Consider the following 57,029-nt stretch of genomic DNA (forward strand, 5'->3'; position numbering starts at 1 on the left):
GACCATAGCAAGTTGGTCCCACCCCTTCCCATCCCGAACAGGACCGTGAAACAACTTTGCGCCGATGATAGTGCTGCAACCAGTGTGAAAGTAGGTTATCGTCAGGCTTGTTATTCGTAGTAGAGAAAAACCCCGCCAGCAATGGTGGGGTTTTTTTTCGTCTGATGCTTTGGCAGGTTTTACAGCATACAGGCGTAAAAAAAGCAGCGCTACGCGCTGCCTTTGTCATTTGTCAAACGCATTAAAAGTGATAAGCGACTTTGATATTCATGTAATTGACGCCACTGTTTGGCTTTTTGTAGCCGCCATTCGAGAAATGCTGGATTTTCGCAGCGACTTCCCATTTGTTATTGAAGATATAGCCGACGCCGATATGGTCGCCGAACTGGAAGTGGGTCGACAGGCGGTCATCGTCGTTGTTGTACAGTTTTGACAGCATGTGCACGCCGATGCCGGCTTCCGCATAAAAACCCAGCTTGTTCATATTTTCAAAACGGAACACGGGGGTAAAGCCCAGGTCCCACAGTTTTTGATGCTGGCCTGGGACATTCTGATAGCTCTTGGCATCCCAGCCGCCGATGCTGGCATCCCAGTAACCGCTCAACTGTGTGCCATTCGATACAAACCAGGCCTTATCCCAATTCGAGGTTACGCCAGCGCGTACCATTTGTACCTTCACGCCCTTGGCATATTCGCCGTAGACGGAGTCGATCAGTTTGTCATCGGCGGCAAAGCCGGCGTTGGCCGCCATCAGCGCGGCAGCTGCGGCGATGGATTGGAGGAGATTCTTCTTGAAGAACATAGAGGCTTTCATCGTAAAATTGGCCGATAGGCTATTGTTGTACAGGCACCTTGCTTTGCATGCCGCTCTCGCCACTTGTTGATCTCAGGGGTTCAATTGACATTCTCTACAAAAATTGCATTTCTCGGTATCGGTCTGATGGGGGATCCGATGGTCCGGTGCCTGCTGCGCGCTGGATATTCTGTCACAATTTGGAATCGCACGCACAGCAAGGCCCAAGTGCTGCGTGCGGCAGGGGCACAGCCGGCCGTTTCCGTGGTTGAGGCGGTCAATGGCGCGGACGTGGTCATCTCGATGCTGGAAGCCGGTCCCATTGTGGCGCAGGTGCTGCAAGAGGCGCTGCCGGCCTTGCCAGCGGCTGCGATATGGATCGATATGAGTTCCACCAAGCAATCAGAGGCCCAACAATTTCATGCCAGCTTGCACGCGGCAGGTCATGCTTTCATCGATGCGCCCGTGTCGGGTGGCGTCGGCGGGGCGCAGGCTGGCACCTTGGCCATCATGGCCGGCGCCAGCACCGACGATTACGCACGGGTTGAGGCGATTCTGGCGACCATGGGCCGTCCGACCCTGGTGGGCCCATCAGGCAGCGGACAGGTGGCCAAGCTGTGCAATCAGCTGATCGTCGGCGCCACCTTGACCATCGTGGCTGAGGCATTGCTGCTGGCACAGGCAGCCGGCGCCGATGCGGCTGCCGTGCGGGCAGCCATTCGTGGCGGCTTTGCCGAGAGCAAGATTTTGGAGCTGCATGGCCAGCGCATGCTGGAACGTAACTTTGTGGCCGGTGGGCAGGTGAAGAGCCAGATCAAGGACATGCACAACATCCTCGCGGCGGCCCAGGCCGCGCACGTCACCTTGCCAGTGACGCAACTGGTGACGCAGCGCTATGAAACCATTGCCGAAACGTACCCGACGGCAGACCATGCGGCGGCCTTGCTGGCCCTGGAAGCGTTGAATCCGGGGCAGCGCCTGGGTACTGGCCCGGATAAACTGAGCTGATTCAAGCGATGGGCAGGCTCGCTTCGGCTAGCTTGACCCAGAAAGTGGCGCCGATGGGCAGCAGATGGTCGTTGAAATCGTAGCTGCCATTGTGCAAGACGCACGGACCCAGGCCATGGCCGCCATCGCGGTGTTCGCCATCGCCATTGCCGATGAAAATGTAGCAGCCGGCCTTTTCCTGCAGGAAGAAGGCGAAATCTTCCGCGCCCATGGTCGGTTCGACATTCGCGTTGACTTTGTCCGCGCCCACCACACTTTTCATCACGTCGACGGCAAACGCCGTTTCTTTCGCGTGGTTGACCAGCGGCGGATAGTTGCGCTTGAAATGGAAATCGACTTCCGCGCCAAAGGCGGCGGCCGTGTGCACGGCGATCTCGCGCATGCGCTCTTCGATCAAGTCCAGCACGGGTGTGGTGAAGGTGCGCACGGTACCGACCAGGCTGGCATCATCGGGGATCACATTGGTGGCGCTGCCCGCGTGGATTTGTGTGATCGACAGCACGGCCGAGTCGAGCGGACTCTTGTTGCGTGTGATGACGGTTTGCCAGCTTTGCGCGATTTGCACGGCCACCATCACGGGATCGATGCCCTTGTGGGGCTGGGCCGCGTGGGCGCCCTTGCCCTTGACGGTGACGTGGAATTCATTGCTGGAGGCCATCATCGGCCCCTCCACCACGCTCAGGGTGCCCGTTTCTGCGCCCGGCCAGTTGTGCATGCCGTAGATGGCATCCATGGGAAAGCGTGTAAACAAGCCGTCTTCGATCATTTCACGCGCGCCGGCGCCGCCTTCTTCGGCCGGCTGGAAGACCAGGTACACGGTGCCGTTGAAATGGCGGTGCTGCGCCAGGTAATGGGCGGCACCCAGCAGCATGGCCGTGTGGCCGTCGTGACCGCAGGCGTGCATCTTGCCCGGGTGGCGTGAAGCATGCTCGAAGGTATTCATTTCCTGCATTGGCAAGGCATCCATGTCGGCGCGCAGACCGATGGCACGCGTTGAGGTGCCATTCTGGATGATGCCGACCACGCCGGTGCGACCCAGGCCGCGTACCACGGGAATGCCCCATTCCGTCAGTTTGGCGGCGATCACGTCCGAGGTGCGCTGTTCTTCGTAACACAGCTCGGGATGCGCATGCAGGTCGCGGCGGATACCTTGCAGCTCGGATTGAAACGCCAAGATCGGATCAACTAATTTCATCGGACTCTCCTGTGGATGCTGGCGCGCAGCCATGTAGGGCGCGCCGGACCGCGGCTGTTTGATCAAAAGCAGGCGCGGCTAATAATGCATTGTAGCCCTTGTTTGCCGGGTAAATCCAGCGCACGGCCCAGCTTGCTCAACCGCCAACAGCAAGCGCGCGGAATGGTTTACAGTAGCGCCTTCCCCCAACGTTTTTGGATTGCCCATGACCACCACCCAAGTGCGCGCCGCCTGCCCGCTCGATTGCCCCGATACCTGCGCCCTCCTGGTCACGGTGACCGATGGCGTGGCAACAGCCGTCAAGGGCGATCCCGACCACCCGACCACGGCTGGCGTGCTGTGCACGAAGGTGTCGCGCTTCACGGAACGCACCTACCATGCGGACCGGCTGCTGCATCCGCTGCGCCGCGTGGGCAAGAAGGGGGAGGGAAAGTTCGAGCGCATCAGCTGGGAAGACGCATTGCAGACCATCGCCGCCCGCTTGAAACCGATCGCCGCGCGCGATCCGCAGGCGATCTTGCCGTACAGCTACTGCGGCACCATGGGCCTGGTGCAGGGCGAATCGATGTCGTCGCGTTTTTTCAACCAGCTCGGTGCTTCCTTGCTGGACCGCACCATTTGCGCCTCGGCCGGCGCCACTGGCTACCGCTATACGGTGGGCGCCAGCATCGGCACGGACCTGGAGCAATTCCAGAATGCGAAATTGATCATTATCTGGGGCGGCAATCCGATCGCCTCGAACCTGCACTTCTGGATGCGGGCGCAAGAGGCCAAGCGCAACGGCGCGACCCTGATCGCCATTGACCCGTATCGTTCGCTGACGGCCGAAAAATGCCACCAGCATGTCGCCTTGCTGCCGGGTACCGATGCGGCCCTGGCGCTGGGCTTGATGCATGTGCTGATCACCGAAGACCTGGTCGACCACGACTATATTGCGCAGTACACCATCGGCTATGCTGAACTGAAACAGCGGGCCCTGGAATGGCCGCCCGAGCGCGTGGCCGAGGTGTGTGGCATCACCATCACGGAAGTGGTGGAACTGGCGCGCCTGTACGGCCAGGCATGCCGTTCTGGCGAGGGCGCCGCCATCCGTGCCAACTATGGCGTGCAGCGCGTGCATGGCGGTGGCATGGCGGTGCGCAACATCGCCTGCCTGCCGGCCCTGACGGGCGCGTGGCGCCACCCAGCGGGTGGCATGCAGCTGTCGAGCTCGGGTTCCTTTCCCGTCGACCGCAAGGCCTTGCAGCGCCCCGATTTGCTCAAAGGTACGCCGCGCACCATCAACATGAGCACCATCGGCGACGATCTGCTGAAAACAACTTCACCCGAGTTCGGCCCGCAAGTCGAGGCCGTGATTGTCTACAACTCGAATCCCCTGGCGGTGGCGCCCGATTCCTCGAAAGTGGCGCAGGGCTTTGCCCGCGAAGATTTGTTTACGGTCGTGCTCGAGCACTTCCAGACCGATACCGTCGATTACGCCGACATCGTGTTGCCCGCCACCACGCAGCTCGAGCATGTCGATGCGCATTCCACCTATGGCCACCTGTACATGATGGCAAACAATGCGGCCGTGGCGCCGCTAGGTGAGGCGAAGGCGAATACGGAAATCTTCCGCCTGCTGGCGCAGCACATGGGCTTTGATGACCCGTGCTTCCAGGAAAGTGACGATGCGCTGGCGGCCAAGGCCTTCGATGCGACGGATGCGCGCGCCGTGCATTTCGACTGGGAATCGCTGAAACGCACGGGCTGGCAAAAGCTGGCCATGCCCGAGGCACCGTTCGCCGCAGGCGGTTTCCCCACGCCATCGGGCAAATGCGAGTTTTATTCCAGCGCCATGGCGCAGGCGGGACTCGATCCCTTGCCGACGTACATTGCACCGCACGAATCGCTGGCCAGCAATCCGGCGCTGGCAGCACGCTATCCGCTGGCCATGATTTCTCCGCCGGCGCGCAATTTCCTCAATTCCACATTCGTCAACGTGAAAAGCCTGCGCGCGGCCGAAGGCGAGCCACACCTCGATATTCATCCCGATGATGGCGCCGCGCGCGGCATCGTGGCCGGCGACATGGTGCGCATCTTCAACGACCGTGGCAGTTTTGTTGCCAAGGCCAGGTTGACGGACAAGGCGCGGCGCGGCCTGGTGGTAGGCTTGTCCGTGTGGTGGAAGAAGCTGGCCAGCGATGGCAAGAACGCCAATGAAGTGACCAGCCAGCGCTTGACTGACATGGGCCGCGCACCCACCTTCTACGATACGCTGGTCGAAGTGGAAAAGGCTGGCTGACCATGGCCCTGCTGCGCTGGCCGGCCCGCCTGCTTGCTGGCACCTTGTGCATGCTGCTGGGTGGCTGCACGCAGCTGCGCTACTACACGCAAGCGGCGCAGGGGCAATATGCGCTGTGGTCCGGCGCGCGCCCCATTGATGCCTGGCTCGGTGACCCGGCCACTGAGCCGCGTCTGAAAGTGCGCCTGGCCAAGGCGCAGCAGATCCGCCGCTTTGCCGTCAGCGAGCTGGACTTGCCAGACAATGGCAGCTACAAGAACTACGCGGCCCTGCGGCGCCCGTTCGTGCTGTGGAACGTGGTGGCAACGCCGGAATTGTCGCTGCAGCCGTTGCAATGGTGTTTTCCCATCGCCGGTTGCATCAGTTATCGAGGCTATTACAGCAAGGAAGAGGCGCTCGCGTATGCCGAGCAGTTGCGTGCCCAGCATTACGACGTGCAGGTGGGCGGCGTGCCCGCGTATTCCACCCTGGGCTGGTTCGACGATCCCCTGCTATCGACTTTTATCAACTACAACGATGCGGAACTGGCGCGCCTGATTTTTCATGAACTGGCGCACCAGGTGGTGTATGTGCCCGGCGATTCGGCCTTCAACGAGTCGTTTGCCAGTGCCGTGGAAGAGGCGGGCGTGCAGCGCTGGCTGGCACGCGAGGGCAATGACGCCATGCGCGCGTCGTATGCCCAGTATGCGGCGCGGCGCCAGGATTTTCTGGCCTTGCTGCTGAAATATCGTGAGGAGCTGGAGGCCGTGTATGCCAGCGACGCCAGCGAGGCGGACAAGCGCGCGCGCAAGGCGCAGGTGTTTGCTGCACTGCAAGACGCATATCAGGTGCTGAAGCAAGAGTGGGGTGGCTTTGCCGGTTACGACCGCTGGTTCGAGCAGCCATTGAGCAATGCGCACCTGGCTTCCGTGTCTACCTACAATGAATTTTTGCCTGCCTTCAAAAAATTGCTGGAAGAAAAAAAGAACTTTCGTGCTTTTTATGCTGCAGTGCACACAATGACCCAGATCAAGAAGCCTGAGCGCAGGCGTGTGCTGGAACAATTGTCCAGCCCGTGACCCCTAAAGATTGTCTCGCACGTCAGGGCAAACGATCCTGCAACAGTGTATTTATCATGCTGCACTGCAACACAAAAAGCCCCTAGAGCTGCCGCTCGAATACTGTTGAAAGCGCTTGCATGGAAGCGCGGCGCCCGATAGCATCGCGTTAGTAGCATAGAGCAATTGCTCGTCAGAATGCTCAAACTGACTGCCGGACGACAGAATCCGCAGCAATGATCCGCGCCGGCAGGGTGCGCCGGCTCCCCCACGATTATTCGAGACAAGAGGCACAGGATGGAAAAAATTTGGCTGAAGTCGTATCCTCCCGGCGTTCCCGCCGACATCGATCCTGATCAATATCGTTCGCTGGTGCATTTGCTGGAAGAAGCGTTTCAAAAATATGCAGACCGCAATGCCTATGTCTGCATGGACAAATTTCTCACCTATGCCGAACTCGACACCTATTCGCGCCAGCTGGGTGCCTGGCTGCAAAGCCGTGGCTTGAAAAAAGGTGCCAGAGTCGCCCTGATGATGCCGAACGTGCTGCAGTATCCGGTGGCGATTGCCGCCGTCTTGCGCGCCGGCTACACGGTGGTCAATGTCAACCCGCTGTACACGCCACGCGAACTCGAGCACCAGCTCAATGATTCGGGCAGCGAAGCCATCATCGTGCTGGAAAACTTTGCCCATACACTCGAACAAGTGTTGAGCAAGACGGCCGTCAAGCACATCATCGTCGCCAGCATGGGTGAAATGCTGGGCGGCTTGAAAGGCATGATCGTCAATTTTGTCGTGCGCAACGTCAAGAAGATGGTGCCTGCGTATTCCTTGCCGAACGCCATGCGTTTCAAGCAGGCGCTGGCGCTCGGCAGCCGCATGAAACTCACGCCCGTCGAGCTGAGCATCAACGACGCCGCCTTCCTGCAATACACGGGTGGCACCACGGGCGTGTCGAAGGGCGCGACCTTGAGCCACCGCAACGTGATCGCCAATGTGCTGCAAAGCGAAGCGTGGTCGGGCGCGGCGCTCGACCAGAACAGCAAGGAACAGATGATCGTGGTCTGTGCCTTGCCTCTGTACCATATCTTTGCCCTGACGGCGTGCGCGATGTGGGGCACGCGCGTGGGCGCCCTGAATATCCTGATCCCGAATCCGCGCGATATCCCGGGCCTGATCAAGGAGTTGGGCAAGTATAAATTCAACCTGCTGCCCGCGGTTAATACGCTGTATAACGCGCTGGTCAACCACCCCGACTTTGCCAAGCTCGACTTCTCGGGCTTGAAGATTGCCAATGGCGGCGGTATGGCGGTGCAGCAAGCCGTCAATGACAAATGGCTGCAAGCGACGGGCGTGTCCATCATCGAGGGTTATGGCCTGTCGGAAACGGCGCCTGTCGCCACGTGCAACCGCGCCGACAGCACTGCGTTTTCCGGCACCATCGGCTTGCCGATTCCGTCGACCGAGATCGCGATTCTCGACGATGACGGCAAGGAAGTACCGCTGGGCCAGACGGGCGAGATCGCCATCCGTGGCCCGCAAGTGATGACGGGCTACTGGAACCGTCCCGATGAAACGGCCAAGGTCATGACACAAGATGGCTATTTCAAATCGGGCGACGTGGGCATCATGGATGAACGCGGCTACGTGAAGATTGTGGACCGCAAGAAAGACATGATTCTCGTCTCCGGCTTCAATGTGTATCCGAACGAAGTCGAAGCCGTCATCGCTGCCCATCCCGGCGTGCTCGAGTGCGCCTGCGTGGGCGTACCCGATGAGCATTCGGGCGAAGCCGTGAAAGTGTTTGTGGTACGCAAGGATCCGAACCTGACCCAGGCAGTGCTGGCCGCGTATTGCAAGGAACAATTCACCGGTTACAAGCGGCCGAAATACATCGAGTTCCGCGATGAACTGCCGAAGACTAACGTCGGCAAGATTTTGCGTCGCGCCCTGCGTGACGAAACGAAGACCGCAGCATAAACAGTGTGGGATGCACCAGGAGGCGCATCCCTTTTACAGATAAAGATGAGGCAAGATGGACAAGATTTGGTTGAAGTCGTACCCGGACAGCGTTCCCGCAGAGATTGATTGCACGCAATACCGTTCCGTGACGCATTTGTTGGAAGAGTCGTTCCAGAAATATGCGGACCGTAACGCTTTCGTGTGCATGGATAAATTCCTTACCTACCGGGAGCTCGACCAGCTGTCGCTGCAGATGGGGGCCTGGCTGCAAAGCAAGGGGCTGCAACCGGGCGCGCGCGTAGCGATCATGCTGCCGAACGTGCTGCAATATCCGGTGGCGATGGCGGCAATTTTGCGCGCCGGCTATACCGTGGTGAATGTCAATCCGTTGTACACGCCGCGTGAATTGCAGCATCAGTTGATTGACTCGGGCAGTGTAGCGATCATCGTGCTGGAAAACTTCGCCACCACGGTGGAGCAAGTGTTGCCGCATACCCAGGTCAAGCATGTGATCGTCGCCACCATGGGTGACATGCTGGGCGGCTTGAAGGGCACCATCGTCAACTTCGTCGTGCGCAAGATCAAGAAAATGGTGCCTGCGTTTTCCTTGCCTGGCGCCATCAGTTTCAACAAGATGCTGGCCGAAGGCGCGCACCTGACGCTCAAGCCCGTGCAGCAGGGGCATGACGATATCGTCTTCCTGCAATACACGGGTGGCACGACGGGCGTGTCGAAGGGCGCGATGTTGCTGCACCGCAACGTGATCGCCAACGTGCTGCAAAACGAGGCGTGGATGTCGCCCGTGATGACGCCTGAGATGCGCGCCACCTCGATGGGATTCATGTGCGCCTTGCCCCTGTATCACATCTATTCGTTGACGGTCAGCGCCCTGATGGGCATGCGCCTGGGCGGCATGAGCGTGCTGATTCCCAATCCGCGCGACATCCCCGGTTTCGTCAAAGAATTGTCCAAGCACAAAATCGTCGTCTTTCCGGCCGTCAATACCCTGTACAACGCGCTGCTGAACAATGCCGACTTTGCCAAGCTCGATTTTTCCAGTTACAAAGTGTGCAATGGCGGCGGCATGGCCTTGCAGCGCAACGTGGCCGAACGCTGGCTGAAACTGACTGGCTGCCCGCTGATCGAAGGCTATGGCATGTCGGAAACATCGCCCGTGGTGACGGGCAACCGCGTCGATATCACGGAATTCACGGGTACCATCGGCTTGCCATTCCCCTCGACGGAAGTGGCGATCTTGAACGATGACGGCGTGGAAGTGCCGCTGGGCGAGCCGGGCGAGATCGCCGTGCGCGGCCCGCAAGTGATGGCGGGCTATTGGCAGCGTCCGGACGAGACGGCCAAGTCGATGACGGCCGACGGCTACTTCAAGACGGGCGACGTGGGTGTCATGGATGAGCGCGGCTATGTGAAGATCGTGGACCGCAAGAAAGACATGATCATCGTTTCCGGCTTCAATGTGTATCCGAACGAGGTGGAGGACGTGGTCTCTTCGTGCCCGGGCGTGCTGGAATGCGCCTGCATCGGCGTGCCGGATGCCAACGCGGGCGAAGCCGTAAAAGTATTTGTCGTGCGCAAGGATCCGAACTTGACGGTGGAGCAGATCCGCGAGCATTGCAAGCATGAATTGACGGCCTACAAGAAACCGAAATACATCGAGTTCCGCGATGAATTGCCGAAGACCAATGTCGGCAAGATATTGCGCCGTCAATTGCGCGACGAAAAGAAAGTGGCTTAGTTCACTGCCAAGGCCGTGTCCGCCACTAGGTTCCGGCCTGGGCGGCTGGGCAGGCCAAAGCACGGGCGCAGCCAGTTCACCTTGCTGATCAGCAGCGAAGTCCCCAGCCAGCAGCTTGCCAGCGTGCCAGCCAATATCAGCAGCGGCTCCAGCACGAGGCCCAGCTTCAGGGGCACCAGCCAGTAGGCCAGCAGCACGATCGCGCTCTGGAGTAATAGGTACCAGGGAAAGACGGCTTGGCAGGCCCATGGCAGCCAGGCAAAGGGGGCGGTTCAATAGCGTATGCGACCAGCCCAGGATGGCGCAGATGGCCAGCCACTTGTACAGGTTGCGCATGGGCCAGGAGCCAGCCGAGGCCCAGGTCAGCAGTTTTTCTGAATAAATCTGGTCGAAAAACATGTACACGGCAAACGCGCCCAAGCCCAGCCACAGCGTGCGCCAGCGCAGGCGCGCCAGTTCCGCCCCCAATTCCTTGTCATTGCCCAGCCACCAGCCATCGAACGCCGCCTGGACGGCAAGCGCTTTGTGCGCGTGCACCGCCGCTATATCGTCAGCCTTGATTTCGTGCAAAGCATCGTGCCGCTGGAATCGGGCGATGCGCTGTCCACGGGTGGCGAAGTGCCCGTCAGCCGGCGCTACCGCGATGCCATGAAAAGTACTTGCTAGCTTTCCTGCAAGCCAGCCTTGCCGTCGCGCACGATAAAGCTGGCCAGTGTTGCGATGCCGGATGCGCTGTCGCGCACATTCTCCAAACCCTGGAACAGGGTCGTGGTTTTCTCCGGTGTGATTTCCATCAACATATAGCCGCGCTTGTCGCTGCGTCCGTAACGGATGTGCGGGTTCATCGCCACGTACTGCTCGGTGCGCGCCTGCGGGCGGGAACTCGAGGTGATGGACGTGCCGCAAAACTCGGTGGCCAGCACGGGATTATCCTTGCTGGTGGGCCGCGTGGCGTTGCGGCTCAGTTCCGTGGCATAAAAGGTGTGTACGTCGCCTGACAGCACCAGCGGGTTGCGCGCGCCGCTGCTGCGCAAGGCATCGAGCAGGTGCTGGCGCGCCATCGGATAGCCATCCCAGCCATCGGTCCATATGCGCTCGTCGCCGGGACGCCGGATGGGCACCTGGCTCGATTGCGCCATCAGCGTTTGCTGGGCCAGGATATTCCAGTGCGCCGGAGAGGTGGCTAGTCCCGCTTGCAGCCAGCGCTGCTGCTCCTCGCCCAGCATGGTGCGTTCCGGTTTCAGCAAGTCGGGGCAGTTGCGCGTGGTGACGGAATTGGAGCCGCCGCGGCCCGGCCTGGCGCATGCGTGATAGGCACGGTATTGCCGGTCGTCCAGTACGTGGAAGCGCGCCAGCCGGCCCCAGTCGTAGCGCTGGTAGATGCGCATGTCGACAAAGCCCCGCCGCCCCAGCGGCAGCAGGCGCAGCGGCATGTGTTCATAAAACGCCTGGTAGGCGGCCGCGCGGCGCTGCAAAAAGGTGGGCGTGAGCAATTCGTCGCGGTCATTGCCATAATCGTTGGCCACTTCATGGTCATCCCAGGTGACGATCCATGGCGCGGCCAGGTGCGCGCCCTGCAAATCCTGGTCGCTTTTGTATTGCGCGTAGCGGGCGCGGTACTCGTCCAGGCTGAAACTTTCGTGCGTGCGCACGGCGCGGCGCGGGTGCTGCAGCTGGTACGGCCCCCATTCATAGATGTAGTCGCCGAGGAAGGCCACCAGGTCGGGCGCGGCTGCGGCAATGTGCCGGTGCGCCGCATACGCGCCGAATTCCCAGTGCTGGCACGAGGCAACGGCCAGCTTCAGCGACGCAGGCAGGGCATCGGCGGCGGGTGCCGTGCGTGTGCGGCCCACGGGGCTGACGGCGTCGCCAAACATAAAACGGAACCAGTACCAGCGGCCGGGCGCCAGGCCGCCCACGTCCACGTGCACGCTGTGCGCGAGGGCGGGCGTGGCCGTGGCTTGCCCTTTGGCGATAATGCGACGAAACCCTTCGTCGTCGGCCACTTCCCAGCGCACGTTCAGGGCGATGGCGGGTGTGGCGGCCACCTGCAGCGGGTCGTAGCAGATGCGCGTCCACAGCACGACAGCGTCCGGCAAGGGCGAACCGGACGCGACACCGAGCGCAAAAGGATAGCCTGTGCCATTCAGGCGCGTGGCGGCGCGCGCGCCGGAACCGGACAGCACGCCGCCGGCCGCGGCCAGCGCACTGATGCGCGCGGCACTGAGCAGGAAGATGCGGCGCTGGCTATCCATGCCGGCTGGCCATGCAATGTGGGATTATTGCGACAATCAAGACGACAATAAGGTCTCGATGGGCGGCACCTTGCGCGGTTTGCGGTCGGAGTCGGTCGCCACGTAGATCAGCGTGGCTTCCGTGACTTTCACGATGCACGCCTGCAGGCGGTTGCGCTCGGCATACACCTCCACATTGACGGTGATCGAGGTATTGCCAACCTTGACTATTTCGGCGTAGAAGGAGAGCAGATCGCCGACGAACACGGGATTTTTAAAGACAAAGGAATTGACGGCGATGGTGGCCACGCGGCCGTTGGCGCGCCGCGTGGCCGGCAGCGAGCCGGCAATATCGACTTGCGACATGATCCAGCCGCCGAAGACGTCGCCGTACACGTTGGCGTCGGACGGCGCGGGCATCATGCGCAATTCCGGCATTTTTCCGGCGGGCAGGCCGGAGGCGAGGCAGTTGTCGGGGCGGTCGGGGGAGGTGCTCATCTTTTATTCTCATGAAAGGCTACAATTGCCCCGATTGAACCATAAAAAGCCGACCTTCGCCATGCGCCGTTCCCAGACTTCTCCCCCGCCCCGCTCGCCAGCCTCCGCCAGCCACAGCGATTTCGCCACCATCAAGACCTTGTTGCCATATTTGTGGGTCTACAAATGGCGGGTCCTGCTGGCGCTGCTATGCCTGGTGGGCGCCAAGCTGGCCAACGTGGGCGTGCCCCTGATCCTGAAAAAACTCGTCGACGCCATGACGATCACGGCGGCGAGCCCGCAAGCGTTGCTGGTGTTGCCCTTGGGCTTGCTGGTGGCCTACGGCTTGCTGCGCCTGTCGACCACCTTGTTTACGGAATTGCGCGAATTCCTGTTCGCCAGGGTCACGCAGCGGGCCGTGCGCACCATCGCCCTGCAAGTGTTCCGCCACCTGCATGCCTTGTCGCTGCGCTTCCACCTGAACCGGCAGACGGGCGGCATGACGCGCGATATCGAACGGGGCACGCGTAGCGTCGGTTCGCTCATTTCCTATACCTTGTTCAATATCTTGCCGACCCTGGTGGAAATCACCCTCGTGCTCGGCTATCTGTTCTTGCATTACGACATCTGGTTCACCGTGATCACGGCGGTGGCGCTGGTGTCGTACATCGCGTTTACCGTGCTGGTGACGAACTGGCGTACGCATTTCCGCCGCACCATGAACGACCTGGACTCGAAGGCGAATACCAAGGCCATCGATTCGTTGATCAACTATGAAACCGTCAAATATTTCGGCAACGAGGATTACGAGGCGAAGCGCTACGACGAAGGCTTGCAGCGCTATGAATCGGCCGCCGTCAAATCGCAAACATCCTTGTCCCTGCTCAATACGGGCCAGTCGCTGATCATCGCCACGGCCGTCACCTTGATCCTGTGGCGCGCCACGGTGGGCGTGATCAACGGTAGCATGACGCTGGGCGACCTGGTGCTGGTGAACGCCTTCATGATCCAACTGTACATCCCTCTCAATTTCCTCGGCGTCATTTACCGCGAAATCAAGCAAAGCCTGGCCGATATGGAGCGTCTGTTTTCCTTGCTGAACGAAAACCGCGAAATCGCCGATACGCCGGACGCAAAACCGCTCGTCACGCGCGGCGCAGCCGTGCGTTTCGACCACGTGGATTTCAGCTATGAAGCCAAGCGGAAAATCCTGTTCGACGTGGATTTCCAGATACCGGCCGGCACCACGACGGCCGTGGTGGGCCACAGCGGCTCGGGTAAGTCGACCCTGTCGCGTTTGCTGTTCCGCTTCTATGAAGTCGATGGCGGCAGCATCACCATCGATGGCCAGGACTTGCGCAGTATCACGCAGGACTCTCTGCGTGCGGCCATCGGCATCGTGCCGCAGGATACGGTCTTGTTCAACGACACCATCGAATACAACATCGCTTACGGCAAGCCGGGCGCCAGCAAGGAGGCCATCGTGGCGGCGGCAAAAGCGGCGTCGATCCATGATTTTATTGAAAGCTTGCCAGATGGTTACAACTCCATGGTGGGCGAGCGGGGCTTGAAGCTGTCGGGCGGCGAAAAGCAGCGCGTGGCCATCGCCCGCACCTTGCTGAAAGACCCGGCCATCCTGATCTTCGACGAAGCCACGTCGGCGCTCGACTCCAAGGCCGAGCAGGCGATCCAGGCGCAATTGAAGGAGATCGCCAAAAACCGTACCACCTTGGTCATTGCGCACCGCCTGTCGACGGTGGCCGATGCCCAGCAAATTCTGGTGCTCGACCATGGCCGCATCGTCGAGCGGGGCACGCATCCGCAATTGCTGGCGGCCGATGGCTTGTACGCGCAAATGTGGCAACGCCAGCAGGCAAATAGGGACGATGAGGCGGAAGAGGACGACGCGCTGGCGGGCTTGGCGCCGGCAAAATAAATCGGGAAGGGAAAATCAGTAGGAAAAATGCTACAGCCGCGCTGATTCAGGCGCGCGTATAGTCGCTATTTGAGGGCAATCGCAGAAAACGGCTAGCTCAGCGCTGAAAATGAAATAAAATTAATTCCATTGGTGGCGTCTGCGCCACAGTTGTTTCGTTCGGAGTACATCCGGTTTGTCCGCCCAGGAGAATTTATGAAATTGACCAAAATCATCGCCACGTTGCTCAGCGTCGGTGTCATCAGCAGCATGTCGCCAGTCCAGGCTCAGGAATTGACCGGCACCTTGGCCAAGATCAAGAAAGCCGGTTCCGTCACCCTTGGTGTGCGCGACGGCTCCGTTCCCTTCTCCTATCTCGATGACAAGCAGCAATACCAAGGCTATTCGATCGACCTGTGCATGAAAGTTGTCACGGCTCTGCAAAAGCACCTGGGCATGAGCGAACTGAAAGTGGTGATGAGCCCCGTCACCTCGGCTAACCGCATCCCGCTGATGGCCAACGGCACCATCGACCTCGAATGCGGCTCGACAACGAATAACTTGGAGCGCCAGCAGCAGGTGGCGTTCGCACCTACCATGTTTGTCATCGGCAACCGCGTGCTGTCGAAAAAAACCTCGAACATCAAGACCCTGGAAGACTTGCGCGGCAAGACGCTGGTCGCTACGGCCGGCACGTCGACCATTAAACAGATGACGATTTTGAACAAGGAAAAGAACCTGGGCATGACCATTGCCGTCGGCAAGGATCATCCTGAATCGTTCCTGATGCTGGAAACGGGGCGCGCGGTGGCCGAAGCCAACGACGACATCCTGCTGGCATCGCAAGTAGCCAACTCGAAAAACCCGAACGACTACGAAATCACCAAGGAAGCGCTGTCGGTCGAGCCGTACGGCATCATGCTGCGCAAGGGAGATCCAGCTTTCAAGAAAGTGGTCGACGACGCGCTGATCCGCTTGTACAAGAGCGAAGACATCAACCGCATTTATGCGAAATGGTTTACCTCGCCGATCCCGCCGAAAAACATCAACCTGAAGTTCCCGATGCCGCCGCAATTGAAGGCCGTGTTCATGAATCCGACCGATTCGGGCGATCCGGCCGCGTATGCGGCCGTGCCCGAAGCGCAGAAGACATCGGACAAACGGAAAAAGTAACAAGAGTGCGTAACAAATCGGGGGGCGCAAGCCTCCCGTTTTAATTGCGGGACGGGCGGCAGACAAGCCGCCTTCCTTGGGCTGCATGGGAAGGATGATCATGAATTACAACTGGAATTGGCGCATCTTCTGGGAGATGTCTCCCGATGGCGTGGGCACGTATATGGACACGCTGTGGTCAGGCTTGATCTGGACCCTGGCCACGGCTGGTGCGGCCTGGATCATGGCACTGATATTGGGTCTGGTGATCGGCACCGTCCGCACCCTGCCGAACAAATGGCTGGTGGGCGTGGCCAATGCCTACGTCGAATTGTTCCGCAATGTGCCGCTGCTGGTGCAAATGTTCCTGTGGTATTTCGTCATGCCGGAACTGCTGCCGCCGGACCTGGGTGCCTGGGTCAAGTCGTTGCCGAACGCGCCATTCGTCACGGCTGTTCTGTGCCTGGGATTCTTCACTTCCTCGCGCGTGGCCGTGCAGGTGACGACGGGCATCGAGGCGCTGCCGCGCGGGCAGAAACTGGCCGGCACCGCGTTGGGCCTGACCCTGCCGCAAACCTACCGTTTCATATTGCTGCCGATGGCCGCGCGCGTCATCATGCCGCCGCTGACCAGTGAATTTCTGAACATCATCAAGAACAGCTCCGTGGCATTGACCATCGGCCTGATCGAACTGACGGCCAGCGCGCGCGCCATCCAGGAGTTTTCTTTCCAGGTGTTCGAGGCATTTTCGGCCGCCACCATCATCTATGTCGTCGTTAATCTGCTGGTGGTGGTGCTGATGCACCTGATCGAGAAAAAGGTCGCCATCCCGGGCTTCATCGTCGCCGGCGCCAAGACGGGAGGACATTAATATGTTCGGTAACTTCGACTTCGATGTCATCTCCCGCTCGTGGGTTTACCTGTTCCAGACTGGCATGGTCTTCACCCTGAAACTGACGGCGCTGGCCATGGTGGGCGGCATCGTGCTGGGCACACTGCTGGCGCTGATGCGCCTGTCCAGCAGCCGCCTCATCTCGGGCGTGGCATCGAGTTACGTCAACCTGATACGCTCGATCCCGCTGGTGCTGGTGATCTTCTGGTTCTACTTCCTGGTGCCGTACATCGCCGCCTGGGTCATCGGCGCGAACGAACCCGTGAAAGTGGGCGCATTTTCTTCCGCGCTGATCACCTTCATCATGTTCGAGGCGGCATACTATTGCGAGATCATGCGCAGTGGCATACAGTCGATCCCGCGCGGCCAGGTGTGGGCCGGCCAGGCACTGGGCATGAACTACGCGCAGACCATGGCCTTCATCGTGCTGCCGCAAGCCTTCCGCAACATGATTCCCGTGCTGCTGACGCAGACCATCGTGCTGTTCCAGGACGTGTCGCTCGTGTACGTGTTGTCGATCCCCGATTTCGTCGGCGCCGCCTCGAAGATCGCGCAGCGCGACGGCCGCCTGGTGGAAATGTATGTGTTTGTCGCCGTCGTGTATTTCGTGCTGTGCTATGCCTTGTCGTTCCTGGTAAAACGCCTGCAGAAACGCGTCGCCATCATTCGCTAACCGTAAAAGAAAGAACAAGATGATCGAACTCAATAACGTCAGCAAATGGTATGGCCAGTTCCAGGTGCTGACCGACTGCAGCACCAATGTCGCCAAGGGTGATGTGATGGTCATTTGCGGCCCGTCCGGCTCCGGCAAGTCGACCCTGATCAAGACCGTCAACGGCCTGGAGCCGATACAGCAGGGGCAGATTATCGTCGACGGCATCAGCGTCAACGACCCGAAGACGAATTTGTCGAAACTGCGTGCGCGCATCGGCATGGTGTTCCAGAATTTCGAGCTGTTTCCGCACTTGTCCATCCGCGAAAACCTGACCATCGGCCAGATCAAGGTACTCGGTCGCAGCGCCGACGAAGCAAATGCCAAGGGCTTGAAATACCTGGACCGCGTGGGCCTGCTGTCGCAGCAGGATAAATTCCCGGGCCAGCTGTCGGGCGGCCAGCAGCAGCGCGTGGCGATCGCCCGCGCGCTGTCGATGGACCCGATCGCCATGCTGTTCGACGAGCCGACGTCGGCGCTCGATCCGGAAATGATCAATGAGGTGCTCGACGTGATGGTGGGCCTGGCGCAGGAAGGCATGACGATGATGGTCGTCACGCACGAGATGGGCTTTGCCAGGCGTGTGGCCAACCGCATCGTCTTCATGGACCAGGGCAAGATCATCGAGGATTGCAGCAAGGATGACTTCTTCAATACGACGCGCTCGGACCGCGCGCGCGATTTCCTGGCGAAAATCATTCACTGATCACTGGTTTTCCCGATAAAAGCGGCCGGTCTCCACCGGCCGTTTTTGCGTTGACAGCACGCTTGCGCCGGATTTGCCTCAGGAAGCCTGGCCGCAAAGGCAGCCCCGCGGCTGGTAAAATGGCGTTATTCGCAATGACCGCCTGAGAGCAGCCGCCATGTCCACACTCGATCACACCCCAGCCGCCGTTCCATCCTCCATCACCATCACCCGTCCTGACGACTGGCATTTGCACCTGCGCGATGGCGCCGTCATGGCCAGCGTGCTGCCGCACAGCGCGCGCCAGTTCGGCCGCGCCATCGTCATGCCGAACCTGAAACCGCCCGTCACCACCACGGCGGACGCCGCCGCCTACCGCGAGCGCATCCTGGCTGCCGTGCCGGAAGGCGTGAACTTCGATCCGCTGATGGTGCTGTACCTGACGAACAACACCTCGCCCGACGAAATCCGCCGCGCGCAGGACAGCGGCATCGTGCAGGCCGTCAAATTGTATCCGGCCGGCGCCACCACCAATTCCGACCTGGGCGTGACGGATTTGAAGAATTGCTACAAGGTGCTTGAAGTGATGCAGGAGGTGGGCATGCCCTTCCTCGTGCACGGCGAAGTGACGGACCCGGAGATCGACATTTTCGACCGCGAAGCCGTCTTCATCGAGCGCGTGATGCGTCCGCTGCGCAGCGCCTTCCCGGCTCTGTCCGTCGTGTTCGAACACATCACCACCAAGGATGCGGCGCAGTACGTGGCCGAAGCGGAAGGCCCGATCGCCGCCACCATCACGGCGCATCATCTGCTGTACAACCGTAACGAGATTTTCAAGGGTGGCATTCGCCCGCATTACTACTGCCTGCCGATCCTCAAGCGCGAAGAGCACCGCCTGGCGCTGATGACGGCCGCCGCCAGCGGCGACGAGCGTTTCTTCCTCGGCACCGACTCGGCGCCGCACGCGCAAGGCGCCAAGGAAATGGCTTGCGGCTGCGCCGGTTGCTACACGGCCCTGCACGCGATGGAAATGTATGCCGAAGCGTTCGAACGGGCAGGCGCGCTGGATAAACTGGAAGCGTTCGCCAGCTTCCACGGCCCGGCTTTCTACGGCGTGCCGCGCAACACGGACAGCATCACCTTGAAGCGTGAAAGCTGGACTTTGCCAGCTTCGCTGCCGCTGGGCGACAGCCATGTGATTCCGCTTAACGCGGGTGAGCAGATCAACTGGAAAATGGTCTAGGCGCTGCATGCTGCCATCGATAGACTGGAGCCGCCCCTGGTTTGCCACGGTGCTGCCGGCGCGACGGCAGCTGGACCTGCAGCGCGAGACGGTGATTGCCGCGCTCAACGGGCAGGCGCGGGCGCTGGACTTGCGCAATCCGTCCGGCTTGCCGCTGGCCTTCGTGCCGCAAGCGGACCTGCCTGAAGGCGTGGCCTACGAGGAGTTCATCGGCGCGACGGGCGGCGTGCCGACGCGCGACAATCTGCATGATTTTTTCAATGCGCTCGTGTGGCTCACTTTCCCCCGCATCAAGCGGCAGCTGAATGCGCTGCAGGCGGCGCAGATCGCCCTGTCCGGCGTCGGCAAATCGCGTGGTCCCGCGCGCGACGGCGCGACCATCTTTGACGAAAATTCGGCTTTGCTGGTGCTGCGCGACAGCGATGCCGGACGCGCGCTGGAAGCGGCCTTGCGCGGACACGACTGGCGCAGCGCCTTCATCGCGCAGCGCGACAAGTTTGGCGCCGGCGGCGACGCCGAAGTCTGGCTGTTCGGCCACGCGCTGATGGAAAAACTGGTGGCGCCGCGCAAGGCCATCACGGCGCACACGCGCGTGATCTTCGCCGGCGACGCTTACTTTGCGCTCGATGATGTAGCACGGCGCGCCTGGCTCGACGAGCGCGTGGCGCTAGACCTGGCGCAGCAAGGCCTCACCACGGCGGACTTTACGCCGCTGCCCGTGCTGGGTTTGCCCGGCTGGTGCGAAGGCCAGGACGACGATTTTTACAATGACGCGGCGGTGTTCCGCCCGAAGCGCAAGGCAGCTGGCGCAGAAAGAGATCAATAGCATGGAAAATACCGTCCGCTGGGGCATCCTCGGCACCGGCAAGATCGCCCACGCGATGGCCAATGGTTTGCGTGATGCGCCCGGTGCGCAACTGGTGGCGGTCGCCTCACGCAGCAGCGCCGGCGCGCAGGCCTTTGGCGCCGAATTCGGCGTCGAACGTTGCCACGGTTCCTACTCGGCGCTGGCCGATGACCCCGACGTGGACGTGATTTACATCGCCACGCCGCACACCTTGCATGCGGAAAACGCCTTGCTGTGCCTAGCCGCCGGCAAGCACGTCGTGTGCGAAAAACCGTTTACCATGAACGCGCGCGAAGCGCAGGCCGTGGTCGATATGGCACGCGAAAAGAAGCTGTTTTTGATGGAAGCCATGTGGAGCCGTTTCCTGCCCGCCGTGCAGGAAGCCAAACGCATCATCGCCAGCGGCGAGATCGGCGTGCTGCAGCAAGTGCAAGCCGATATCGGCTTTGTCGCCAATTTCCCGCCCGAACATCGCATGTTCAATCCCGAACTCGGCGGCGGCGCGCTGCTCGACGTGGGCATCTATCCGCTGTCGATGGCGGCGTTTTTCCTCGGCCCGGTATCGCAGGTGCAGGCGCTGGCTGAAATGGGCGCCACCGGCGTCGATGAGCAAGTCGTGTTCTCATTGCTGCACGCGGGCGGTGGCACCTCGTCCTGCGCCTGCAGCCTGCGCGCGCAAACGCCGACGGAAATGACCATTTCCGGCAGTCTGGGCCGGATTCGCCTGCCCAGCCGTTTTTACAAACCCGATCACCTGATCGTCGAAGCGATGCATGGCGAGCGCCGCGTCGTCGCCGCGCCGCACTTGGGTAACGGCTACGCGCACGAGGCCATCGAAGCGATGCGCTGCATTCGCGCCGGCTTGCTGGAAAGCCCCGTCATGCCGCACGCCGACAGCGTGGCGCTGATGCGCAACCTTGACACCATGCGCGGCCAGATCGGCCTCGTTTACAGAGCCGACCAAGCGTGAACAGGCCTCAACAGGAATCCTCCATGACATTGCACTCATCGCGTCCCAGCCTGAAAACGGTCCTCATCGCCAGTGGCGTCGTCCTGACCCTGGCGATGGGCGTGCGCCACGGCCTGGGCTTCTGGATGCAGCCGATTTCGCAAGCCAACGGCTGGACGCGCGAAACCTATTCGCTGGCGCTGGCCATGCAAAACCTGATGTGGGGTGTCTTCGGCCCATTCGCCGGCATGGCCGCCGACCGCTTCGGCACCATGCGCGTCGTCATCGTCGGCGCCATCAGCTACATGGCGGGCCTGGTGTGGATGGCGCTCGTGACGCAACCCGTCCTGTTCATCGCCGGTTCGGGCATTTTCATCGGCCTGGCGCTGGCTTGCACGGCCTTTGGCGCCATCAGCGGCATTATCGGGCGCAGCGCGCCGCCCGAGCAGCGCTCGTGGGCCTTCGGCATCTCGTCGGCGGCCGGCTCGTTCGGCCAGTTCCTGATGATGCCGGTCGAGCAGCAGCTCATCTCCGCCGTAGGCTGGCAAAACGCCTTTTATGTGCTGGCAGCGCTGGTGCTGCTGGCGATGATACCGATGGCCTTCTACCTGCGTGAACCGCCCGTGACGCATGCCAGCGGCCCGCAGCAAAGCGTTGGCGCCGCCTTCAGCGAAGCCATCGCCAGCCGCTCGTTCTGGCTGCTGCTGGCAGGGTATTTTGTCTGCGGTTTCCAGCTGGTCTTCATCGGCGTGCACCTGCCGGCCTACCTGAAGGACCAGGGCTTGATGAATCCGAACATCGCCGTCACGGCGCTGGCGCTGATCGGCCTGTTCAATATCGTCGGCTCCTACTACGCGGGCAAACTCGGTGGCAAGATCGCCAAGCGCTACCTGCTGTCGGCCATCTACGTGACGCGCGCCGTGGTCATCACCGTGTTCCTGCTGGCGCCCTTGTCTGCGTGGTCCGTGTATCTGTTTGCCGCCGGCATGGGCGTGCTGTGGCTGTCGACCGTGCCGCTGACGAACGGCATCATCGCCGGCATCTTCGGCGTGAAGCACCTGTCGATGCTGGCCGGGATGGTGTTCTTCTCGCACCAGGTGGGCAGTTTTCTGGGCGCGTGGCTGGGTGGCTATCTGTACGAGCACCAGGGCAGTTACCACGTCGTGTGGATGATCACCATTGGCCTGGGTTTGCTGGCCGCCCTGATTAACCTGCCCATCGACGAGCGCGCCGTCAAGCGTGTTGCGGTGGCGGCGTAATGGGCAGCTGGCGCACATGGCTGTGGCGCCTGGCTTGCGCCGCGCTGCTGTCCATCGTCTTCATGGCCTATCTGCGCCCGGACTTCATGCTCGACCTGGCGAACCGCTTCTGGATGTGCATGTAGCCCCATTAAAGGATAAATGATTTGACTTTCCATTTTTCTGCGGCCGATGTCGCCGCCAGTTTTGATGCGGGCACCTTGAATCGCGGCCGCGACTATGCGCGCCGCGGCAAGGTGCTGGCCCTCACGGCCGATGGGGATGAGATCAAAGGCAAGATCAGCGGAAGTGGCGGTCAACGCTACCGGCAAACGGTGCGGATCAAGCCAGGCCTGCGCGGCGTGCGATTCGATGGCGATTGCAGTTGTCCCATGGATTACAACTGCAAGCATGTGGCGGCGCTGCTGCTGCATTATTTGGAATTGAACAAAAATACTCCCGCCGGCGCGTCCGATGCGCTCGCTTCCTGGATGGGGGCCGTGGCCAAGGCCCTGACTGAAGCGTCCAAAGTGAAGAGCGGCCCTGTTGCCGATAAGATTATCTATCGCGTAGCCTATGTCTTGATGCCCAATGATGTCGGCCGCCTCGATCTGTATTTGTGCCGTGCGCGCCTGCGCGCTGACGCGATGATCGCAGCGGCGACAATGTTGCCTTACAGCTATGATTTAATGATGAAGCCGCCTGCCTATGTGACGCAGGCCGACCGTTACGCAAACTATAGGTTTGGACTGCTGAGCGGCTTTGGGGGCTATGGCAAAGTCTCGGCCGAACCGCATGGCGCTGTCGGTGCGCAGTTGTTGCGTGACTTGGCGCAGGCGGGACAACTGTTCTTCGCTGCCACGCGCGACGCGCTCAAAACGGGACTGTTGCGGCCATTGCATCTGTCGCCTGCGCGCGCCTCTCGCCTGGGATGGTCTGTGCCAGATGAAGTGGATGGCGGCGTGCGCCTGCGCTGGGAATTTGCCGATGGTGCGGCGCTCGAGTACATGCTGCCGACCGAGCCTCCCATGTACGTGCATGGTGCTGACATTGGCGAGCTGGGCATTCCTGATGGCGCCGCCATGATCCCGGCGCGCGATTTGAGGTCACTGGTGGCGATGGCGCCGCGCGTGGCCGGTCCTGCCCGTGAGCAGGTAGCGACACAATTGGCGGCGCATGGTTTGGTGCAGGTGATTCCGCCACCACCGCCGCCGCGCCAAACTGTGCGTAACGATATCAAAGCCACGCCCTTCCTGCTGCTCGCCAGCCTTGACAACGGCACTGCCGAATCGGCATGGCACGATTTTGCTCTGCTGGCCTTCGACTACGATGGCGTACGCGTCTCGGCCGATCCGGCGCAGGCGGCCATGCGCCATGGCGTCGGCGGCACCGAGGTGATTAAACGCGACAGCGCCGCGGAGGCGCAGGCCGTCGCCGTGCTGCGCGCACTGGGCTTCGCCGATGCCACAGGGCAGGATTCGCCATTGCGTTCGCTGGCGGGCGCGCAACAGCTGCCGGAGCAAGCCGCCTGGATAGCCTTCGTGGCGCAGGGCTTGCCGACCTTGCGCCAGCAGGGCTGGCTGATCGAATACGGTCCCGGCTACCGCTACGATCTGGCATCGGTCGACGATTGGTATGCCGAGGTGGAGGAAGACGGCGAGGGCGGCAACGCCTGGTTCGAGCTGGAACTGGGCATCGTCGTCAATGGGCAGCGCGTCCCCTTGCTGCCGGTGCTGCTGCAATGGATACGCGAGGCGCCCGATCACTTCGATCCGGCCGCGCTGGCGCTGCACGACGATGCCGAACACCTGATCGCCAGTCTGCCCGACGGCATGCGGGTGGCCCTGCCGTGGAGCCGCATCAAGCCCATCCTGCATACCTTGGGCGAGCTGTATTTCAAGGAACGTATCGGCGCCGGCATGCGCTTGCCGGTGCTCGATGCGGCGCGCCTGGCCGAACTGGAAGCGAGCGCTCAGCTGCGCTGGACGGGCGGCGAACGGCTACGCCAGCTGGGCGCCAGACTGCGCGGTTTCGACGGCGTTGCGCCGGTTGCCGCGCCGGCCGGCCTGCAGGCGAGTTTGCGTCCCTACCAGAGCGAAGGGCTGGCATGGATGCAGTTCTTGCGCGAGTACCATTTCGCGGGCATCCTGGCCGATGATATGGGACTGGGGAAGACCATCCAGACACTGTCCCACATCTTGCTGGAAAAGGAGGCGGGCCGGCTGACGTCGCCGGCGCTGGTGGTCGCGCCGACTAGCCTGATGGGCAATTGGCAGGCCGAAGCGGCGCGCTTCGCGCCCGCTTTGAGGGTGCTGCTGCTGCACGGACCGCAACGCGCGCAGCATTTTGAACAGCTGGGGCTATACGACCTGGTGTTGACCACGTATGCGCTGCTGCCGCGCGACGAGGCAGCTTTGCGCCGTCAGCATTTTCATTTGCTGATCCTGGACGAGTCGCAATACATCAAGAACAGCAATTCGAAGGCCGCGCAGACTGCGGCGCTGCTACCGGCCACGCACCGCTTGTGCCTGACCGGCACACCGCTGCAAAATCACCTGGGCGAGTTGTGGGCGCAGTTTCACTTTCTGATGCCAGGCTTGCTTGGCGATCAAAAAACCTTCAACGCAGAGTTCCGCAAACCGATAGAAAAGCTCGGCGATGGCGCGCGCAACGCTTTCCTGGTACGGCGCATCAAACCGTTTTTGCTGCGCCGTACCAAGGACACGGTGGCCAAGGAATTGCCGGCCAAGACAGAAATGGTGCGCGAAGTCGAACTGGCCGGCGCGCAGCGCGATTTGTACGAAACGGTGCGCCTGGCGATGGCGGAAAAAGTGCGCGCGGCGATTGCCGCCAAGGGCCTGGCGCGCAGCCAGATCGTGATCCTGGAAGCCTTGCTCAAGCTGCGCCAGGTCTGTTGCGACCCGCGCCTGGTGGCCGGCGCCGGCAAGAAAGGCCTGGCGCCGTCGGCCAAGTTGATGGAATTGATGGAGATGCTGGACGCGTTGCTGGCCGAAGGGCGCAAAGTGCTGGTGTTCTCGCAATTTACCAGCATGCTGGCGCTGATCGAAGAGCAGTTGCGCGAGCGCGGCATCGCGTATGCTTTGCTGACCGGCGAGACCAAGGAGCGCAGCGCGCAGGTCGACACCTTCCAGCAAGGCAGCGTGCCACTATTTTTGATCAGCTTGAAGGCTGGCGGTGTTGGCTTGAACCTGACCGCAGCTGATACCGTGATCCACTACGATCCATGGTGGAATCCGGCGGCGGAAAATCAGGCCACCGACCGTGCCTGGCGCATCGGCCAGGACAAGCCGGTATTCGTCTACAAATTGATCGCCAAAGGCACGCTGGAAGAAAAAATTCAGGAAATGCAGCGCCGCAAGGCCGAACTGGCCGATGCTGTATTGGCCCACGGTCCGGCGCAAGCGCTGGCGATCACGCAAGACGACTTGCAGGCGATTTTCGCGCCTTTGAAAGGCGCGTAGCTTAGACCTTCAAAAACTCTTCCTTGCCGCCCAGCCAGCGCGCCAGATGCGCTTCCACCGTGGCGGCGCTATCGGCCGAGGTGGCGTGCAGCAGGTCGTGGGCCACGTCGCGCGCCTGGTCGACCAGCCATTGATCCGTTTCCAGGTCGGCGAAGCGCAGCATGGCTTGGCCGGACTGGCGCGCGCCAAGAAACTCCCCGGGGCCGCGGATTTCCAGGTCGCGGCGGGCGATTTCAAAACCATCGGTCGTTTCGCGCATGGTCATCAGGCGCTGGCGCGCCACGCCGCCCAGCGGACCTTGATATAGCAGCAGGCAGGCGCTGGCCGCCGTGCCGCGGCCCACGCGCCCGCGCAACTGGTGCAGCTGCGACAGGCCGAAGCGCTCGGCGTGCTCGATCACCATCAGCGACGCATTCGGCACGTCGACGCCCACCTCGATCACCGTGGTGGCCACCAGCACGTGAATATGGCCGGCGATGAAGGCATCCATCACTTCCTGTTTTTCCGCCGGCTTCAGGCGGCCATGCACCAGACCCACCTGCAGCGCGGGCAGGGCTTCGGCCAGCATCATGTAGGTTTCGGCGGCTGTTTGCAACTGCAGCGCTTCCGATTCCTCGATCAGCGGGCAAACCCAGTACACCTGCCGCCCTTCCAGCGCCGCCGCATATACGCGGGCGATGACTTCGTCGCGCCGGTTCTGGTCGATGGCGCGCGTGACGATGGGGCTGCGCCCGGGCGGCAGCTCGTCGATCACCGACACTTCCAGGTCGGCGTAATACGTCATGGCCAGGGTGCGCGGGATCGGCGTGGCCGACATCATCAACTGGTGCGGCACGGCCGCGCTGTCACCCTTGTTGCGCAGGGTCAGGCGCTGGCCCACGCCGAAACGGTGCTGCTCGTCGACGATCACCAGGCCCAGTTTGGCAAACAGCACATTATCCTGGATCAGCGCATGCGTGCCGATCACCAGTTGCGCTTCACCCGATTCGATCAGGGCCAGTGCCGCCGTCTTTTCCTTTTTCTTCAGGCTGCCCGTCAGCCAGGCGACTTTTACCCCCAGCGGTTCCATCCAGGCGGCGATCTTGCGGAAATGCTGCTCGGCCAGGATCTCCGTGGGCGCCATCAGCGCGGCCTGGTAGCCGCTGTCGATGGCCTGCGTGGCGGACAACGCCGCCACCACCGTCTTGCCGCTGCCCACATCGCCCTGCAGCAAGCGCTGCATCGGATACGGCTGGCGCAGGTCGGCGCGGATTTCCTCGAGCACGCGCGCTTGCGCGCCCGTCAGCTTGAAGGGCAGGGCGGCGCCGAAGGATTCCGACAGGGTACCGACGACTGCTAGCTGTGCGGCGCCTTTCGAGCGGCGCGCGCGCTGGGCGCGTTTCAGCGACAACTGCTGCGCCAGCAGTTCATCGAATTTCATGCGCACCCAGGCCGGGTGCGAGCGGTCCATCAGCGCGCTTTCATCGATGTCCTGCGGCGGGTAGTGCAGCAGGTGCACTGCGGCCCGGAACGGCGACAGCTGCATCTCGCGCAGCAGCTGGTCCGGCAAGGTGTCCTGCCAGTCGATGCGGCGCATGGCGTCGGCGATCTCGCGCCGCAGGACGTGCTGCGACAGGCCTTCGCCGGATGGATAGACTGGCGTCAGGGCCGTGGGCAGGGGGGCGCCCTCGTTGACCACTTTATACGTCGGGTGCACCATCTCGGCGCCGAAAAAGCCGTGTTTGAGTTCGGCGCGCGCGCGTACCCGCGTGCCTTCGGCCAGTTGCTTGACCTGGCTGCCGTAAAAATTCATGAAGCGCAGCAGCAGATTGCCCGTTTCGTCGGCGATCGTCACCAGCAATTGCTTGCGCGGCTTGAAATTGACTTCGCACTTGGTGACGACTCCTTCCACTTGCCACGACTCGCCGCCGCGCAGGCAGGCGTCGCGGATGGTGTAGACCTTGGTTTCGTCCTCGTAGCGCATCGGCAAGTGCAGCACCAGATCCATATCCGTGCGCAAGCCCAGTTTGGCCAGCCGGCTTTCCGTGCTGACCACTTTTTTGGCGGCTTTCGGCTTCGCGGCGGGCTTGGCTATGGGAGGAAGATCGGGCTTGGGTTCGGACATATCGGAGATTTTTGTGCCGCTAGCGTAAAATAGAGGGTTGTCCGGCACACCTTGTGCGTACCGCAGTCGTAGTGTTGCGGCGGATTATTGTAATGCCTGTATAGGCGCACAGTATAGTGCCAGACGTTCCATTGCGCACTCCTAATCATTTTTGACGTACTTTTGAAGCAAAACGCATGTATTCGCTTTCCGATTTCGATTTTAATTTGCCGCAAGAAAACATTGCGCAAACTCCGTTGGCCCAGCGCAGCGCCTCGCGCCTCTTGCATCTGGACGGCGACGCCCTGGTCGACCGCCAGTTCGCCGACATCGTCGGGCTGTTGCAGGCGGGCGACCTGCTGGTGATGAACGATACGCGCGTGCTGAAGGCGCGTTTCTTTGGCGTCAAGGAAAGTGGCGGCAAGATCGAGGCGCTGGTCGAGCGCGTGCTCGACGAGCGTACCGTGCTGGCCCAGGTGCGCGCCTCGAAGTCGCCGCCGCCCGGTTGCCGCATCCGCCTGGCCGATGCCTTTGACGTGACGGTCGGCCAGCGCGCCGGCGAATTCTTCACCCTGCATTTCGAGGCCGACGTATTCGAGCTGATCGAGGCGCATGGCCGATTGCCGCTGCCGCCCTACATCGAGCACGATGCGGACGAATTTGACGAGACGCGCTACCAGACTGTCTTCAACAAGGTGCCCGGCGCAGTCGCCGCGCCGACGGCCGGCCTGCATTTCGACCAGGCCCTGCTCGATCAATTGAAGGCCAAGGGCGTCAACTTTGCCTATGTGACCCTGCACGTTGGCGCGGGCACCTTCCAGCCCGTGCGCACGGAAGTGTTGGCCGAACACAAGATGCATACCGAGTGGTACACCCTGCCGCAGGACACCGTCGACGCCGTGCGCGCCGCGCAGCAAGCCGGGCGCGACGTGGTCGCCGTCGGCACGACCAGCTTGCGCGCGCTGGAATCGGCCTCGCAAAGCGGTCAGCTGGTGGCGGGCAGCGCCGATACGGCCCTGTTCATCACGCCCGGTTATGCCTTCAAGACGGTAACGCGGCTGATCACCAACTTCCATTTGCCGAAGTCGACCCTGCTGATGCTGGTGTCGGCCTTTGCCGGCTATGCACCGATCCGCAGCGCCTATGCGCATGCGATCGCGCAGAACTACCGTTTCTTCAGCTATGGCGATGCGATGCTGCTCACCACGCAATCGCGTTCTTCGCTCCCCCTTCCGCTGAACCTTGATACTCCCGTGAAAGACTGACATGTTGGAATTTACATTACTCAAGACCGACACGAGCGGCCTGACCAAGGCACGCCGCGGCACCTTGAAACTCAACCATGGCGTCGTGCAGACGCCGATCTTCATGCCAGTGGGCACTTATGGCACCGTCAAAGCGATGTCGCCGCTGGAACTCAATGAGATCGACGCGCAAATCATTCTGGGTAATACTTTCCATTTGTGGTTGCGTCCTGGCAACACCGTCATGGAGAAATTCGGCGGCTTGCACGGTTTCATGGGCTGGAACAAGCCGATCTTGACCGATTCCGGCGGGTTCCAGGTGTTTTCGCTGGGCGCCATGCGCAAGATCACGGAAGAGGGCGTGCATTTTAATTCGCCCATCAACGGCGATAAACTATTCCTCTCGCCGGAAGTGTCGATGCAGGTGCAGCGCGTCTTAAATTCCGACATCGTCATGCAGTTCGACGAATGCACGCCGTACGAAATCGCCGGCCGCCCGGCCACCCTCGAGGAGGCGGCCAAATCCATGCGCATGTCCTTGCGCTGGGCGCAGCGCTCGAAAGACGAGTTCCATCGCGGTGAAAACCCGAATGCGCTGTTCGGCATCGTGCAGGGCGGCATGTTTGAAATGCTGCGCGACGAGTCGCTGGCCAAGCTGGAAGAGATCGATTTCCCCGGTATCGCCATCGGTGGCCTGTCCGTCGGCGAGCCGAAGGAAGACATGATGCGCATGCTGGCCCACGTGGGTCCGCGCCTGCCTGCCAATAAACCGCACTATCTGATGGGCGTGGGCACGCCGGAAGACCTGGTGGCCGGTGTGTCGAACGGCATCGATATGTTCGATTGCGTCATGCCGACGCGTAACGCCCGCAATGGCTGGCTGTTCACCCGTTTTGGCGACATCAAGATCAAGAACGCCAAGTACAAGGAAGACCAGGCGCCGCTCGACGAGACCTGCAGCTGCTACGCCTGCCGCAACTTCTCGCGCGCCTACCTGCACCATTTGCACCGCTCCAAGGAAATTCTTGGCGCGCGCTTGAACACCATCCACAACCTGCATTACTACCTGGATCTGATGCGCCAGATGCGTGTAGCGCTGGATGAGGATCGTTTCCACGCGTTCACCCTGCAATTCCACGCGGAACGGGCACGCGGAACTTAAGAAAAGCTTAGCTTGCGCCCTGGCGGCAGCATGGCCGGAAGTTTTGTGTATTGGTGCTTGGACTGGGGCGATAAAGCATTGCATAATGCTTTTTTAGCCCCATTTAAAGTTGCCATGCCTGCAATTCGGGTTATGACGTATAGCCAATGCTAGAATACAGCGCTATTTTTTCAAACTGATTAGAACTGGAGTCACCGTGTTTTTCATTTCCAACGCTTATGCGCAAGCCCCAACCGACGCCCTGGGCTTCGGCGGCAACCTGACCAGCTTCTTGCCGCTGGTATTGATGTTCGTGGTCATGTATTTCCTGATGATCCGTCCACAGCAAAAACGCGCCAAGGAACAACGGGCGATGATGGACGCGCTGGCCAAGGGTGACGAAGTCGTCACTGCTGGCGGCATGCTGGGCCGTGTTGTCAAGGTAGTGGACGCTTACGTCACCATCGAAGTGGCGACCGGCACCGAAGTCACGGTGCAAAAGAGCTCCATTACCACTTTGCTGCCTAAAGGCACCCTGAAGGCACTGTAATTCCTCGCTGTCATTGCCTCGGCAATGATTCACCGGGGCGGCTACCCGCCGCCCCTCGCGACGCCTCCGACGCTCAACACTGAACGCTGAATCATTATGAATCGCTATCCTGCCTGGAAATACATCATCATCGTCGTCGCCTTATTGCTGGGCGCACTCTATACGGCGCCCAATTATTTCGGTGAGTCACCGGCGCTGCAAGTAACCAGCGGCAAGTCGACTGTCAAAGTGACGAGCGAGCTGATGACGCAAGTCGAGCAAATATTGACGAAAGAGAACGTCAAGTCGGAAGGTGTCACTATGGATGGCGCCGGCAACCTCGCCTCTGTGCGTGCGCGTTTCGCCGATCCCGATACCCAGTTCAAGGCAAAACTGGTGCTGGAAAAGGACTTGAACTCCGATTCCACCGATCCCGCGTACATCGTGACGGTCAATCTGCAAGCCAATACGCCAATGTGGATGCAAAAATTGCATGCATTGCCCATGTTCCTGGGCCTGGACTTGCGTGGCGGCGTGCACTTCCTGATGCAGGTCGATGCGAAAGCCGTACTGAACAAGAAAGTCCAGGGCGTCCAGTCCGCCGCGCGTAGCGTGTTGCGCGACAAAAATATCCGCCACGCCGGCATCGAGCGCGTGGGCGACAGCGTGCAGATCAACTTCCGTGACGCCGATACGCGCCTGAAGGCAAAAAACGTCCTGTCCGACCAGATGACTGAGTTGGCGTTCGCCGATGCGGGCGAAGGCAGCGATTTGAAACTGAACATCACCCTGAAACCGGCCGCCCTGAAGGCGACCATCGACGAAGGCGTGAAACAGAATATCTCCACCCTGTCCAAGCGCGTCAACGAGCTGGGCGTGGCCGAGCCGCTGATCCAGCAGCAAGGTCCTGACCGCATCGTGGTGCAATTGCCTGGCGTGCAGGACGTGGCCCGCGCGAAAGCCATCATCGGCCGCACGGCGACCCTGGAAGTGCGCCTGGTCGACGAAAGCATCGTGCCTGGCACGGAACTGTCGAGCGCCATTCCGTTCAACTCGGAACTGTTCACTGTCGGCAAGGGCGTCCCTGTCGTGCTGGCGAAAGACGTGATCCTGACGGGCGACTATATCTCCAGCGCCACGGCCAGCTTCGATCAGAACCAGCAAGCGGCCGTGTCGATCGACCTGAACGGCGACGGCGGACGCAAGATGCGCGAAGCGACGCGCGAACGCGTAGGCAAGCGCATGGCCATCGTGCTGTTTGAAAAGGGCAAGCCGGAAGTGCTGTCGGTTGCCACCATCCAGCAGGAACTCGGTTCGCGCTTCCAGATCACCGGCATGGGTGGCGCGGAAAACGCAAATGAACTGGCGCTGCTGCTGCGCTCGGGCGCCCTGTCCGCGCCGATGACCGTGATCGAAGAACGCACGATTGGACCACAACTGGGCGCGGAAAACATCGCCAAGGGCTTCCATTCGACCTTGTATGGCTTTATCGCCATCGCCATTTTCATGATCGCCTACTACATGCTGTTCGGCGCTTTCAGCGTGCTGGCCCTGGCCGCCAATCTGCTGTTGCTGATCGGCCTGCTGTCGATGATCCAGGTGACGTTGACTTTGCCCGGTATCGCCGCTATCGCGCTGGCGCTGGGCATGGCGATTGACGCCAACGTGCTGATCAATGAACGTATCCGCGAAGAGCTGCGTGCCGGCAATACGCCGCAAGCGGCAATTGCCGCCGGCTTCGACCGCGCCTGGGCCACGATTCTCGATTCGAACGTGACCACCCTGATCGTCGGCCTGGCGCTGTTGGCCTTCGGCAGCGGTCCCGTGCGCGGCTTCGCTGTTGTGCATTGCCTGGGTATTCTGACCTCGATGTTCTCCTCCGTCTTCGTCTCGCGCGGCGTGGTCAACCTTTGGTATGGCCGCAAGAAAAAGCTGACGACCTTGTCGATCGGCACGGTGTGGGTGCCGGGCACCAGCAAATAAGCGACAGCCCCGACTCACCCCATAGCGTCAACAGCGATCGCGTCCGGAGGCACAGCCGCCGGACGCACAGAATAGAACTCAGAGGATTTCATGGAATTTTTCCGGATCAAAAAAGATATTCCCTTCATGCGCCATGCGTTGATTTTCAACGTGATTTCGGCGGTGACCTTCCTTGCAGCCGTCTTCTTCCTGGTGCACAAGGGCTTGCACCTGTCCGTCGAATTCAAGGGCGGCACCCTGATGGAGGTGAAATACCCGAAGGCGGCCAATCTTGAAGGCATACGCGGCACCCTGATTGCCATGGGCTATGAAGAGCCGGGCGTGACCAGCTTCGATACGGCGCGCGACGTGATGATACGCCTGCCGGTGGAAAAGGGCGTCAGCGCCGCGAACACGTCGCAGCGCGTGTTCGACTCGCTGTGCAAGGCCGAGCAAGGCACGACCAAGGCCATCGACACCGTCACTGCAAAGGGCGAGCATGTACTCAAGAGCGCGTGCATGGACGCTGCCGGTAGCGAGGCGGTCGTCTTGCAGAAAGTCGAATTCGTCGGCCCGCAGGTGGGCGAGGAACTGGCGCAGAACGGCTTGAACGCGCTGGTGGTGGTGATTATCGGCGTGATGATTTACCTGGCCATCCGCTTCGAATGGAAATATGCTGTCTCGGCCATTATCGCCAACTTGCATGACGTGGTGATCATCCTGGGCTTCTTTGCCTTCTTCCAGTGGGAATTCTCGCTGACGGTACTGGCGGCCATCCTGGCGGTGCTCGGCTACTCGGTCAACGAATCGGTGGTGATCTTTGACCGTATCCGCGAAAATTTCCGCAAGCAGCGCAAGGCGACCGTGCATGAAGTGATCGACAGCGCGATTACCAGCACCATTTCGCGTACCATCATCACCCACGGCTCGACCCAGATGATGGTGCTGTCGATGCTGCTCTTCGGCGGCCAGACCCTGCACCACTTCGCACTGGCGTTGACCATCGGTATCTGCTTCGGTATTTACTCGTCCGTGTTCGTCGCGGCCTCCATCGCCATGTGGCTGGGCGTCAAGCGCGAAGACTTGATCAAGCCGGTCAAGGAAAAAGACGAAACCGACGGCGCCGTGGTGTAAGCGCAGTTTGATGCATGACGAATTCAAGAACGATCACCCGCGCGGTGGTCGTTTTTTTTTGTAATGGATGACGATGAAGCGTTTGATAGTGATGGGCATCATGGCGGGCATCAGCACGCTGGCCAGTGCCGCAGAATTGCGCCGTGTGGCCAGCGATACCATCGCCCTGCGCGGCACCATCGCCGAGGGCGATGTGGACAAGCTGCGGCAGCTGGCCACGCCAGTGACAACCGTGTTGCGCGTCAATAGCGACGGCGGCGACCCGCAGGCGGCCATGCAACTGGGCCGCTACCTGCGCCAGCGGCAATGGAGTCTCGCCATCGATACGGTGTGCGCGGGCAGCTGCGCCCTGTACGTTTTCCCGGCCGCGCGGTACAAAAGCATCCCCGGCACTGCTGTGCTGGCGCTGCAGGACACGGCCGTCCTGCGCGCGCAGGCCGGCCCGGAGCAGATGCGCCGCAGCCTGCTCGAGGCGGGTGTGCCGGCCGATGAGCTGGACCGTGAAACGGCCGCGCTGGCCGCACAATTGGCGCAGGTGGCGGCACTGGAAGCGGCCTTTGCCGTGGAGCTGGGCATTGCCCCCGCCTTTTACCGCGATTTCCGGCAAGTGGCGGCGCAGGCCGATAGCGTGCGCCAGCGCTTTCCCGACCAGGATGCAGCCATCTACTGGTGGCCGGCCGCCGCTCGCCTGCAGCGCTGCTACGGCATCGCTGGCGTGGACGAAGGCCCGCGCGCGGTGCGCCTGGCGCCGGACGGCTATCTGTACGTGCCGGCGCTGTCGGCCCTGGTCATGGGCGACCAGGCCCTGCAGGCTTGCCCATGAGTCGCAGTGGCCGTTTGTTCCTGCTGATGGACGCCATGCGCGCCAAACGGGTGCCCGTCACGGCGGCCCAGCTGGCGCAGCAGCTGGGCGTCTCCGAGCGCACGATTTACCGCGATATCCAGACCCTGGCCGAACTCGGTGCGCCCCTGCAGGGCGAAGCGGGCATCGGCTATGTGCTGCGCCGTGGCGCCTTTTTGCCACCGCTGATGTTCGGTCCCGATGAACTGGAAGCGCTGGTGCTGGGCGCGCGCTGGGTGCGCCGCCAGGGTGATGCGGGCCTGGCGCAGGCGGCCAGCAATGCCCTGGCGAAGATCGCGGCCGCCACGCCGCGCGACCTGCGCGACAGCATGGCCGAGACCAGCCTGTGGGTGCCGCTGGGGCGTCCCGCCGATGGCGTGCAGCCGGCCGATCAGCATGTGCAGCCGGTGCGCGAGGCGATCCGCTATGAGCAGAAGCTCACCCTGGGCTACCAGGATGAGCATGGCAATACCACCTCGCGCACGGTGTGGCCGTTTGCCCTGGCCTTTTTCGAAGGCAAGCGCCTGCTGGCCGCCTGGTGCGAGCTGCGCGGCGATTACCGGCATTTCCGCATCGACCGCATCGCCAGCGTGCAGCGGCATGATGAGCGCTATCCCACGCGCCGCCACGCTTTGCTCGATACCTGGCGTAAGGCGCACGAGATTGATCCGGAAAGCTAGTGATCCGGAATCGTGATAATCGCTCCTGACAAAAACTGTCAGTGACGGCGACTACGATGGTGGCTTCTTCACTCACTGGAGTACTCCATCATGCGCCTGTACCACCACCCCATATCCTCGAATGCCCGCCGCGCCCTGATGACGGCGATCCACCTCGGCCTGCCTCTGGAACTGGCCGAAGTCGATCTGATGAATGCGGATGATCGGCGCCGCCTGGTCGAGCTCAATCCAAACGGCAAGCTGCCCGTGCTGGCCGATGGCGCTTTCCTGCTGTGGGAATCGTGCGCCATCATGCAATACTTGGCCGAGCAGGTGCCGGGCCAGACAATTTATCCGCAGTTGCCGCAGGCCCGGGCCGACGTCAACCGCTGGCTGTTCTGGGCCGCGCAGCACTTCGCGCCGGCCATTGGCGTGCTGGCCTGGGAGCGCGCGTGGAAAGGCATGACGGGGGGCGGCCCGGCGGACCCGTTGGAAGAGGCGCGCGGCGAGCGCGACCTGCATGCATGCGCCGTGGTGCTGGACGCGCATCTGGCGGGACGCAGCTGGCTCAGCGGCGAAGGGCTGACCCTGGCCGACTTCGCCGTGGCCGCGCCGCTGATGTATAGCGAGGCGGTGAGGCTGCCGCTGGCGCAGTACCCGCATATCCAGGCGTGGTTTGCCCGCGTGCGGCAGTTGCGTGCCTGGCAGGAAACGGACGTGGCGCTGTTGCCGGGTTAATGTGCGCGCTAAGTGTGCCAGCGTACGGAGCCGGTGCGGCGCAGCACATAAGATAGGGCTGTCTCTTTCAGGACATCCCTAGCTTTGGACTTTACCCGCTTTCGAGCGGGTTTTTTTTTCCGCTTTCGAGCGGGGTTTTTTCCGCTTTCGAGCGGATTTTCGTCCGGTGCTTGAAAGTGGCTTGATAATTTGATTATCGCTGCACAGATGGGACGACGCCCACTGCAAGCAGGTACGCCATGTTCATGTCACGCCATCCGAAGCCATTATTGAGTACCCGGGCGGTCGCCACGCTAGTCGTCCAGCAGACGCAGGGAACGAAGGCCATGGACAAGCATGTGCTGATCGCCGACGCGCCGAAGCCGGCACCAGGCGTGCCGAGCATGCCGCCGGTGCCGGTAAAACAGGATTAATGCACGAGCACCTTCAGCAGCGACTGTACTTCATCGTCCGATTCTTCCATGATGCTCGACAGGGTCGCATCGCCGATGACGCAATCGATGCTGCCGGCGGCGCGGGCGGCCCGCACGGCGATGGCGGCCGGGCTTTCATTGAGGGGCGAAGCCACCGGCGCCAGGTCATTCGCCAGTAGCAGCGTGTCGCCCAGCGATTCGGGCGGGATGGCGCGCAAGCCTTCCCACAGCGCATCGATGGCGCCCATCACGGCTTCCGGCACCTTCAGTTTGCTCAATACGCCATGGCCGATGGCTTGTTCGCCATGTTCGACCCAGTCCTGCGGTTCGCCGTCGAGGATGCCGGGGAATTCGGCTGCGCGCGACAGCAGATAAAAGCCGCCCACTTCATGCATGATGCCGGCAAACAGGGCCGTGTCTGGGTCCACCTTGGTGACGCGGCGAGCCAGTACCTGCGACAGGGCCGCCACGTGGGCCGTATGCTCCCACAGCTGCTTGGCCTTCGCTTGCAGCACGGGATCGGTGATGGTACTGCCCAGCTGGCGCACGATCAGCGACGCTACCACCGACTGCAGGGTACGCACGCCGAGCCGTTGCACGGCGTTGCGCACGCTGGTGATTTCGTTGCCGGAACGGTTGAACGCCACCGAATTGGCGATGGCCACCGTGCGCGCGGCCAGCAGCGGGTCGGCTTGCACCAGCTTGGCAGCGGCCTCGATATGGCAGTCGGGATCGGCCAGCGCCTCTTGCAGCTTGAGCGAAGCGTTCACATTGGCAGGAAAGGTCAGCTCGCCACGAGCGGCTTGTGCGGCGATGCTTTTAAAGGCGTCGAGTCTGTTCATTGAAAAAATTATACTCGCAATATTTCCGTGCGGAACTTTTTAACCGTGATCTTTTCTTAAACAAGCGAGTAAAAGGCAAGCAAAGCCCCGTAAACGGGAAAAGGCATCCCACTGTATCAGCGGCATGCCTTTTTGTCATGACAACGATCGTCAAAGCGCTGAACAGGACGGTAGCGAGCGGGAGTGATTTGTAGCCGAGAAGCGCAACCGCACTTTAGTACGGGGGCGCCGAGCCGGTGAGCATCGCCGGCCGCAAAGCGCACCGCGCAGCAGGTCCTGTTGGTCCTGTTAAGCGTTACTACAGAGATTCGCTGAAGATGGCGTCGCAGCCTTCGACCAGTTCATCGCTGTCTTCCAGCTCATCGGTCAGGCCCAGGTCGAACAATTCCTCGACGGCATTCATGAAGCTGTTGTGCTTGGTGGCGCCGATCAGGCGGTAGATTTCGCCGTCTTCGTTGCGCACGCCGATGATCAGTTTTTCCTGGCGCACCAGTTCCGGCGTGCTGGCGTTGAGCAGCAGGTTGCCGATGATGTGTTTATCGAAATGAGCGGGTTTTTTGCCGTCGAGCAGTGAGGTTTTCAACTTGGTTTCCTTTGTCTTGTTTGAATGTATTGTTTGAATGTCTGTGCTTGGTGAATGGTCAGCCGTGGCCGTTGGCGATGGCGTGCTTCAAGCCCGCCAGGGTGGTTTCCAACCGCATGAAATCGTCTTCTGTATAGCCGTGGAACAGGTTCTGGCCTTGCTTTGTCAGCTTGGGGAACACGTCATGGAACACCTGTTCGCCCTCGCAGCTCAAGCGCACGAAGTAGGAGCGCTTGTCTTTCGTGCAACGTTCGCGGAGCACCAGACCCTTTTGCTCCAGCCGGTCCACCACACCCGTCAAGGTACCCTTGGTAATCAGGGTTTTCTGGCCCAGTTCCTTGTAGGACATGCCGCAGGTGTTGCCGAGCGTGGCAATGATGTCGAATTGCGCATGCGTCAAGCCGTACTGGCGCACGAAGTCGCCTGAAAACCGCTCGAAGCCTTGCATGCATTCGGCCAGCAGCCGGATACTTTTTAAATATCGTTCACCCATGGGGTGTGATTATATCCTTCCATCCCGCTTTTTTCCGCCGCGTCAGGCCCCGCTGTTGCATGCGGGTCTGGATGGGGCTGAACTCCGGTATCATGTGGGCAACTCAGCCCTTGTCCCTGGTCCGCCTCGCCGATGTCTTTCGCTAATCTTTCCCGTATCGGCCTCGACAAACCGCTGCGCCTGTTGCTGGTTCATGCCGGCGATGCCGAGTCGATTACCTGGGCTGGCCTGGTGCAGCCGTTGCGCCTGTGTGCGCGGGCGCTGGGGCCGGACGCCCTGCAACTGGACGTGCGCACGCCAGAGCAAGTTGCCCAGCAGGGCGGCAACTGGCATATCGCGCTGCTGGTGGCCGATGAAACAGAGGCGCCGCTGCGCGCTGAGCTGTGCCGGGCCGTGATCGAGCGCTGCCGTTCGGCGCCATTCTGGGGGGGCGTGGGCGCTGCCGTGCTGTGGCTGGCCGACGCGGGCGTCATGGATGGCGTGCGCATCGCCTTGCCGTGGGCCCTGTACGCCGATGCGGAAGCGAAGGCCGAACGCGCCATCCTGACGCCGCACCTGTTCGACATCGACGGCCCGCACATCACCTGCTGCGGCGGCGCGGCCAGCATCGACTTTTCGCTGACCCTGATCGAGACCGTGTTTGGCGTCGACGTACAGGCGCTCGTCAAGGAAGCGCTGTGCGTGGACAAGGTGCGCGGCAAGGAAGAGCGCCAGCGCGTGGCCTTGCAGGCGCGCTTCGGCGTGCTGCAACCGAAATTGTCCGAAGCTGTCACCTTGATGGAGGCGAATATCGAGGAGCCGTTGTCGACCGATGACATCGCCAGCCTGGTGGGCCTGTCGCGGCGTCAGCTGGAGCGCCTCTTCAAGCAATACCTGGGCAGCTTGCCGTCGCGCTACTACCTGGAGCTGCGCCTGCAGCGCTCACGGCAATTATTGCTTGATACACATTATTCCATCGTGCAAGTTGGCCTGATGTGCGGCTTTTCCTCCGGTTCGCACTTTTCCACGGCGTTTGGCACCCTGTTTGGCAATACCCCGCGCGAAGAGCGTCAAAGAAAGCTCATGCCGCCAGCCTAGCCGACGCCATGGCCGCTGTGAGGAATTGTGAAAATCCTTGTCGCAGATTCAAAAGAGTTTTAGCATCCCGCTTTTTATAATGCAGTACACACGTAGCTGTCGTAGCTGCGGAGTACCTAACATATTGATGGGGAAATGCTATGAATGCCAAGCTTGATTCGACCGTAACGGCTCGTCCAGTCACCCGGGAAACCTTTGACCAGGTCCTCGTTCCTACCTATGCCCCTGCCGCCATGGTGCCCGTGCGCGGTTCCGGACTGGATTTGTGGGACCAGTCAGGCAAGCATTACCTCGATTTCACCTCCGGTATCGCCGTCAACAGCCTGGGCCACTGCCATCCGGTCCTGGTCGACGTGCTGACTAAGCAAATCAATAATTTGTGGCATTTGGGCAACGGCTACACCAACGAGCCCGTCCTGCGTCTGGCACTGGCCTTGACGGAAGCGACCTTCGCCGACCGCGCCTTCTTCTGCAACTCGGGCGCGGAAGCCAACGAAGCGGCCCTGAAACTGGCGCGCAAATACGCGCACACCAAGTTTGGCGCGCACAAGTCGCGCATCATCTCGTGCTTCAGCTCTTTCCATGGCCGCACCTTGTTTACCGTCTCCGTCGGCGGTCAAGCCAAGTACACGGAAGGCTTCGAGCCGCTGCCACCGTCGATCGACCACATCGCTTACAACGACATCGAAGCGGCGCGCGCCGCCATCGGCGATGACGTGTGCGCCGTGATCGTCGAGCCGGTACAAGGCGAAGGCGGCGTGGTGCCGGGCAATCCGGAGTTCCTCAAGGAGCTGCGCGCCCTGTGCGACAAGACCGGCGCCCTGCTGATTTTCGACGAAGTCCAGTGCGGCATGGGCCGCACTGGCGCGTTGTTTGCCTACATGGGCTATGGCGTCACGCCGGACATCCTGACGGCCGCCAAGGCGCTGGGCAATGGCTACCCGATCGGCGCCATGCTGACCACCAATGAACTGGCGCAAACCCTGGCTGTCGGCACTCATGGCACCACCTACGGCGGCAACCCGCTGGCCGCCACCGTGGCCTTGAGCGTGCTGGAAACGATCAACACGCCAGCGTTCCTGGCGCGTGTGAAAGAAGCGAGCGTCAACACCATCGCCATGCTGCAAGGCTTGATCACGGATTACCCGCAAGTGTTCTCCGTGGTGCGCGGCAGCGGTTTGCTGCTGGGCCTGGTAGTCAGCGATGCCTTCAAGGGCCGCGCGAAAGACATCCAGAAAGCGGCCGAAGCGCAAGGCTTGATGGTGCTGATCGCCGGCATGGACGTGGTGCGTCTGGCGCCAGCCCTGATCGTCTCGGATGAGCAGATCGCTGAAGCGGGCCGTTTGCTGCACCTGGCCATCGACGGCCTGCTGAAAGCCTGAGGCTAGTCTTACCCCGCACTATCACCGGCCCGCCGCTTTGCTGCGGGCCGGCTTGGTTCTACCCGGGTTTTCAGCCCAGGTAATGTCTGCATTGAAGGAGTACCCATGTATGTTGTCCGTCCGGTAGAAATTGCGGATATTGCAGCCCTCGAAGCGCTGGCCGCGGTAACCATGCCGGGTGTCCATACCCTGCCGAAGACGCGCGAAAAAATCGCCGCCTCCGTCGAGCGCTCCATCGCCTCGTTTGCCGCCCATGTCGACATCCCCAGCGAAGAGTCATATCTCTTCGTGCTTGAATCCCTGCTCGACAAGAGCATCTTCGGGACAGCCGCCATCTTCGCCTCGGCCGGCTCGAACGGCACGTATTTTTCCTTTCGCAACGACGTCATCCAGCAAGTTTCGCGTGATCTGAACATCAGTCACAGCGTGCATGCGCTGACCTTGTGCTCGGAGTTGACGGCGTATTCGCAGCTGTCCGGCTTCTATGTGCGCAACATGGAGCAGGCGGGCCTGGAAGCGGCCTTGCTGTCGCGCGCGCGGCTGCTGTTTGCCGTGCTGGCGCCGCACCGTTTCGGCGACCGCTTCTTCGTGCCGCTGGCCGGCATCACGGACGTCAACGGCCAGTCGCCGTTCTGGGATGCGCTGGGCCGCAAGTTCTTCCAGATGGATTTCCTCGATGCCGAAAAAGTCATCGGCGGTGCGCGCAACCGTACCCTGATCGTCGAATTGATGCCGCATTACCCCGTGTATGTGCCGCTGTTGCCCGGCGACGCGCAGGCGGCCATGGGCCAGATCCACCCGAGCGGCGAACTGGCGTTCAATTTGCTGACGGAAGAAGGTTTCGAGGCAGACGACTACATCGATATCTTCGATGGCGGCCCGATTCTGCAGGCGCACAAGCATGCGCTGCGCTCGTTTACGGGTTCGCTCGCGCGGCGCGTCGTCGCCGGCGTCACGCCCAGCCGCACGGGCCTGAAAGTGCATTACGCGGTCGCTTCGGGCGCGGAGCGCAACTTCCGCGCCGTCACCTTTACCTGCGATGCGCTCGAAGCGCAGGACACCGTCGGCTTGCCGGCCGAGCTGCTTGACGCGCTGGCCGTGGCCGAAGGCGACAGCGTCATTTGCGTGCGCATTTAACCGAGAGAACATTATGCTAGTAGTACGCGCCATCAACGCTTCTGACCTGGATGCCCTGTACGGCTTGGCCAGCCAGGTCGGCACCGGCATGACCACCCTCAAGCCGGACATGAAAATGCTGGGCGACCGCCTGGCCATCGCCTGCGCCTCGTTCGCCGAAACCATCGCGCCCGAGAAGCGCGACTACATGTTCGTCATGGAGGATACCGACACGGGCCGCCTGGCCGGCGTGTGCGCCATCAAGGGCGCCGTGGGCCTGGAAGAGCCGTTCTATAACTACCGCATCGGCACCCTGGTCCATTCCAGCCGCGAACTTGACGTGTTTACGCGCATGGAAACGCTGTACCTGTCGAACGATCTGACGGGCAGCACGGAACTGTGCTCGCTGTTTTTGCACCCCGATTACCGCAGCGGCAACAATGGCAAGCTGCTGTCGAAAAGCCGTTTCCTCTTTATCGCCCAGTTTCCGCACCTGTTCACGGAAAAGCTGATCGCTGAAATGCGCGGCTACCAGGCGCCGGACGGCAGCTCGCCGTTCTATGAAGGTCTGGGCCGCCACTTCTTCAAGATGGATTTCCATCACGTCGATGACTTGACGAGCCTGGGCAAAAAATCCTTCATCGCCGAATTGATGCCGCGCCAGCCCATGTACGTGGCCTACCTGCCCGACGAGGCGCAGGAAGTCATCGGCAAGGTGCATCTGAGCACGGCGCCCGCGCGCCGCTTGCTGGAACAGGAAGGCTTGCACTTCGAAGGCTATGTCGACATTTTCGACGCCGGTCCCGTGCTGCAGGCGCGCGTCTCCGAGCTGCGCGCCATGCGCGACAGCGTGTCGGCCGTGCTGGACGCCGAGGCTGCGCCTGAAGTGTGCGCCGACCTCGCCCAGGCCGAGCCTTACCTGGTGTCGAACACCGACCTGAAAGATTTCCGCATGATCGTCACCAGCGCCAATCCGCACAGCGGCAAGATCGCGCTGGACGACGATGAATTGCATCTGCTGCGTTGCCATCACGGCGACACCGTGCGCACCTTGTCACTCAACCCGAGGAAGCATCCCCATGTCTAAATCGTCCAACCTTCATTCATCTACCGCAGCATCGAACTTCATCAACGGCGCCTGGCTGCCGGGCACTGGCCGTGAACTTGTCACCATTGACCCATCGAACGGCAAGCAAACCTGGGCCAGCCTGGAAGCGACGGCGAACGAAGTCGAGCAAGCTTGCCAGGCCGCCCGCGTGGCTTTCGACGCGTGGGCCGATACGCCCGTCGAAGAACGCATCGCCATCTGCGTGCGCTTCCGCGACCTGTTGAAGGAACATGCCGAAGCGCTGGCGCTCCTGATCTCGGAAGAAGTGGGCAAACCGCTGTGGGAGTCGCGCACGGAAGTGGCCACCATGGCCAACAAGATTGATATCTCGGTGCAGTCGTACAATGCGCGCACGGGCATCACGCAAAGCAGGATCGCCGACGGCGATGCCGTGCTGCGCCACCGCCCGCATGGCGTGTTCGGCGTCTTCGGCCCGTACAATTTCCCAGGCCACCTGCCGAATGGCCACATCGTGCCGGCCCTGATCGCCGGTAACACCATCGTCTTCAAACCCAGCGAATATGCGCCGCGCACGGCCGTCAAAACCGTGCAGCTGTGGCAGCAGGCCGGCTTGCCGAATGGCGTCGTCAACCTCGTCAACGGCGGGCGCGACACGGGCGTAGCGCTGGGCGCGAATGGACACCTCGACGGCGTGCTGTTTACAGGTTCCTGCCAGACGGGCATCAGCCTGCACCGCCAGTTCGGCGGCCAGCCGGGCAAGATGCTGGCGCTGGAAATGGGCGGCAACAACGCCCTGGTGGTGTGGGATGTGAAGGACGTGGACGCCGCCGTGCACCACGCGATCTTCTCCGCGTTCGTCTCGGCCGGCCAGCGCTGCACCTGTGCGCGCCGCCTGGTGGTACAAGATAACGCTGCGGGGTCTGCCTTCGTGGCGCGCCTGGTGGAAGTGGCCGCGAAACTGGGCATCGGCGCGTCCGACGCCCAGCCGCAGCCATTCATGGGGCCTGTCGTATCGAGCGCCGTGGCCGCACGCCTGGTGCAGGCGCAAGCGGACATGGTCGCCAAGGGCGGCACTACCTTGCTGCAGATGCGCCAGTTGAATCCCGAGGCAGGCTTTGTCACGGCCGGCATCGTCGACGTTACCGATGCTTCCGGCATTCCCGACGAAGAATGGTTCGGCCCACTGCTGCAAGTGATCCGCGTGGCCGATTTCGATGCGGCCCTGAAGGTTGCCAATGCCACCGAATTCGGCCTGGCCGCCGCGCTGCTGTCCGATGATCCGGCCCTGTGGCAAACTTTCCAGACACGCGCGCGCGCCGGCATCATCAACTGGAACCGCCCGACCACGGGCGCCGCCAGCACGGCGCCGTTCGGCGGCATCGGCAAGTCCGGCAACCACCGTCCAAGCGCCTATTACGCGGCCGATTACTGCGCCTACCCGGTCGCTTCGATCGAGAACAGCGTGCTGGAAATGCCGGCCAAGTTGTCGCCCGGCCTGAATTTTTAAGTTTTAAAGGACATACCCATGCACAGCACGCGCGAATACAACTTTGACGGCCTGGTCGGCCCATCGCATAACTATGCGGGACTCTCGTTCGGCAACGTGGCCTCGTTCAGCAATGTGAAAAGTGCTTCGAATCCGAAGCAGGCCGCCTTGCAGGGCCTGGCCAAGATGCGCGCGCTGGCCGCGCGTGGCTTTGCGCAAGCCTTGCTGCCGCCGCAGGACCGGCCCAATTTCCGCCTGCTGCGCGCTATCGGTTTCACGGGAACGGACGCCGAAGTGCTGGCGCGCGCCTACAAGGAGTCGCCCGTTATCCTGGCTTGCGCGTATTCCGCCTCGCCCATGTGGACGGCGAATGCTGCCACGGTCAGCCCGTCGGCGGACACGCAGGATGGGCGCGTGCATTTCACGGCCGCCAACCTGAATAACAAGCTGCACCGCGCCTTCGAGCACGCGCAGTCGGCGCGCAGCCTGCGCGCCATTTTCAGCGACGACAGGCATTTCGCCGTGCATGATGCGCTGCCATCGACGCCGGCCTTTGGCGACGAGGGTGCGGCCAACCACACGCGCCTGGGCGCGGGCCACGGCGCGCCATCGGTTGAGTTGTTCGTGTATGGTCGGGTGGAGTTCGATCCTTCCGCGCCGTCGCCGAAGCGCTACCCGGCGCGCCAGACCCTGGAAGCGTCGCAAGCCGTGGCGCGATTGCATGGCCTGGACGCGAAGCGCACCGTGTACATGCAGCAGAATCCTGACGTGATCGACCAGGGTGTGTTCCATAACGACGTCATCGCCGTCGGCAATGGCAACGTACTGTTTTATCACGAGCAGGCGTTTGCCGATGAAGAGGAAAGCCTGTCGCAGCTGCACCGCGCCGTCGCCGCCACGGGGGCCGACTTGCAGGCGCTGCGCGTGGACACCGGCCAGGTGCCGATCACGGACGCCGTCAGCAGCTATCTGTTCAACAGCCAGTTGCTGACGAAAGAGGGCGGCAAAATGGCGCTGGTGATACCGCAGGAGTGCCAGGAAAACCGCGCCGTATCGCGCTACCTGGAAGGCCTGGTGGCCAGCGGTGGCCCCATCGATGAACTGATTCATTTCGACCTGCGCCAGAGCATGCGCAACGGCGGTGGGCCAGCCTGCCTGCGTTTGCGCGTGGCTCTGACGGAAATCGAGGCGCGCGCCATGCATCAGGGCGTGATCATGACGGAAGCGTTGTACCATCGGCTGGTGCAATGGGTGGAGACGCACTACCGCGACCATCTGGAGCCGGGCGACCTGGCCGACCCGCAGCTGGCGCTGGAAGTGCATGCGGCGCTTGAAGAATTGACGATCATCCTCAACTTACCTGGATTGTACGACTTGTAGGCGATAGAAAAACACAGAAAAAAATTCGAGACAGACTATCCGCAACACAGAATTGGACGGGCGACCCCCGTCTCTTGACACCGCTGCCGCCCAGCCACAAGCCCGAACGACAGCGTTGGACATTCACATTACCGTAATGGAGATGCAAGATGAATCACACGCCACAAGATTTGCGCACACAAACGCTGGAGCTGATTAACGCGGCCGGCAGTGCGAACAAGGCGGCAGCGCCTGTCGTGCAGCTGGTGCAGGCATGGCTGGACTCGCTCGATGCCGAAGACCTGGCCGATATCGCGCCCGACAGCCTGGCGCCCGTGCTGATCGACGGTTTCACGCAAGCGGCCAAGCGGACCGGTAGCGGCTGTCAGATCGCCACCCTGCGTTATGCGGATGGCCGTGGCGGCATGGCTAGCGCCTTGCTGATCCTGAACGAAGACATGCCTTACCTGGTCGACTCCATCGTCATGGCCATGCGCCGCCAGCATCTGGCCGTGCGCGGCGTGATGAACACCGTGCTGCCGGTGCGCCGCGCCGCTGACGGTAGCGTTGAAGCGGTGCGCCAGCCGGGCGACCCGCTCGAATCGTATGTGCTTGTGCTGCTCGATGAAGAGCTGGCGCCGGAAGCCCAGGCCGCGCTGGTTGCTGCCATCGACATGGTGGCGCGTGACGCCTTTGTCGTGCGCCGTGACAGCGCCGCCATGAGCGAGCGCCTGGCCACCGTCGCCACGGCGGCATCGCAGCATGGCGAAGAAGGCGCGGAAGTGGCCGCCTTCCTGGAATGGGCCCGTAACGGTGGCTTTGAAGTGTTCGGCTATGCCTACTACCGCGTCAAGCCGGGCGTGCGCGAGCTCGAACGCGACATCCCGAGCCGCGTCGGCGTGCTGCAGGATACTGCGCACCCCGTCTACGGCACCTGCCTGGCGAATATCCCGGGCGACTTCGACACTCTGTCCAAGCGCGAATCGGCGCTGTCTATCGTCAAGGCTGACGTGGCAGGCACCCTGCACCGCGACCAGCAACTGGACTTCATCGGCGTGCGCGGCAGGGATGCGCAAGGCGCGATCCTGGGCGAGCATTGCTTCGTCGGCTTGTTTACCCGTGCCGGCAATTCCACCCCGCTGGCAGCGCTGCCGTTTGCGCGCGGCCGCGTGGCCAAGGTATTGAGCCTGGCCGGCGTGCGCCAGCAAGGCTTCCGCGCCGAGAAATTCCGTGAAATCCTCGAATCCCTGCCGCGCACCGAAGCGCTGGAAGCGGACCTCGATTGGCTGGCGCAAGTATGCGGTGCCGTCGTCTCGCTGTACAAGCAGCCGCGCACCAAGGTCTTCGCGCGCCGCGACGTGTATGCGCGCCACCTGAACGTGCTGGTGTACCTGCCGCGTGAGCGCTACAGCGCCAGCGTGGCATCGAGCCTGGCAAAGGCCCTGCAAGCCAGTTCCGGCGCCACCCATGTGAGCACGCAAACCCTGGTGGCCGACGGTCCCCTGGCGCGCGTCTACCTGATCGCCCACGCCGCCCGTTACCCGCTGGACCTGGAAACGGATATCGAACAGCCGCTTCTGAGCGTGCTCGATGGCTGGCATAACGGCTTTGCCGCCGTGGCCGATGCCGTGCCAGACGTAGCCCTGCGCACCAGCCTGCGTAAGCTCTGCGCCACACTGCCGCTCGACTACGTGGCCGCCACCGCGCCGGCCGTCGCCTTCCGCGACCTCGACACCATCCTGCGCAACACCGATCCATCGCACGTAGCCGTGCGCATCGAGACAGGTGCAGTCACCACTATCCGCCTGTATTCGGCCAACAAGGTGCCGCCGCTGTCGGCCATCTTGCCGGCGCTGCATAACGCGGGCGTGGCGATCGACCGCGAGCAAGCCTTCTCGATTTCGCCACTCGACGGCACGCGCTATTTTGTCACCAGCCTGACAGTCGATGCCGCCAGCGCGGCGAAATTGGCGCAGCCAGCCGTCGTCGCCGTGGCGCAGGAATTGTTTGCCGCGCTGTTCAACGACACGGCCGAAGATGGTCGCCTGAATGGCCTGGTCATCGAAGGCGGTCTGTCGACGCGCGAAGTGCAACTGGTGCGCGCCTACACCAGCTACTGGCGCCAGACGGGCAGCCGCTTCTCGGTGCGCTACATTGCCGAAAGCCTGCGCAAGCAGCCGGCCCATGTGAAAGCCCTGGTCGACGCCTTCCTGCAGCGCTTCGATCCCTCGCTGTCCGCCGCGCAGCACGCGGCGGCCCTGGAAAGCATCGCCACCATCAAGGCCGGTCTGCCATCTGTGAACCATGCCGATACCGAGGAAATCCTCGGCGCACTGGCCGACCTGATGGCCGCCACCCTGCGCACCAGCTACTTCCAGAACAATCAAGCCGGCGACAAGATCATCTTCAAGTTCGATACCAGCAGCCTGGCGCTGGTGCCGGAACCGCGTCCTTACCGCGAGATTTTCGTCTTCTCGCGCCGCTTCGAAGGTGTGCACCTGCGCGGCGGCCCTGTCGCCCGTGGCGGCTTGCGCTGGTCCGACCGCATGGAAGACTACCGCACCGAAGTGCTGGGCCTGGTCAAAGCCCAGATGGTGAAAAACGCCGTCATCGTGCCTGCCGGCGCGAAGGGCGGTTTTGTCTGCAAGATGATGCCGAAGGATGCCGTGCGCGAAACCATCGCGGCCGAAGGCGAAGCCGTGTATCGCCTGTTCATTTCCAGCCTGCTGGAAGTGACAGACAACCGTTCCCTGGGCAATATCGTCCCGCCAGTCGACACCGTGTGTTTTGACGATGCCGATCCTTACCTGGTGGTGGCCGCCGATAAGGGCACGGCCACGTTCTCCGACATCGCCAACGGCATCGCTGTGCAGCGCGGCTTCTGGCTGGGCGACGCATTTGCCTCGGGAGGCTCGAACGGCTACGACCACAAGAAACTGGGCATCACCGCCAAGGGCGCATTCGAAGCCGTGAAGCGTCACTTTTATGAAATGGACCACGACCTCAATACCACGCCGATCAGCATGGTCGGCGTGGGCGACATGTCGGGCGACGTGTTCGGCAATGGCGTATTGCTGTCGCGCCAGCTGAAATTGGTGGCCGCGTTCGATCACCGCCACATCTTCCTCGACCCTGCACCGGACGTCGCCGTCTCGTTCGAAGAACGCGCGCGCCTGTTCGCCTTGCCGCGCTCTTCGTGGGATGACTACAACAAGGACTTGATCTCGGCAGGCGGCGGCGTGTATCCGCGCTCCGCCCGCACAATCGATTTGTCGCCGCAAATCCGCGCCGCGCTCGATATTGCCGAGACCTCGCTGGCACCGGAAGAACTGATGCACCGCATCCTGAAATCCCCGGTGGACCTGTTCTACAACGGCGGTATCGGTACCTACATCAAGGCCTCGACGGAAACGCATGCGCAAGTGAAGGACCGCGCGAATGACCATATCCGCGTCAGCGGCAATGAGCTGCGCGTGAAAGTGGTGGCCGAAGGGGGGAATTTGGGTGCCACGCAGGCAGGCCGCATCGAGTTCGCGCTGGCGGGCGGACGCATCTTCACCGATGCGATCGACAACTCGGCCGGCGTGGATTGCTCGGACCATGAAGTGAACGTGAAAATCTGGCTGGACGTGGAAGTCAATGCGGGCAAGTTGACGCAAGCCGAACGCAATCGCGAGCTGTATGCGATGACGGACGACGTCGAACGCCTGGTCTTGCGCGACAACACGCAGCAGACGCATTTGCTGGTGCGCGAGTTGCAGGCGCAAAGCGAGAGTGTCGTGCAGGATGGCTATGCCGCCCTGATCGCCAGTTTGGAAGAAGAGGGCGCGCTGTCGCGCGAACTGGAGCAACTGCCTTCGGTAGCCGAACTGGCGCGCCGCAAGCTCGATAACCGTGGCTTGACTACGCCGGAACTGGCGGTGGTGATCGCCAACGTGAAGAACCGCTTCAAGCGCATCCTGTCCGCGCTGCCGTTGACGGATGAAACGTGGGCTGAGCCGGTGCTGAAACCGTACTTCCCATCCTTGCTGGTGGAAACCCGTTCGGCGCTCGACCATCCGCTGGCCAACGCCATCCTGGCCACCGTGCTGGCCAATGAAGTGATCAACCGCTGCGGCCCGCTGATGATCCGCAACCTGGCGGTAGAACATGGCGTGGACGAGTCGACCGTGATTCTTGCATGGGGCCAGGCCTGGGTGGCACTGAACCTGGCGCCCGTGTTTGACGCGCTCGATGCCGATGCGCTGACGATTCCACGCGAAGTGTCGATCAAGGTCGACGCGCAAACGCGCGTGCTGCAGCAAACGATGATCACCGGCGTGTTGTCCGTGCCGGCCGAGCAGTTGCGCGGCGCCGGTCTGGCCGAACTCACGCGCCTGTTTGGCGCGGAATCGAAGCGCGAGCTGCTGCAAGCCGTTGGCATTAAATCCGAGGCCGCGCTGGTACCTGGCCTGAAACCTGCCTTCGTGCAGGCATGGGATGCGGTCGACGCGCTGGAAGTCGTTGCCGGCTTCCTGTTCCCGGCCCTGTCCGTGCCGCGTCCTGCCTCGATGGATCTGGCCGCCTTCCTGCAAGTGGGCCTGGCCCTGCGCAGCCAGGCGGGCATCGACACCCTGGAGCGTGGCTTGAAGCTGGCTGCGCAAGGCAAGTCGCAGGAACAGTTGCGCAACTACGCGCAGCAAGCGCTGCGCCGCACGCAACAGCGTCTGCTGACGCAGGTGCTGGCGCGTGCCGAGCAAGGCAACGCGGGCCAGGCCGTCGATGCGGTGACGGGCGCGCTGGGCCTGTCGGCCTATGTGGCGGCGACGGAACTGGAGCAAGCCATGCTGGACGTGTGGACCTTGTCGGAAGCCGTGAATAAAATCACGGCGAAATCCACAGCGGAAGCGGCGGTGTAATGACGCAAGAAGTACCACAAGTTGGACAGGGCGCTGGCGGCTTGCCGCCAGCCGTGCAAGCGCTGGCGCAGGCCGATTTCAGCGGCGTGGCGCCACTGTTTGCCAACGCCGGTTTCACGGTGGCCTTGCCGGCGCCGGGCATGCTGCAAGTGGTCAAGCCGCAGGCCGATGCGGGCCGCGCCAGCGTGGCCGTCTCGGTGGGCGTGCATGGCGACGAAACGGGGCCGATCGAAGTACTGGCGCACCTGCTCGATGCCCTGTCGCGCGATGCGTCGAAGCTGGCCGTCGATTTGCTCGTTTGCGTGGGCAATGTCGATGCGATCCGGGCCGGCAAGCGTTTTATCGACGCCGACCTGAATCGCATGTTCCGCCCCGTGCGGGGGAGTCTGGCGCACGCGGCGGAAAGTGCACGCGCCGATGAAATGATCGCCGCGACAAAAGCGTTCTTTGAAGCGGCGGGCCCTGTGCGCTGGCACCTGGATTTGCACACGGCCATCCGGCCTTCCGTGTACCCCACGTTTGCCATCGTGCCGGACCTGGTGGCCGACGACGCCAAGGCGCAGCTGATCGATTGGTTGGGCCAGGCGGCCATCGGCGCCATCATCATGAACCCGCAGTCGGCCGGCACGTACAGCTATTACTCGGCCGAGCATTGCAACGCGGCCGCCAGTACGGTGGAATTGGGCCGCGTGGGCACCCTGGGGCAGAACGATTTGTCCCTGTTCGACGACGTGTCGCGGGCGCTGGATGGCTTGCTGCGCGGCCTGCCTGCGCAGCCCGTCAAGGCGCCGCCGCATGTGTTCAAGGTGGCGCAGGAAATCATTAAGCACAGCGATGAATTCCGCATGGCGTTCGACCGCAGCACGCAAAATTTCACGTCCCTGCCGCAGCACGCGGTGATCGCCAGCGATGGCGACCATGTGTACACGGTGCAGCACGCGGAAGAGTTGGTGGTGTTTCCGAACCCGGACGTGCGCGTGGGCTTGCGCGCGGGGCTGATGGTCGTGCGTACCTCCTGATCGTCCAGCCATCACGCAGTATCAGGCGCCAGCCGGGGAAACCCGATTGGCGCTTTTTTTATGGAAAAATGCCTCACAGAAATAATTATCCATTAAGCAATCAGCTGGTTTAAAATATTTGCCCTTTTGCAATTTCTTGGCCCCATCATGTTGAAACGCCTGTTGACAGCGCTGCTGTGCCTGACCCTCTCCGGCCTGACGGCTGCCGCCCCTGCCGATGAGAAGGCATCCGCACCGGAAATGACGGCCGAGCAATTCCTCGCCCAGTTGCACCTGCAGCGCGGCAAGATCACTTTGCCGGGCGGCATCGCCACCCTGGATTTGCCCGCCAACTTCCGTTATTTGTCACCGGCGGACGCCGAGCGCGTGCTGGTCGATGCCTGGGGTAACCCACCGGGCATGGAGTCGCTGGGCATGATCGTGCCCGCCAAGGCCAGCGTGCTGGAGCGCGATAGCTGGGGTGTCATCGTCACGTATGAAAAGGAAGGGCATATCAAGGATGACGATGCGGACAGCATCAAGTACGACGAATTGCTCAAGGATATGCAGGCATCCGTGCTGGACAATAACGCGGAGCGCAAGAAGAAGGGTTATCCCGGCATTCAGCTGATGGGCTGGGCGGAAAAACCCAGCTATGCCAAGGATACGCACAAGCTGTACTGGGCCAAGGATCTGATGGTCGATGGCGGCGAGCACTCGCTGAACTACAACGTGCGCGTGCTGGGCCGCGAAGGCGTGCTGAACCTGAACGCGATTGCCAGCATGCAGCAGATCGAGACGATCAAGAAAGAGATGCAGCAAGTGACGGCATTCACGGAATTTACCGAGGGTAACCGCTACACGGATTTCGACAGCAAGACGGACAAGGTGGCCGAATATGGCTTGGCGGCGCTGGTGGCGGGCGGCGTGGCCAGCAAGCTGGGGCTGTTTGGCAAGTTGCTGGCGCTGCTGCTGGCCTTCAAGAAAGTGCTGCTCCTGGCCGTGGTGGGCGGCGGGGCGGCCATCGTCAAGTTCCTGGGCGGCAAGCGCAAGGATAAGCAGGCGCCGCAGCCACTGGCGCAGGCAGAACCCGCGGCACAGCCGGAGCGCGCGCCGGATGGCAAGGTGAATTTGGACAAGTAAAAGCAAGTAGGCCGCTCGGTGCGCTGGCGCACAGGAGTGGCATTGCGCGCGCTGCCGGAAAACAGCGCCTCGGGTACACTGGCTCATCGTTCACTATCAGGAGTTCGCCATGTCCGTGTCCATGTATCAGGCAACCATTCCCGTCTTCGTCCGCGGCTTGCGGGTCGTCTCGGCCCTGCTGGGAAAAGCGCAAGCGCATGTGGAGGAGGATGGCATCGTGCCCGAGATTTTACTGGGTGCGCAGTTGGCGCCCGACATGCTGGATTTGACGGCGCAGGTGCAGCGCGCCAGCGATACGTCGAAGATGTCGGTCGAGCGCCTGAGCGGCGTGCCGGCGCCGAAGTTTGAAGATAATGAAGCGTCGTTCGAGCAGTTGCAAGAGCGTATCGCCAACACCATCAGCTACATCGACAGCGTCAACGCGGGCCAGATGGCCGGCAGCGCGCAGAAGGAAGTCGTGTTGAACTGGACCGACGAGGGGACGACATTCTCGGGCGACAATTACCTGCTCAGCTTTGCTTTGCCGAACTTCTATTTCCACGTCTCCATGGTCCACGCCATACTCAAAAACAATGGCGTGGCCGTGGGCAAAATCGATTATCTGGGACCGTACGACTGACTTGGTTTAACGTTGTGGCGGCTGCTGCACCTGGTTCTGTACCGCATTGCCCAGCATGCCGCCGCCGATCACGCCGGCCACCGTCGCCAGCGCCTTGCCGCGGCCGCCACCTACCTGGTTGCCGATCAAGCCGCCGATGACGGCGCCCGTGCCGATGCCCACGTAGTTGGGCTGGGCGGGAGCCGGCGCTGGCACTGGCTGCGGCTGGCGTACGGGTTCGCGGTAGGCTGTCTCGCGGTAGCCATCATTGTTGTCATGGTAAGCAGGACGCGCCTGCGCCACTTGCGTGCGGTGCACAACGCGCTTGTGCACGACAGGTGCCGGTGCCGGAGCGGGGGCAGCTTGCGCGACGACAGGCGCGGCAATCGGTGCAGTCACGGGAGCAGCCAGGGCTGCGGCGTTCGCTGGCGTCATGGCGGCTACATCGGCAGGCACGGCAGGAATATTCGCCCGCGAATTGGGCAGGATGCCGGCGATGGATGCCGCGCCCACCAGGCACAGGACTGTGACGGAAATGGCGGCGCCGGCCATCAAAGGGTGGATGCGGTTGGCAGTAGTCGTCGTGTTCATGTGTTCTCCTGGGTGGCAATGTGTTGCGCTGTTGTTGATGTGTCCAGCTGATGTGTTCACTGATGTGTCCACTAATGTGTCCACTAATGTGACCAGATTAACGGCCGCGCCTGCGCAAGGCTAGCCCTTGCGCTGTATCAAACGTAAGCAGGTGTAAGCCGCGCTGTCCAAAGCACAGTAGAATCGGTGCTTCCCCTTTTCCGGAGTCCGCCATGAGCCAGCTATTCACGCCGTATGCACTGGGGCCGCTGCAGGTGGCCAACCGCATCGCCATCGCGCCCATGTGCCAGTACTCGGCCGACAACGGCAACGCCACCGACTGGCACATGATCCACCTGGGCCACCTGGCCCTGTCCGGCGCGGGCTTGCTGATGACGGAAGCGACGGCCGTCTCGCCCGAGGGACGCATCTCGGCCGAAGACCTGGGCCTGTGGTCGGACGCGAATCAAGCTGCGCTGGCAAACGTGGTGCAGGCGATCCGCCGCCACGCGGCGATTGCGCTGGTGGTGCAGCTGGGTCATGCGGGACGCAAGGCATCGAGCCGCGCGCCTTGGCAGGGCGGTGCCTGCGTGCACCTGGCCGACGGTGGCTGGCAAACGGTGGCGCCATCAGCCATCGCTCACGCACCCGGCGAAACGGTGCCGATCGCCCTGGACGAGATGGGTTTGCTGCAAATCAAAGGCGCCTTTGTGGCCGCCGCGCAGCGCGTGCATGCGCTGGGTATCGAGGGCATCGAATTGCATGCGGCGCACGGTTATCTGCTGCACCAATTTCTGTCGCCCCTGTCCAATAAGCGCACCGATGCGTATGGCGGCAGCCTGGACAACCGCATGCGTTTTCCGCTGGAAGTCTATGACGCCGTGCCCGCCACGGTGGCCGTGGGCGTGCGCCTTTCCGCCACCGATTGGGTCGATGGCGGCTGGGAAATCGAGCAAAGCGTGCGCTTCGCGCAGGAACTCAAGCAAAGGGGCGCCGACTTCATCCACGTCTCCAGCGGTGGGATATCGCCGCAGCAGCAAATCCCCGTGGGCCCCGGCTACCAGGTGGCGTTTGCCGAACGCATCAAGCGCGACAGCGGCTTGCCCACCATTAGCGTAGGCTTGATCACGGAGGCGCAGCAGGCGGAAGACATCATCGCCAACGGCCAGTCCGACATGGTGGCACTGGCGCGCGCCATTCTGTTCGACCCGCGCTGGCCCTGGCATGCGGCGGCCCAGCTGGGCGCGCAAGTGCAGGCGCCGCCGCAGTACTGGCGCTCGCAGCCGCGCGAATACAAGAACCTGTTCGGCGATACGACCCTGGGCCAGCGCTAAAGGATCTCGTCTGCTACACTAACGCTTCTTCCCCATTTCTCCAGGACGCTTCGACATGCGCCATTGATACTGCCGTGCTGTGCACGGCCTCGCCCATCCCGCCACAGCGCCTTGCGCCGTGCGGGTTCGCAAGCCCTGTCTGCACGTACAAGGAGTATTCATGCCCGCATTACTACAACTCGACCGTCTTTCCTTTGTGCTGCCCGATGGCCGCGCCCTGTTTTCCGATTTGCAATTTGCCTTTGCCCCGCAACGTATCGGCCTCGTCGGCGATAACGGCGTGGGCAAGAGCGTGCTGGCGCGCCTGCTGGCGGGCCAGGCGCAGCCGTCTTCTGGCGCCGTGCGCTGCGACGGCAGCGTGCATTACGTGGCGCAGGAACTCGATCCGCAGCACTATCCTAATGTGGCGGCGCTTGCCGGCATGCAGGACTTGCTGGCGGCACTGGCGCGCATCGCCGCCGGCAGCATCGACGAGGCCGACTACGCCTTGGTGGGCGAACGCTGGGATGCCCACGCCCGCCTGCGCCAGGCGCTAGATGCGCTCGATCTGCGCCATGTCGATGCCGGTACCGGCTCGGCTAGCCTCAGCGGTGGCGAACGCCAGCGCATCGCCCTGCAGGGCGCCTGGCTGTCGCAGGCGGACTGGCTGGTGCTCGATGAGCCGAGCAACCATCTCGATGCGCAGCAGCGCGCCCGCCTGGTGGCGCAGATGGCGCGCTGGCCCGGTGGTTTGCTGTTGATCAGCCATGACCGCGCTCTGCTGGAGCACGTCGATGCAATCGTCGAGTTGTCGCCCCAGGGCTTGCGCAGCTATGGCGGCAATTATCCGATGTATGCGCAGCAGCGCGCGCTGGAGCAGGCCGGTTTTGCGGCGGCCCTGCAAGCGGAAAAGGCCGGTGCCAGACGCGAACAGCGCGAAGCGCAGCAGCAGGCCGAGCGCCAAAAGCGCCGTGTCGGACGCGGTGAGCGCGAAGGCCGCGAAGGCAATCAAAGCAAGCTTTTGCTGGACGCGAAAAAGGAGAAAAGCCAGGATAGCCAGGGCAAGCTGCGCCTGCGCGCGCAAGAGGCGCAGCAGGCGCGCCAGCAAAGGGTGATGGATGCCAGCGCCCGCTGCGCGCCCGAGGTAGAACGGCTGTTGCTGGCGCCCGAGAGCCTGGTGCCGAATGGCAAATTGTTGCTGGAGCTGCGCGGGCTGGTCTTGCCGCATGGCCAGGCGCATGCCATCAACTTGCTGCTCAGCGGGCCGCGTCGGCTGGCCGTGACGGGTGACAATGGCAGCGGCAAGTCGACCTTGCTGCGCGTGATCGCGGGGCAGCTGGCGCCAGCCAGCGGCGAGCTGCGCTGCCATGCGCAGGTGGCCTGGCTGGACCAGCATGCGGGACTGCAAGACGGCGAGTGGAGCGCCGTGCAACGCTTGCAGGAACGCAACAGCATCCTGCCGGAAGGCGAGCTGCGCACGCGGCTGGCGCTGCTGGGCAT

At 62.0% G+C, this 57,029-nt stretch carries 48 protein-coding genes and 1 rRNA gene (1 of these 49 running past the window's edge); 39 read left to right on the forward strand and 10 right to left on the reverse strand.

Annotated elements, in window-relative coordinates; genetic code table 11:
• Positions 1-107 (forward strand): 5S ribosomal RNA (gene rrf / locus ACQ4W7_RS25405); the annotation flags it as partial.
• A gap of 134 nt (positions 108-241) precedes the next feature.
• On the opposite strand, the gene ACQ4W7_RS25410 is transcribed toward rrf, so the two are convergent.
• Positions 242-814, reverse strand: coding sequence for an acyloxyacyl hydrolase (locus tag ACQ4W7_RS25410; RefSeq protein WP_426074012.1), 573 nt, complete (start codon positions 812-814; stop codon positions 242-244).
• 84 nt (positions 815-898) lie between these two features.
• On the opposite strand from ACQ4W7_RS25410, the gene ACQ4W7_RS25415 reads away from it, so the two are divergent.
• A complete protein-coding gene (locus ACQ4W7_RS25415; protein ID WP_426074013.1) occupies positions 899-1,801 on the forward strand; it encodes an NAD(P)-dependent oxidoreductase in 903 nt (300 codons plus the stop codon).
• A 1-nt stretch (position 1,802) separates the two neighbouring features.
• Here the strand turns inward: ACQ4W7_RS25415 and ACQ4W7_RS25420 are convergent, their stop codons facing one another.
• Positions 1,803-2,996 carry a M20 aminoacylase family protein gene (locus ACQ4W7_RS25420; RefSeq protein ID WP_436534210.1) on the reverse strand — a complete coding sequence of 398 codons (1,194 nt, stop codon included), beginning with the start codon at positions 2,994-2,996 and terminating at the stop codon, positions 1,803-1,805.
• 205 nt (positions 2,997-3,201) lie between these two features.
• Here ACQ4W7_RS25420 and ACQ4W7_RS25425 point away from each other — a divergent pair, with 205 nt between their 5' ends.
• The 4 genes from ACQ4W7_RS25425 (at position 3,202) to ACQ4W7_RS25440 (ending at position 10,032) form a co-directional block, all read left to right on the forward strand.
• On the forward strand, positions 3,202-5,277 hold the full coding sequence (locus ACQ4W7_RS25425; RefSeq protein WP_436534212.1) for a molybdopterin-containing oxidoreductase family protein: 2,076 nt from the start codon (positions 3,202-3,204) through the stop codon (positions 5,275-5,277).
• 2 nt (positions 5,278-5,279) lie between these two features.
• The gene (locus ACQ4W7_RS25430; protein WP_436534214.1) at positions 5,280-6,335 is read left to right on the forward strand and encodes an aminopeptidase; all 1,056 of its coding nucleotides are present in this window, start codon (positions 5,280-5,282) and stop codon (positions 6,333-6,335) included.
• Between the two features lie 276 nt (positions 6,336-6,611).
• Positions 6,612-8,294: a long-chain fatty acid--CoA ligase gene (locus ACQ4W7_RS25435; protein ID WP_436534216.1), complete on the forward strand. Its 1,683-nt coding sequence runs from the start codon at positions 6,612-6,614 to the stop codon at positions 8,292-8,294.
• A 55-nt stretch (positions 8,295-8,349) separates the two neighbouring features.
• Positions 8,350-10,032 carry a long-chain-fatty-acid--CoA ligase gene (locus ACQ4W7_RS25440; RefSeq protein WP_426074018.1) on the forward strand — a complete coding sequence of 561 codons (1,683 nt, stop codon included), beginning with the start codon at positions 8,350-8,352 and terminating at the stop codon, positions 10,030-10,032.
• Here the strand turns inward: ACQ4W7_RS25440 and ACQ4W7_RS25445 are convergent.
• Complete coding sequence (locus tag ACQ4W7_RS25445) at positions 10,029-10,229, reverse strand: hypothetical protein (protein ID WP_426074020.1); 201 nt, start codon at positions 10,227-10,229, stop codon at positions 10,029-10,031. The genes ACQ4W7_RS25440 and ACQ4W7_RS25445 overlap by 4 nt on opposite strands.
• 310 nt (positions 10,230-10,539) lie before the next feature.
• Between ACQ4W7_RS25445 and ACQ4W7_RS25450 the strand changes: the two genes are divergently transcribed.
• Positions 10,540-10,698, forward strand: a complete 159-nt coding sequence (locus tag ACQ4W7_RS25450) for a LytTR family transcriptional regulator DNA-binding domain-containing protein (RefSeq protein WP_436534299.1) — start codon at positions 10,540-10,542, stop codon at positions 10,696-10,698.
• Here ACQ4W7_RS25450 and ACQ4W7_RS25455 read toward each other — a convergent pair.
• Together ACQ4W7_RS25455 and ACQ4W7_RS25460 are read right to left on the reverse strand one after the other, a co-directional pair.
• Complete coding sequence (locus tag ACQ4W7_RS25455) at positions 10,695-12,287, reverse strand: alkaline phosphatase D family protein (RefSeq protein ID WP_436534218.1); 1,593 nt, start codon at positions 12,285-12,287, stop codon at positions 10,695-10,697. The genes ACQ4W7_RS25450 and ACQ4W7_RS25455 overlap by 4 nt on opposite strands.
• A 36-nt stretch (positions 12,288-12,323) precedes the next feature.
• Positions 12,324-12,689 (reverse strand): acyl-CoA thioesterase, encoded by a 366-nt coding sequence (locus ACQ4W7_RS25460; RefSeq protein WP_426074187.1) that lies wholly within the window; start codon positions 12,687-12,689, stop codon positions 12,324-12,326.
• A 136-nt stretch (positions 12,690-12,825) separates the two neighbouring features.
• Here ACQ4W7_RS25460 and ACQ4W7_RS25465 point away from each other — a divergent pair, with 136 nt between their 5' ends.
• The 11 genes from ACQ4W7_RS25465 (at position 12,826) to ACQ4W7_RS25515 (ending at position 25,858) form a co-directional block, all read left to right on the forward strand.
• Positions 12,826-14,679, forward strand: a complete 1,854-nt coding sequence (locus tag ACQ4W7_RS25465) for an ABCB family ABC transporter ATP-binding protein/permease (protein WP_426074023.1) — start codon at positions 12,826-12,828, stop codon at positions 14,677-14,679.
• Between the two features lie 195 nt (positions 14,680-14,874).
• On the forward strand, positions 14,875-15,831 hold the full coding sequence (locus tag ACQ4W7_RS25470) for an amino acid ABC transporter substrate-binding protein (protein WP_426074024.1): 957 nt from the start codon (positions 14,875-14,877) through the stop codon (positions 15,829-15,831).
• A 100-nt stretch (positions 15,832-15,931) separates the two neighbouring features.
• A complete protein-coding gene (locus tag ACQ4W7_RS25475) occupies positions 15,932-16,681 on the forward strand; it encodes an amino acid ABC transporter permease (RefSeq protein ID WP_426074025.1) in 750 nt (249 codons plus the stop codon).
• A 1-nt stretch (position 16,682) separates the two neighbouring features.
• A complete protein-coding gene (locus ACQ4W7_RS25480; RefSeq protein ID WP_426074026.1) occupies positions 16,683-17,375 on the forward strand; it encodes an amino acid ABC transporter permease in 693 nt (230 codons plus the stop codon).
• Positions 17,376-17,394: 19 nt separating this feature from the next.
• Positions 17,395-18,120 carry an amino acid ABC transporter ATP-binding protein gene (locus ACQ4W7_RS25485; RefSeq protein WP_436534222.1) on the forward strand — a complete coding sequence of 242 codons (726 nt, stop codon included), beginning with the start codon at positions 17,395-17,397 and terminating at the stop codon, positions 18,118-18,120.
• A gap of 157 nt (positions 18,121-18,277) precedes the next feature.
• The gene (gene pyrC / locus ACQ4W7_RS25490) at positions 18,278-19,342 is read left to right on the forward strand and encodes a dihydroorotase (RefSeq protein WP_436534224.1); all 1,065 of its coding nucleotides are present in this window, start codon (positions 18,278-18,280) and stop codon (positions 19,340-19,342) included.
• 7 nt (positions 19,343-19,349) lie between these two features.
• Complete coding sequence (locus tag ACQ4W7_RS25495) at positions 19,350-20,168, forward strand: DUF3025 domain-containing protein (protein WP_436534226.1); 819 nt, start codon at positions 19,350-19,352, stop codon at positions 20,166-20,168.
• 1 nt (position 20,169) lies between these two features.
• Positions 20,170-21,159, forward strand: coding sequence for a Gfo/Idh/MocA family protein (locus ACQ4W7_RS25500; protein ID WP_436534228.1), 990 nt, complete (start codon positions 20,170-20,172; stop codon positions 21,157-21,159).
• A 23-nt stretch (positions 21,160-21,182) separates the two neighbouring features.
• The gene (locus tag ACQ4W7_RS25505; RefSeq protein ID WP_426074030.1) at positions 21,183-22,397 is read left to right on the forward strand and encodes an MFS transporter; all 1,215 of its coding nucleotides are present in this window, start codon (positions 21,183-21,185) and stop codon (positions 22,395-22,397) included.
• The gene (locus ACQ4W7_RS25510; RefSeq protein ID WP_426074031.1) at positions 22,397-22,522 is read left to right on the forward strand and encodes a hypothetical protein; all 126 of its coding nucleotides are present in this window, start codon (positions 22,397-22,399) and stop codon (positions 22,520-22,522) included. Before ACQ4W7_RS25505 ends, ACQ4W7_RS25510 begins: the two co-directional genes overlap by 1 nt.
• 21 nt (positions 22,523-22,543) lie before the next feature.
• Positions 22,544-25,858: a DEAD/DEAH box helicase gene (locus ACQ4W7_RS25515; RefSeq protein WP_436534231.1), complete on the forward strand. Its 3,315-nt coding sequence runs from the start codon at positions 22,544-22,546 to the stop codon at positions 25,856-25,858.
• 1 nt (position 25,859) lies between these two features.
• Here the strand turns inward: ACQ4W7_RS25515 and recG are convergent, their stop codons facing one another.
• Entirely contained in the window at positions 25,860-27,962 is a 2,103-nt protein-coding gene (gene recG, locus ACQ4W7_RS25520) for an ATP-dependent DNA helicase RecG (protein ID WP_436534233.1), read from the reverse strand.
• Between the two features lie 176 nt (positions 27,963-28,138).
• Between recG and queA the strand changes: the two genes are divergently transcribed.
• The 9 genes from queA to ACQ4W7_RS25565 all read left to right on the forward strand — a co-directional run bounded on the left by queA (position 28,139) and on the right by ACQ4W7_RS25565 (position 36,602).
• Positions 28,139-29,206 carry a tRNA preQ1(34) S-adenosylmethionine ribosyltransferase-isomerase QueA gene (gene queA, locus ACQ4W7_RS25525; RefSeq protein ID WP_436534235.1) on the forward strand — a complete coding sequence of 356 codons (1,068 nt, stop codon included), beginning with the start codon at positions 28,139-28,141 and terminating at the stop codon, positions 29,204-29,206.
• Between the two features lies 1 nt (position 29,207).
• Entirely contained in the window at positions 29,208-30,347 is a 1,140-nt protein-coding gene (gene tgt, locus ACQ4W7_RS25530; RefSeq protein ID WP_426074035.1) for a tRNA guanosine(34) transglycosylase Tgt, read from the forward strand.
• A gap of 196 nt (positions 30,348-30,543) precedes the next feature.
• Entirely contained in the window at positions 30,544-30,876 is a 333-nt protein-coding gene (yajC, locus tag ACQ4W7_RS25535) for a preprotein translocase subunit YajC (protein WP_096238151.1), read from the forward strand.
• Positions 30,877-30,972: 96 nt separating this feature from the next.
• Entirely contained in the window at positions 30,973-32,838 is a 1,866-nt protein-coding gene (gene secD / locus ACQ4W7_RS25540) for a protein translocase subunit SecD (protein ID WP_426074036.1), read from the forward strand.
• Positions 32,839-32,928: 90 nt separating this feature from the next.
• Positions 32,929-33,951: a protein translocase subunit SecF gene (gene secF, locus ACQ4W7_RS25545; protein ID WP_426074037.1), complete on the forward strand. Its 1,023-nt coding sequence runs from the start codon at positions 32,929-32,931 to the stop codon at positions 33,949-33,951.
• A gap of 73 nt (positions 33,952-34,024) precedes the next feature.
• Complete coding sequence (locus tag ACQ4W7_RS25550) at positions 34,025-34,774, forward strand: hypothetical protein (RefSeq protein WP_436534238.1); 750 nt, start codon at positions 34,025-34,027, stop codon at positions 34,772-34,774.
• Positions 34,771-35,472 carry a helix-turn-helix transcriptional regulator gene (locus ACQ4W7_RS25555; protein ID WP_436534240.1) on the forward strand — a complete coding sequence of 234 codons (702 nt, stop codon included), beginning with the start codon at positions 34,771-34,773 and terminating at the stop codon, positions 35,470-35,472. The genes ACQ4W7_RS25550 and ACQ4W7_RS25555 overlap by 4 nt, the downstream gene beginning before the upstream one ends.
• 90 nt (positions 35,473-35,562) lie before the next feature.
• A complete protein-coding gene (locus ACQ4W7_RS25560) occupies positions 35,563-36,189 on the forward strand; it encodes a glutathione S-transferase family protein (protein WP_426074040.1) in 627 nt (208 codons plus the stop codon).
• A gap of 239 nt (positions 36,190-36,428) precedes the next feature.
• Positions 36,429-36,602, forward strand: coding sequence for a hypothetical protein (locus ACQ4W7_RS25565; protein ID WP_436534242.1), 174 nt, complete (start codon positions 36,429-36,431; stop codon positions 36,600-36,602).
• On the opposite strand, the gene ACQ4W7_RS25570 is transcribed toward ACQ4W7_RS25565, so the two are convergent.
• From ACQ4W7_RS25570 to ACQ4W7_RS25580, 3 genes are all read right to left on the reverse strand, one after another.
• Positions 36,599-37,444 (reverse strand): HDOD domain-containing protein, encoded by an 846-nt coding sequence (locus ACQ4W7_RS25570; protein WP_426074042.1) that lies wholly within the window; start codon positions 37,442-37,444, stop codon positions 36,599-36,601. The two genes, ACQ4W7_RS25565 and ACQ4W7_RS25570, sit on opposite strands and share 4 nt — an antisense overlap.
• 298 nt (positions 37,445-37,742) lie before the next feature.
• Positions 37,743-38,027 (reverse strand): hypothetical protein, encoded by a 285-nt coding sequence (locus ACQ4W7_RS25575; protein WP_426074043.1) that lies wholly within the window; start codon positions 38,025-38,027, stop codon positions 37,743-37,745.
• A 58-nt stretch (positions 38,028-38,085) separates the two neighbouring features.
• The gene (locus ACQ4W7_RS25580; RefSeq protein WP_436534244.1) at positions 38,086-38,520 is read right to left on the reverse strand and encodes a MarR family transcriptional regulator; all 435 of its coding nucleotides are present in this window, start codon (positions 38,518-38,520) and stop codon (positions 38,086-38,088) included.
• A 132-nt stretch (positions 38,521-38,652) separates the two neighbouring features.
• On the opposite strand from ACQ4W7_RS25580, the gene ACQ4W7_RS25585 reads away from it, so the two are divergent.
• From ACQ4W7_RS25585 to ACQ4W7_RS25630, 10 genes are all read left to right on the forward strand, one after another.
• Positions 38,653-39,597, forward strand: a complete 945-nt coding sequence (locus tag ACQ4W7_RS25585; protein ID WP_436534246.1) for a GlxA family transcriptional regulator — start codon at positions 38,653-38,655, stop codon at positions 39,595-39,597.
• Between the two features lie 140 nt (positions 39,598-39,737).
• A complete protein-coding gene (gene astC, locus ACQ4W7_RS25590) occupies positions 39,738-40,979 on the forward strand; it encodes an acetylornithine/succinylornithine family transaminase (protein ID WP_436534248.1) in 1,242 nt (413 codons plus the stop codon).
• 105 nt (positions 40,980-41,084) lie between these two features.
• Positions 41,085-42,116 carry an arginine N-succinyltransferase gene (locus tag ACQ4W7_RS25595; RefSeq protein WP_436534250.1) on the forward strand — a complete coding sequence of 344 codons (1,032 nt, stop codon included), beginning with the start codon at positions 41,085-41,087 and terminating at the stop codon, positions 42,114-42,116.
• Between the two features lie 13 nt (positions 42,117-42,129).
• On the forward strand, positions 42,130-43,182 hold the full coding sequence (astA, locus tag ACQ4W7_RS25600) for an arginine N-succinyltransferase (RefSeq protein WP_436534252.1): 1,053 nt from the start codon (positions 42,130-42,132) through the stop codon (positions 43,180-43,182).
• Entirely contained in the window at positions 43,175-44,671 is a 1,497-nt protein-coding gene (astD, locus tag ACQ4W7_RS25605; RefSeq protein WP_436534254.1) for a succinylglutamate-semialdehyde dehydrogenase, read from the forward strand. The genes astA and astD overlap by 8 nt, the downstream gene beginning before the upstream one ends.
• Before the next feature lie 18 nt (positions 44,672-44,689).
• Positions 44,690-46,030, forward strand: a complete 1,341-nt coding sequence (astB, locus tag ACQ4W7_RS25610) for an N-succinylarginine dihydrolase (protein ID WP_426074050.1) — start codon at positions 44,690-44,692, stop codon at positions 46,028-46,030.
• Positions 46,031-46,179: 149 nt separating this feature from the next.
• Positions 46,180-50,907, forward strand: coding sequence for an NAD-glutamate dehydrogenase domain-containing protein (locus ACQ4W7_RS25615; protein WP_436534256.1), 4,728 nt, complete (start codon positions 46,180-46,182; stop codon positions 50,905-50,907).
• Positions 50,907-51,926 (forward strand): succinylglutamate desuccinylase, encoded by a 1,020-nt coding sequence (locus tag ACQ4W7_RS25620; protein WP_426074052.1) that lies wholly within the window; start codon positions 50,907-50,909, stop codon positions 51,924-51,926. Before ACQ4W7_RS25615 ends, ACQ4W7_RS25620 begins: the two co-directional genes overlap by 1 nt.
• 147 nt (positions 51,927-52,073) lie before the next feature.
• Positions 52,074-53,048 (forward strand): DUF2167 domain-containing protein, encoded by a 975-nt coding sequence (locus ACQ4W7_RS25625; RefSeq protein WP_426074053.1) that lies wholly within the window; start codon positions 52,074-52,076, stop codon positions 53,046-53,048.
• 109 nt (positions 53,049-53,157) lie between these two features.
• A complete protein-coding gene (locus ACQ4W7_RS25630; RefSeq protein WP_436534258.1) occupies positions 53,158-53,667 on the forward strand; it encodes a DUF1993 domain-containing protein in 510 nt (169 codons plus the stop codon).
• 6 nt (positions 53,668-53,673) lie between these two features.
• On the opposite strand, the gene ACQ4W7_RS25635 is transcribed toward ACQ4W7_RS25630, so the two are convergent.
• The gene (locus ACQ4W7_RS25635; RefSeq protein WP_436534260.1) at positions 53,674-54,237 is read right to left on the reverse strand and encodes a glycine zipper 2TM domain-containing protein; all 564 of its coding nucleotides are present in this window, start codon (positions 54,235-54,237) and stop codon (positions 53,674-53,676) included.
• 212 nt (positions 54,238-54,449) lie between these two features.
• Between ACQ4W7_RS25635 and ACQ4W7_RS25640 the strand changes: the two genes are divergently transcribed.
• Both ACQ4W7_RS25640 and ACQ4W7_RS25645 read left to right on the forward strand, forming a co-directional pair.
• Positions 54,450-55,550 (forward strand): NADH:flavin oxidoreductase/NADH oxidase, encoded by a 1,101-nt coding sequence (locus tag ACQ4W7_RS25640; protein ID WP_436534262.1) that lies wholly within the window; start codon positions 54,450-54,452, stop codon positions 55,548-55,550.
• 160 nt (positions 55,551-55,710) lie between these two features.
• Positions 55,711-57,029: the 5' portion of an ATP-binding cassette domain-containing protein gene (locus tag ACQ4W7_RS25645; RefSeq protein ID WP_436534264.1), read on the forward strand. Its footprint extends 301 nt past the window's final position; 1,319 of the gene's 1,620 nt are visible here — the first part of the coding sequence; its start codon is at positions 55,711-55,713; its stop codon lies off the right edge, out of view.

The sequence above is a fragment of the Janthinobacterium algoris genome (assembly GCF_051380935.1).
Taxonomy (GTDB): domain Bacteria; phylum Pseudomonadota; class Gammaproteobacteria; order Burkholderiales; family Burkholderiaceae_D; genus Janthinobacterium.

What these genes read in the sequence shown, in the direction of transcription:
- ACQ4W7_RS25410 (WP_426074012.1), bottom strand. Translation starts at nt 814, where the DNA reads ATGAAAGCCTCTATGTTCTTCAAGAAGAATCTCCTCCAATCCATCGCC.
- ACQ4W7_RS25420 (WP_436534210.1), bottom strand. Translation starts at nt 2,996, where the DNA reads ATGAAATTAGTTGATCCGATCTTGGCGTTTCAATCCGAGCTGCAAGGT.
- ACQ4W7_RS25425 (WP_436534212.1), top strand. Translation starts at nt 3,202, where the DNA reads ATGACCACCACCCAAGTGCGCGCCGCCTGCCCGCTCGATTGCCCCGAT.
- ACQ4W7_RS25430 (WP_436534214.1), top strand. Translation starts at nt 5,280, where the DNA reads ATGGCCCTGCTGCGCTGGCCGGCCCGCCTGCTTGCTGGCACCTTGTGC.
- ACQ4W7_RS25435 (WP_436534216.1), top strand. Translation starts at nt 6,612, where the DNA reads ATGGAAAAAATTTGGCTGAAGTCGTATCCTCCCGGCGTTCCCGCCGAC.
- ACQ4W7_RS25440 (WP_426074018.1), top strand. Translation starts at nt 8,350, where the DNA reads ATGGACAAGATTTGGTTGAAGTCGTACCCGGACAGCGTTCCCGCAGAG.
- ACQ4W7_RS25455 (WP_436534218.1), bottom strand. Translation starts at nt 12,287, where the DNA reads ATGGATAGCCAGCGCCGCATCTTCCTGCTCAGTGCCGCGCGCATCAGT.
- ACQ4W7_RS25460 (WP_426074187.1), bottom strand. Translation starts at nt 12,689, where the DNA reads ATGATGCCCGCGCCGTCCGACGCCAACGTGTACGGCGACGTCTTCGGC.
- ACQ4W7_RS25465 (WP_426074023.1), top strand. Translation starts at nt 12,826, where the DNA reads ATGCGCCGTTCCCAGACTTCTCCCCCGCCCCGCTCGCCAGCCTCCGCC.
- ACQ4W7_RS25470 (WP_426074024.1), top strand. Translation starts at nt 14,875, where the DNA reads ATGAAATTGACCAAAATCATCGCCACGTTGCTCAGCGTCGGTGTCATC.
- ACQ4W7_RS25475 (WP_426074025.1), top strand. Translation starts at nt 15,932, where the DNA reads ATGAATTACAACTGGAATTGGCGCATCTTCTGGGAGATGTCTCCCGAT.
- ACQ4W7_RS25480 (WP_426074026.1), top strand. Translation starts at nt 16,683, where the DNA reads ATGTTCGGTAACTTCGACTTCGATGTCATCTCCCGCTCGTGGGTTTAC.
- ACQ4W7_RS25485 (WP_436534222.1), top strand. Translation starts at nt 17,395, where the DNA reads ATGATCGAACTCAATAACGTCAGCAAATGGTATGGCCAGTTCCAGGTG.
- pyrC (WP_436534224.1), top strand. Translation starts at nt 18,278, where the DNA reads ATGTCCACACTCGATCACACCCCAGCCGCCGTTCCATCCTCCATCACC.
- ACQ4W7_RS25495 (WP_436534226.1), top strand. Translation starts at nt 19,350, where the DNA reads ATGCTGCCATCGATAGACTGGAGCCGCCCCTGGTTTGCCACGGTGCTG.
- ACQ4W7_RS25500 (WP_436534228.1), top strand. Translation starts at nt 20,170, where the DNA reads ATGGAAAATACCGTCCGCTGGGGCATCCTCGGCACCGGCAAGATCGCC.
- ACQ4W7_RS25505 (WP_426074030.1), top strand. Translation starts at nt 21,183, where the DNA reads ATGACATTGCACTCATCGCGTCCCAGCCTGAAAACGGTCCTCATCGCC.
- ACQ4W7_RS25510 (WP_426074031.1), top strand. Translation starts at nt 22,397, where the DNA reads ATGGGCAGCTGGCGCACATGGCTGTGGCGCCTGGCTTGCGCCGCGCTG.
- recG (WP_436534233.1), bottom strand. Translation starts at nt 27,962, where the DNA reads ATGTCCGAACCCAAGCCCGATCTTCCTCCCATAGCCAAGCCCGCCGCG.
- queA (WP_436534235.1), top strand. Translation starts at nt 28,139, where the DNA reads ATGTATTCGCTTTCCGATTTCGATTTTAATTTGCCGCAAGAAAACATT.
- tgt (WP_426074035.1), top strand. Translation starts at nt 29,208, where the DNA reads ATGTTGGAATTTACATTACTCAAGACCGACACGAGCGGCCTGACCAAG.
- secD (WP_426074036.1), top strand. Translation starts at nt 30,973, where the DNA reads ATGAATCGCTATCCTGCCTGGAAATACATCATCATCGTCGTCGCCTTA.
- secF (WP_426074037.1), top strand. Translation starts at nt 32,929, where the DNA reads ATGGAATTTTTCCGGATCAAAAAAGATATTCCCTTCATGCGCCATGCG.
- ACQ4W7_RS25550 (WP_436534238.1), top strand. Translation starts at nt 34,025, where the DNA reads ATGAAGCGTTTGATAGTGATGGGCATCATGGCGGGCATCAGCACGCTG.
- ACQ4W7_RS25555 (WP_436534240.1), top strand. Translation starts at nt 34,771, where the DNA reads ATGAGTCGCAGTGGCCGTTTGTTCCTGCTGATGGACGCCATGCGCGCC.
- ACQ4W7_RS25560 (WP_426074040.1), top strand. Translation starts at nt 35,563, where the DNA reads ATGCGCCTGTACCACCACCCCATATCCTCGAATGCCCGCCGCGCCCTG.
- ACQ4W7_RS25565 (WP_436534242.1), top strand. Translation starts at nt 36,429, where the DNA reads ATGTTCATGTCACGCCATCCGAAGCCATTATTGAGTACCCGGGCGGTC.
- ACQ4W7_RS25570 (WP_426074042.1), bottom strand. Translation starts at nt 37,444, where the DNA reads ATGAACAGACTCGACGCCTTTAAAAGCATCGCCGCACAAGCCGCTCGT.
- ACQ4W7_RS25580 (WP_436534244.1), bottom strand. Translation starts at nt 38,520, where the DNA reads ATGGGTGAACGATATTTAAAAAGTATCCGGCTGCTGGCCGAATGCATG.
- ACQ4W7_RS25585 (WP_436534246.1), top strand. Translation starts at nt 38,653, where the DNA reads ATGTCTTTCGCTAATCTTTCCCGTATCGGCCTCGACAAACCGCTGCGC.
- astC (WP_436534248.1), top strand. Translation starts at nt 39,738, where the DNA reads ATGAATGCCAAGCTTGATTCGACCGTAACGGCTCGTCCAGTCACCCGG.
- ACQ4W7_RS25595 (WP_436534250.1), top strand. Translation starts at nt 41,085, where the DNA reads ATGTATGTTGTCCGTCCGGTAGAAATTGCGGATATTGCAGCCCTCGAA.
- astA (WP_436534252.1), top strand. Translation starts at nt 42,130, where the DNA reads ATGCTAGTAGTACGCGCCATCAACGCTTCTGACCTGGATGCCCTGTAC.
- astD (WP_436534254.1), top strand. Translation starts at nt 43,175, where the DNA reads ATGTCTAAATCGTCCAACCTTCATTCATCTACCGCAGCATCGAACTTC.
- astB (WP_426074050.1), top strand. Translation starts at nt 44,690, where the DNA reads ATGCACAGCACGCGCGAATACAACTTTGACGGCCTGGTCGGCCCATCG.
- ACQ4W7_RS25615 (WP_436534256.1), top strand. Translation starts at nt 46,180, where the DNA reads ATGAATCACACGCCACAAGATTTGCGCACACAAACGCTGGAGCTGATT.
- ACQ4W7_RS25620 (WP_426074052.1), top strand. Translation starts at nt 50,907, where the DNA reads ATGACGCAAGAAGTACCACAAGTTGGACAGGGCGCTGGCGGCTTGCCG.
- ACQ4W7_RS25625 (WP_426074053.1), top strand. Translation starts at nt 52,074, where the DNA reads ATGTTGAAACGCCTGTTGACAGCGCTGCTGTGCCTGACCCTCTCCGGC.
- ACQ4W7_RS25630 (WP_436534258.1), top strand. Translation starts at nt 53,158, where the DNA reads ATGTCCGTGTCCATGTATCAGGCAACCATTCCCGTCTTCGTCCGCGGC.
- ACQ4W7_RS25635 (WP_436534260.1), bottom strand. Translation starts at nt 54,237, where the DNA reads ATGAACACGACGACTACTGCCAACCGCATCCACCCTTTGATGGCCGGC.
- ACQ4W7_RS25640 (WP_436534262.1), top strand. Translation starts at nt 54,450, where the DNA reads ATGAGCCAGCTATTCACGCCGTATGCACTGGGGCCGCTGCAGGTGGCC.